This window comes from Bradyrhizobium sp. Arg816, from assembly GCF_029989365.1.
Taxonomy (GTDB): domain Bacteria; phylum Pseudomonadota; class Alphaproteobacteria; order Rhizobiales; family Xanthobacteraceae; genus Bradyrhizobium.
The window spans coordinates 626,101-683,506 of record NZ_JAPRAQ010000001.1 but is presented as its reverse complement, the minus strand read 5'-3'; the positions used below and the strand labels follow the sequence as shown (position 1 = coordinate 683,506).

Here is a 57,406-nt window from a genome sequence, read left to right as displayed (position 1 = left end):
GTCAGCGAACAGGGCCATCGCCGGCTGCTCGATGGACTCGCGTTACTGCGGCTGCTCGACCCCGATACCGACATCGAAGCCCGGCGCAACATTTTGGTGACGCCGTTCTGGAACAGCGGTGACGAGACGCAGGCGCTCGCCGCGGAGCTTGAAGAAGCGCTCGCGGACAGCGCGCTCGATCTTCCCACAAAGTTCGGCTTCGCCATCGACGATGGAAAGTCGCGCGTACTCGCCGGCGATTCCGCCGATGTGCGCATCGAACGCGATCGCGGCGGCCGGCTCCTGGTGCGGGCCGATGGTGCAAGGCTCGGCCGCTCGGTCGGACGCGGAGAGGCCGTAAGCACGGCGCTCGCGCTCGCGAACTGGTTCATCACGTCCGGCGGCGCGACGGGCGGGCGTGGGCGCATGGCAGCCCATATCGCGGCCGGCGCGGTATTGCCGGAGTCGTTGAGCGGCGAAACCGAGCCCGCTCCGGTCATGGCCGCGTCGCGACCCGGGCATTATCCGCATGGCGCCCTGGTCGGCGTCGCGTTCGGGCAGATGCTGCACACGACGCTGCATCAATTTTCCGGTTGCGGACATGCGCTGCGCATGACGCCATGGCGGATGGTGCTGAGCGAGGGCAAGCGTGAGATGCCGAGCGGGGCAGGCCTCATCACCGAGCCTTACGATCCGGCGTTGCGCGTGATCGCCTGTAGCGGCGCCCCGCGTTGCCGCGAGGCGCATGCCGACACCCGCGCGCTGGCTGCGGCGCTTGCGCCGCGCATCGGCCTCGATACGCGCCTTCACGTCTCCGGCTGCGCCAAGGGCTGCGCGCGTTCCGGCGCGTCCGCGGTGACGCTGATTGCGACCAGCGCCGGATTCGATCTCGTCCGCGACGGCTCGACCCGCGACGAGCCGGTCCTGCGCGGCCTCAACGGTGCCGACATCGTCAGCGATCCCTCCATCCTGGTCGGAGGACACTGATGCCGCACACTTACGAGACCGATGGCGCGGCGATCTACCGACAATCCTTCGCGACCATCCGGGCCGAGGCCGATCTTGCCCGCTTTACGCCGGATGAGGAGCAGGTGGTGGTGCGGATGATCCACGCCGCCGGCATGGTGGGCCTCGAGGCGCATATCCGCTTCACATCAGGCATGGCGACTGCTGCGCGCGCGGCCTTGCAGAGAGGCGCGCCGATTCTGTGCGACGCGCGCATGGTCTCCGAAGGAATTACGCGCGCGAGACTGCCGGCGGCCAATGCCGTGATCTGCACGCTCGGCGACGAGGCCGTTCCCGCGCTCGCGCAGTCCATGCGCAACACGCGGTCGGCTGCGGCGCTGGAGTTGTGGCGACCGCATCTCGACGGCGCAATCGTTGCGATCGGTAACGCGCCAACCGCGCTGTTTCATCTCCTCAACATGCTCGAGGACCCGGGCTGCCCGCGCCCTGCGGCGATCATCGGTTGCCCGGTCGGCTTCGTCGGCGCGGCCGAGTCCAAGGCTGCGCTGATGGCCGATCCGAAGGTCGCCGCGCTGACCGTCGAGGGCCGCCTCGGCGGATCCGCGATCACGGTCGCCGCCGTGAATGCACTGGCGAGCCGGAGCGAATAGCCATGGGACGCATCATCTGCTGCGGTCTCGGCCCCGGCGATCCTGATCTGATGAGCGTGCGCGCCGACCGGACGGTGCGGGCTGCGAAGCACGTCGCCTATTTCCGCAAGAAGGGCCGGCCCGGCCAGGCGCGGCGGATCGTCGAAGGCATGTTGGCCGCCGACGTCACCGAATACGCAATGGAATATCCTGTTACGACGGAGCTCGCTTTCGATAGCCCGGAGTATGTGCAACTGCTCGCCGGCTTCTACGACGAATGGGCGGAACGGCTGGCGCGGCTTTCGCGCGCGGTCGATGTCGTCGTGCTCTGCGAGGGCGATCCTTACTTCTACGGTTCCTTCATGCATCTGCACACGCGCCTGCAAGGCCGTGTCGAGATCGAGGTGATCGCGGGGATTCCCGGTATGGTTGGTTGCTGGAACGGCGTCGGACAGCCGATCGCGCTTGGTGACGACGTGACGACGGTGCTGATGGGCACGCTCGCCGAAGACGAGCTCGAACGGCGCATGCGCGATTCCGATGCGCTGGTCATCATGAAGACCGGCCGCAATCTCGCAAAGGTGCGCCGCGCGCTGGCCTCCGCCGGGCGGCTGGACGATGCCTGGCTGGTCGAGCGCGGCACCATGCCCGGCGAGCGCGTGGTGCGGCTCGCCGAGATCGATGCCGCCGACTGTCCTTATTTTGCGATCGTGCTCGTGCACGGCAAAGGCCGGCATCTGGACGCCGCCGAATGACGGGCACGCTGACCATCGCGGGCCTTGGGCCGGGTAGCGATGCGCTGGTGACGCCCGAGGTCTCCGGCGCCCTTGCCGCCGCGACCGACATTCTGGGCTACGCGCCTTATGTTGCGCGCGTGCCACCGCGGGCGGGGCTCACCTTGCGTCCCTCCGACAATCGCGAAGAGCTGCAGCGCGCGAGCGAGGCCCTGCGACTTGCGGCCGAAGGCGGCCAGGTCGTCGTCGTCTCCTCCGGCGACCCCGGCGTCTTCGCGATGGCGTCGGCCGTGTTCGAGGCGCTCGAACAGGCGCCGCAATGGCGCGAGCTTCCCATTCGTGTTTTGCCCGGCATCACAGCGATGCTGGCGGCCGCCGCGCGCGCCGGCGCGCCGCTCGGCCATGATTTCTGCGCGATCAATCTCTCCGACAATCTCAAGCCGTGGGCAGTGATCGAGAAGCGTCTGCGGCTCGCCGCCGAAGCCGACTTCTCGATTGCGATGTACAATCCCCGCTCTGCGAGCCGGCCGGAGGGTTTTGGCCGTGCGCTTGCGGTGTTGAAGGACGCCGGCTGCGGCGAGCGCCTTGTGATCTTCGCGCGCGCGATCAGCTCGTCGGACGAGCGGATCGAAACCGTCGCGCTGAACGACGCGCGGCCTGAGATGGCTGACATGCGCACGTTGGTGATCGTCGGCAATTCGCAGACGCGCCGCGTCGGCCGCTGGGTCTATGCCCCGAGGCAGGTCCGATGACCGAGCCACTGCATGATCTCGGCCACGCTCTCGACCCGCTGGCGATCGGGCAGCTCCGGTCGCGCTATCATGATCACGGGCAGGCCGAGCTTGCGGGCCGCGTCGATCTTGGCGCGTGCGCCGTCGCCGCCGGAATTGCGGGCGACGATCCACGCGATGCCGCGCGTGCGCATCATTTCCAGCTCACCGTCAAGCGTGAATGGTCCACGCGACACGATCACGTCGGCAGCGAAGGGCAGGGGTGCCTCGGGCGGATCGACGAAACGGAGCGTGTAGGCGTGCTGCGGCTTCGTCGCGAACGGTGCGATGTGCTGGCGGCCGATGGCGAGGAATATTTTTGCCGGCGTCTCGGGCAGCGCAGCGAGCGCGGCGGTGACATCGGCGACTTCGATCCAATTGTCTCCGGGCGCCTTCGTCCAGGTCGCGCGCTCGAGCGCGATCAGCGGCGTGCCCGTTTTCGCGCACGCCTCGACCGCGTGGCGGCTCATCTCGGCGGCGAAGGGGTGCGTCGCGTCGATCACATGCGTGATGCCTTCGCTGCGAATATAGCCGGCAAGCCCGCTCACGCCGCCGAAGCCACCGATGCGGGTCGGCAGCGGCTGATCGGCGGGCGCGCGGGTGCGGCCGCCATAGGAATACACGGCGTCGATGCGCGCGCGTGCGATTTCCGCGGCGAGCAAGCTCGCATCGGCGGTTCCGCCCAGAATGAGGGCGCGAATCATGGTTGATTCCTTGGCTGATCCCTGGCTGACCATCATCGGTATCGGCGAAGATGGCCTTGCCGGGCTGTCCGAGGCAAGCCGAAAGGCGCTCGCCAAGGCAGAAACTGTTTTTGGTGGCGAGCGTCATCTCGCGCTTGCTGATGTGGGGGGGCGCGGTCGCCCGTGGCCGGTGCCGTTCGACGTAGACATCGTGCTGAGCTGCCGCGGCCGGCCGACGGTGGTGCTCGCCTCCGGCGATCCGTTCTGGCACGGCGCGGGTGCAAGTCTCGCCGAGAAGCTCGATGCCAACGAGTGGATCGCGCGTTCGGCGCCATCGACCTTCTCGCTCGCCGCCGCGCGGCTTGGCTGGCGCCTCGAAGCCATTGCCTGTCTCGGGCTTCATGCCGCCCCGTTCGAGCGTCTCGTGCCGCATCTGGTCCGAGGTGCGCGCATCATTTGCCTCGTGCGTGACGGCAAGGCGGCCGGCGAGCTCGCGACATGGCTGCGCGAGCGCGGGTGGGGCGCCTCGGCGTTCTGGACTCTCGCCGCGCTCGGCGGACCGCGCGAGAGCATCGCTGAGCATCGTGCCGACAGCTTTGCGGGCGATCTCGCCGAAAACCTAGTCGCAGTAGCCGTCGAGGCGAGGGGCAGGCAAGGCATTTCCCGCAGCTCCGGGCTGTCGGACGATCTCTTCATGCACGACGGCCAGATCACCAAGCGGCCGGTGCGCGCGCTCGCGCTCTCGGCGCTGGCGCCGCGTCCCGGAGAACGGCTGTGGGATATCGGCGCCGGCTCGGGGTCGATCTCGGTGGAATGGGCGCTGTGCGGCGGGACGGCGAGCGCCATCGAGGCGCGCGAGGATCGCGCCGCGAACATCCGCAGCAATGCAGCTGCGTTCGGATTGGCGCATCGGATTAATGTCATCGCGGCGACCGCGCCCGAAGCTCTTGCCGGACTGGAAGCGCCGGATGCCGTCTTTATCGGTGGCGGTCTCGATATCGCAATGTTCGATGCCATCTGGCCGCGGCTTGTGCCGGGTGCGCGCCTCGTCGCGCATGCGGTGACGCTGGAGACGGAGGCGCTGCTCGGCGAACTGCACCAGCGCCATGGCGGTGAGTTGATGCGGGTCGAGATCGCACATGCCGGCCCGCTCGGCCGCTACAGGTCCTGGGAAGCGTCGCGGCCCGTGGTGCAATGGAGTGCGGTTCGATGAAAGTCGCCGGACTCGGATTCAAAAAGGATGTCACGCTCGCTTCGTTGCGCGAGGCGCTTATGGCAGCCGGCGGTCCCGAAGGCCTTGCAGCGGTCGCGACTGTCAGCGACAAGGCCGATTCGGAGCCGCTCAAGCAGCTCGCGCGTGAATGCGGCGTGCCGATCAAGCCGGTTCCGGCGGACATGCTGGCCGGCATCGAGACGCCGACGCAGTCAAAACTCGTAGCGGAAAAGTTCGGCACGGGCTCGGTCGCTGAAGCCGCTGCGCTCGTTGCCGCTGGCCCTCGCGCGCGATTGATTGCGACGCGGGCGGTCTCGCGGGATCGCACCGCGACCGCCGCGATCGCGGAAGGAGACGGCCCATGACGGTGCACTTCATCGGTGCAGGACCGGGCGCTCCGGACTTGCTGACGTTGCGCGGACGCGACCTGATCGCGGCCTGTCCGGTCTGCCTCTATGCGGGCTCGCTGGTGCCCGAGGGCGTGCTGGCGCATTGCCCGCCCGGCGCGCGTATCGTCAACACCGCACCTCTGTCGCTCGACGAGATCATCGCGGAGATCGCGGCCGCGCATGCCGACGGCAAGGATGTTGCCCGCTTGCATTCCGGCGATCTCGCGATCTGGTCGGCGATGGGCGAGCAGCTGCGACGTCTGCGCGCGCTCGCCATTCCCTACACGGTCACGCCGGGTGTTCCGTCGTTTTCGGCTGCAGCAGCCGCGCTGGAGACCGAGCTGACGCTGCCCGGTCTTGCCCAGTCAGTCGTGCTGACGCGCACGCCGGGCCGCGCCAGCGCGATGCCTGAGGGCGAACAGCTCGCGGCGTTTGCCGCCACCGGTGCGGTGCTCGCGATCCATCTGTCGATCCATCTGCTCGGCAAGGTCGTCGCCGAGCTGACGCCGCATTACGGCGCGGACTGCCCCGTCGCAATCGTCTGGCGCGCGAGCTGGCCGGATCAGCGCATCGTTCGCGGCACGCTGGCGACGCTCGATGCCGCCGTCGGCACAGAGATGGAGCGCACCGCGCTGATCCTGGTCGGCAAGACGCTTGGCGCTGCGGACTTTGCCGAGAGCCGTCTCTATGCCGCCGATTACGACCGCCGCTATCGGCCGCTCGGCGCCGATCCGCGCTTTCCGGAGGCATCGTGATGTCGGCAGGGCTCGTCATCTCCGCGCCGGCCTCCGGCGTCGGCAAGACCACGCTGACGCTGGCGCTGGCGCGCGCCTGGCGCAATCGCGGACTGAACGTGCAATGCTTCAAGAGCGGACCCGACTATATCGATCCCGCCTTCCATGCCGCCGCGACGGGGCGCGCTTCCGTCAACGTCGATAGCTGGGCGATGGGTCGCGAAGCAATCGCGCATCTCGTCAGCCGCGGTGCGGACGCGGACATCGTGCTCGCGGAGGGCTCGATGGGCCTGTTCGACGGCGTCGCCGGGCGCGGCGTCTCCGGCACCGGCGCCACCGCCGACATTGCGGAGATGCTGGGCTGGCCGGTGCTGCTGGTGATCGATCCCTCCGGACAGGCGCAGACGGCGGCGGCGATCGCCGCAGGCCTTCGTGACTATCGCGCGGGTGTGCGCCTCGCCGGCGTGGTGCTCAATCGCGTCGCCAGCCCGCGTCATGAAGATCTCGTGCGGCGTGCACTCAACGACGCCGGCATCGCCGTGTTCGGCGCGCTGCCGCGCCATGCCGAGATCAGCCTGCCGAAACGGCATCTCGGCCTGGTGCAGGCCGAAGAGCAGGCCGAGATCGGCAAGCTGATCGACGAAGCCGCGCGCTTCGTCGCCGAGCATGTCGATCTCGATGCGGTGCTGCGATCGGCCGCAAGCTGGTTGCCGCAACCGGCGGCAAACGGCATGAATGTGACGCCGCCCGGACAGCGCATTGCGCTTGCCCGCGATGCCGCGTTCTCCTTCATCTATCCGCACATGCTGGAGACCTGGCGCGCGGCCGGCGCCGAGATCTCGACCTTCTCGCCGCTTGCCGATGAAGCGCCCGATGCCAGCGCCGATGTCTGCTGGCTGCCCGGCGGTTATCCCGAGCTCCATGCCGGCACGATCGCCGCCAATGCCCGCTTTCGCAGCGGCTTGCGCGCCTTCGCTGACACACGGCCGGTGCACGGCGAATGCGGGGGCTATATGGTGCTGGGAACTGCTCTGACCGATGCCGACGGCATTCGCCATGAGATGACGGGCCTGCTCGGACTGGAGACGAGCTTTGCCAAGCGCCGCATGCATCTGGGCTATCGTCTCGCTGCGCTCGCCGCGCCGATGCCGGGCCATCAGGTCGGCGCGCGCCTGCGCGGTCACGAGTTCCACTATTCGACGATTGTCGCGCAGCCGGATACGCCGCTGGCGGTCGTGCAAGACGCAACAGGCGCCGTTATCGCCGAGACCGGCTCGCGCCGCGGTCGTGCCACCGGCACGTTCTTCCATCTGATCGCGGAGGACCGGTGAGCGGTTTTGTCACTTTCATCTCGGCCGGCCCCGGCGACCCCGAGCTCCTCACGGTCAAAGGCGCCGCGCGGCTGCGCGATGCCGACGTCGTGCTCTACGACGACCTCGCCTCCGGCGCGATCCTCGATCTGGCCCGGCCGGGCGCCAATCTCGTCGCGGTCGGGAAGCGCGCGGGGCGGCCCTCGACCAAGCAGCACCACGTCAACCGGCTGCTGGTCGACTACGCCGCGGCAGGCGTCCGTGTGGTGCGGCTGAAATCGGGCGATGCCGGCATCTTTGGCCGGCTCGAGGAGGAGCTGGAGGCGCTGCGCGAAGCCGGCATCGGCTACGAGATCATTCCCGGAATCACCTCGGCCTGTGTCGCCGCCGCGCAAGCCGGCATTCCCCTGACCCGGCGCCACACCTCGCGCCGGGTGCAGTTCGTGACCGGAGCCGATGTCACCGGCGAGCTGCCGCAGAATTTGAACTGGGCGGCGCTGGCGGACCCCGAAGCGACCACCGTGGTCTATATGGGCCGGCGCACCTTTCCGGCGCTTGTCGCAAAATTGATCGAGCACGGCCTCGCCCCTGATACCCCGGCGCTGTTCGCCGAATCCCTCGGGCGTCCCGACGAGCGGCTGGTCCGCACCACCATTGCCGAGCTGGCCGAACAGCTTGCACGGGGCGGCGCGGCCTCGACGGCCGCCGTGATCCTGTTTGGCGCGCTGGCGGGGGATTATCCGTCATGACCGTCCCGGCCGCCCTTCGCCCTTGACGCCCGGCTGGCGAAAGGGGCACACAGGAGATGCATGGTGCTCGAGGTGGCGCAAACCGCCGGAGCATAATCGGGAATGGGGGTGGGCGGACAATTGCGCCGCCCAAAACCCCAGCCGCCCCCGCGACTGTAAGCGGTGAGGGGCTCCGATCAGCCACTGGGCCGCGAGGCTCGGGAAGGCCGGAGAACCCCAGTGAACCGCGAGCCAGGAGACCGGCCGTGCATGTTTTGTGGCCAAGGCCGTCGGGTGTGACGGCAGGAAGGAACTGAACCATGCATATCGAACCCGGGATAGTATCGGGCGCCAAGCTCGTGTTGAGTTACGCAACCGGCATCGCCGTCGGCGGCGTTGCGTTGAAGCTCGCGGTCGAGACCGTGCGCGAGCAGGGCATCACGTCGTTCGCGGCGCGGACGCTCGCCACCACGGGCCTCGTGTTCGTCTTCTTCGAGATCCTGCCGCACTTCCCGGTCGGCGTCTCCGAGGTGCACTTCATCCTCGGCTCGACCCTGTTCCTGCTGTTTGGGGCAGCGCCGGCGGCCTTCGGCCTTGCGTTCGGACTGTTGTTCCAGGGCATCTTCTTCGAGCCGCCCGATCTGCCGCAATTCGGCATGAACGTCACCACGCTGCTGGTGCCGCTGTTCGGGATCCAGGCGATTGCCTCGCGGATCATTGCCCGCAACACCGCCTATGTCGATTTGAAGTACCGTCAGGCGCTGGCGCTGTCGACCACGTATCAGGCCGGCGTCATCGCCTGGGTCGCGTTCTGGGCGCTCTATGGCTCCGGCTTCGGTGCGACCAATCTCGTCAACATCGCAACCTTCGCGGCCTCCTACGCGCTCGTCATCGTGATCGAGCCGCTCGCCGATCTCGCCGTGCTGGCGCTGGCGAAATCGCTGCGCGGCGTCACCGCGCCCGGCTTCGTCACGCCGCGCCTTCACAACGCGGCCTAAGAGACAAGGGGCGGCCGCGATGGCCGCCCCTGCACGCGCGATGCTCACGCTCTCCCTGATAGGCATCGGTTGCGGTGATCCCGAGCAGCTCACGCGCGCCGCCGTTCAAGCCATCAACGCGGCCGATCTCATCCTGATCCCGCGCAAGGGGAGCGCAAAATCCGATCTCGCAGATCTCAGGCGGACGATCTGCGCGGATGTGCTCACCAATCAAACGACGCGTATTGCCGAGTTCGACCTTCCCGTGCGCGATGCCGGTGAAGCGGACTATCACAAGGGCGTGGACGATTGGCACGAGGCCGTGGCCGCGGCGTGGTCGCGGACGATCGCGAGCCAGCTCGGTGATGACGGCAAGGTCGCGCTGCTGATCTGGGGCGATCCTTCGCTCTACGATTCCTCGCTGCGCATTGCGCGGCGTCTCGATCCCTTGCCTGATATCGAGGTCGTGCCCGGCATCACCTCGATCCAGGCGCTCTGCGCGGCGCATGCGCTCCCGCTCAACGACATCGGCGAGCCCTTCCTGGTCACGACGGGCCGTCGCTTGCGCGAAGGCGGCTGGCCGCAGGGCGTCGATACCGTGGTGGTGATGCTCGACGGTGGCACGGCATTCCAGTCGCTCGATCCAAGCGGGCTGCACATCTGGTGGGGCGCCTATCTCGGCATGCCCGATCAGATTGCCATGTCGGGCGTTCTGGCCGAGATCGGCCCGCGCATCGTTGCCGCACGACAGGATGCGCGCGAGTGGCACGGCTGGATCATGGACAGCTACATTCTCAAGCGCAGGCCGTAAGCGAGGCAGCATGCTCCCCGAATGGGTCACCCAAAAATGCCCCGAGATTTCCGCGGTTCATCGCGAGGCGGCGCTCGCGCGTCAGGCGCAACTCACAAAACCGGCCGGCGCGCTCGGCCGGCTGGAGCAGCTTGCGGTCGAGCTTGCGGGCCTGCAGGCAACCGAGCAGCCGCGCGCCGCGCGGGTGCCGATCATCGTCTTCGCCGGCGATCACGGCATCGTCGCGCAGGGCGTGTCGGCCTATCCGCAAGGAGTGACCATCGCGATGATGGCGAATTTTGCCTCGGGCGGTGCCGCGATCTCGGTGCTGGCGCGTGAGCTTGGCTCAAACCTTGAGGTCGTCGACGCCGGCACGCTGGCGCAGGAGGCGATCGCGGGCGTTGTCACCGACAAGCCGCGCCAGGGCACGCGCGATTTCAGCGTGGAAGCCGCGCTCACCCCGACGGAGCTGGCATTCGCCTTCGAGGCCGGTCAGCGCGCAGTCGCGCGCGCGGCAGCCGGCAGGCCCGATCTCCTGATCTTCGGCGAGATGGGCATCGGCAATACCACGACGTCGGCGGCGATTGCGGCGAGCCTGCTCGGCATCAGTGCCGAGGAGATCGCGGGCAGCGGTACCGGCGTCGATGCGGCCGGCCGCGCGCACAAGGCGGGTGTGATCGATGCGGCGATTGCGCGTCACGGCGTTGCGGGCGCTTTGCCGGAACAGATTCTGTGCGCCGTCGGCGGCCTCGAGATCGCGGCGATTTGCGGTGCCATCATTGCGGCTGCGCAAGCCCGCATTCCCGTGTTGATCGATGGCTTCATCGTATCGGTGGCAGCGCTGGCGGCGGTGCGGCTGAACCCGTCGTGCCACTCATTCCTGCTGCCGTCGCATCAATCGGCGGAGCAGGGACATCGGCTGGTGCTGCGTGCGCTGAACGTGCAGCCGTTGATCAGCCTCGATCTCAGGCTCGGCGAAGGATCGGGCGCGGCCATCGCGCTGCCGCTGGTGCGGCTCGCGTGCAGCCTTCACAACGGCATGGCGACCTTCGCGCAGGCCAACGTGCCGGATCGCCCGGCCTGATCCGGCTCAAGCCGCGCGCTGATTGACCGCGACGACGCGCCAGCCCGCGGCGAGCCGGTCGATCCGGGTCAGTGACAACGGATCGATCACGAAGCGCAGGGCCGCTTGTGGTGTCAGGTCCAGCGCAATGCAGAGTGCGGCGCGGATCGTGCCGGAGTGCACGACGAGCGTTGCCGAGCCGGCGCCGATTTGCGCGAGACCGAGCCGGACGCGCGCGACCTGATCCTCGAAGCTTTCGCCGCAAGGCGGCCGCCCGTGCACCGGATCGCTCCAGAACTGCACATAGGCCTCACCGCCGGTCGCCGCGAGCTCGTCATGCCGCCGGCCGGTCCAGTTGCCAAAATCCTGCTCACTGAACTCGGGCACCAACGCGGGTTCGAGTCCCAGCGCGCGCGCCGTCTCGACCGTGCGTCGCGCCGGGCTCGCCAAGCTCGCAGCATCTGGCGGGAGCCTCTGCCGCAACGCCTCCAGCTGCACGCGATCGCCGAGATCGGCGGGCGCGTCGGCCGCGTGGATCGTCCCTTTGACGCCGTCAACGGGCGCATGCCGTATCAGCCAGAGGAAGGTCTCGCCTTCCATGCTTATCTCCAAGGAAGTTGGTCGCTGCGGCAATAACGTCGCACCGGCACATTGACTCCGTCTTGTTGGTAATCCTAGATGGCTTTGACGGTTTCCCCGAGTGGGGATGAAAAGGGAATGCGGTGCGGGGATTTGTCCCCAATGCCGCGGCTGCCCCCGCAACTGTAAGCGGCGAATCTTGCGTCACGAGCCACTGGGTATCTCGGTCCCGGGAAGGCGATGCAAGGTACTGACCCGCGAGCCAGGAGACCTGCCGTCAGCCGTGGTCACACGCGAAGATGTCGGTCGGGGAGTACAGACATTCGGCTTCATCGGAAGGCTGGAAGGCCGAAGGTTGGACCTGGTTCGCTGTGACGTGCCACTGACGTCATACCGAGGTCCAAGACCGTGTCTTCCATCCGTATCGTACGACCGCGCAGCGTCCTGCTCGCTTCCGCCGCGCTCACGTCCTTTGCCGTTCTCGATCTGCCCACCGCGCTGGCGCAACAGGCCCGCGAACCGCTGCCGCCCGTGGAGGTGTCGCCCGCCCAATCCCGCAAGCCGGCTGCCCGGGAAGCCCAGAGCACGCGCCGCGCGGCCGCACGCAGGCCGGCCGCATCCGCAGCGCCAAAACCCGCCGTGACGCCTGCGACGGCGCAGACGCCGCTCAACACCAATGCGGTGGCCGAAAGCGCCTCGCGCCTTGGGCTGACCGTGCGGGAGATACCGGCCACCGTGGAAGTCATCTCGGCCGAGACTATGCGCGAGCAGGGCTATCGTACCGTGTCCGAGGTGGCGCAGGGCGCGGTCGGCGTGACCTCGGGCGACGCGCCGGGGGAGCCGGCGGGCTTCTCGATGCGCGGCTTTACCAACAGCCAGATCAACACGCTCTACAACGGCATCAAGATCGGCCCGCAGAACATGACCTCGCGGATCATGGACACGGCCAATCTGGAGGCCGTGGAGTTCCTCAAAGGCCCGGCCTCGCTGATCTCGGGCGAGGGCGCCGCCGGCGGCTCGATCAATCTTGTCACCAAGCAGCCGCACACCGGAGCGATCCGCAACGAGGCTGATTTCTCCTGGGACTCGCTGAACTCATTCCGCGCCCATTACGGCTCGGGCGGCAGCACCAATGTGCAGGGGCTGGACTACCGCTTCGACATCAGCCGCTCCTCGCTCAACGGCTTTGCCGACGACACCAATACCAAGACGCTGGATGTGTCTGGCCAGCTCAACTACCGCATCTCCGACAGCCTCAAGGTCTGGGGCGCGATCGAGTACCGCGAGGATCGCGGAAAGGCCTATTGGGGCGCACCGCTGGTGCCGGTCGCCTTCAGCGGCTCGCATGCGACGGCAGGGATTGTCTCCGGAAATTACGTCTCGAACTACAACAAAACCGATCTCGGTGCGGTCACCATCGACGACCGAACCTTCAACACCAATTACAACGTCCTCGACAACCGCAACGTGGCGCAGGAAGTCTGGCTGCGCGGCGGTTTCGAGCTGAAGCTCGCGCCTGATCTGACGTTGAAGAGCCAAGCCTATGGTTATGGCGCGGAGCGTACCTGGTTCAACAATGAGGTCGAGGCGTTCAATTCCGGTACGAACCTGGTCGATCGTGAACGCTTCTACGTCGCACACAGCCAACGGCTGGTGGGCAATATCACCGACCTGATCTGGGACACGAACATCGCCGGCTTCGACAACCGGCTGGTTACGACACTGTCGTCGAGCTATCTCGATTTCGTCCGGCCGGGCGCCGCAAACTTCCCAGGCGACTCCGTTTCGCTGATCGATCCCAATCGCGGCTATTACGGTTTGCTGACGACGCAGCAGCAGACCGCGCGCATCGACAACGAGGCCTTGTCGTTCGAGGACCGGCTGAAGCTGACCCGCAGCTTCGCGCTGATTGGTGGTTTGCGAGTCGAGCATATCGGGCTCGACCGCAACTCGACCGACAAGAACGGACTGGAGAAAGCGGGCTTCCCGTTCTCACAATCCTGGGTCCCGACGACGGGTCGCATCGGTTATACGTGGGACGCCGTCCCCGGCTTAACCTTCTTCAGCCAATACGCCACCGGCGCCGACATCTCGGCCAACAATATATTCCTGCTTGCTCCGACCCAGAACCTGGACCTGACCACCGCGCGCACCTACGAGACCGGCGTCAAGCACCTGTTCTGGGACAACCGGGCGGAGTGGTCGTTCTCGGCCTATGACATCGTGCGCAAAAACGTCTATGCGGCAGCCGGCGGCCAGACGCTCAACATCGCGGGACGGCAGGAATCGAAAGGTGTCGAGCTTGCCGCCGCGGTGCGCCCGATCGAGCCGCTGCGCCTCTGGGGCAACATCGCGTATGTCGATGCCCGTTATGCCGATTACAACTTCGTCGGCGGCTCGTTCTCTGGCAATACGCCGCCGAACGTGCCGCGCATCGTGGCCAATGCCGGTGCGTCGTACCGGTTCTTCACGCCTTGGCCGGTGGAACTCGGCATCACGGGCCGCTATGTCGGCGACCGCTACAACACCGATGCCAACGTCGTGACGATGAAGGCCTACACCGTCGCCGACGTCTACGCCTTCGTCGACATCCCGAAGACGGTGTTCAACGCGGTCGACCAGGCCCGTCTGGGCTTCCGCGTGCGCAACATCACCGACAAGCGCTACGCGATCTGGGGCGATCCGTTCTATCCCGACCAGATCCTGCTCGGTGCGCCCAGGACCTATGAGCTCTCGGCCGCGTTCAAATGGTAGGGCATTGATCACATGATGAACGCGATCGTCCTGCTGCATCGCTGGATCGGGATCGCGTTCTGCCTGCTGTTCGCGATGTGGTTCGCGAGCGGAATCGTGATGCACTTCGTCCCGTTTCCGTCATTGACGGAAGCGGAACGCTTTGCCGGGCTCGCGCCGGTTGATCGCAGAGAGGTGAAGATTGCGGTCGCGGATGCCGTTGCCGCGGGCGGGATCGCGGACGCCACGCGCGTTCGCCTGGTCCAGCGGAGCGACGGGCCGGTCTATGTCGTATCGAGCCCGTCGCGTGTGCGCGCGGTCCATGCCTCCGACGGACGGGATGCATCGGTGGCGTCCGCCGGCGTCGCGGTCGGTATCGCGCGGGATCATGCCCGGCAACGCGGGCTCGATGCTGCGCGGGCGGCGATGATTGCGGGCGCGGATTATGATCAATGGAGCGTACCGAACGGCTTTGATCGACATCGGCCTCTGTTGCGCGTCGCTCTTGGGGATGCGGCCGGAACCGAGATCTATGTCTCCTCGCGCACCGGCGAAGTCGTGCTGGATACGACCCGCAGCGAGCGCGGGTGGAATTGGGCCGGCAGCGTCCTGCACTGGATCTATCCGACAGTCCTGAGGAGCAACTGGTCCCTTTGGGATCAGGTGGTCTCGACATTGTCGCTTGTGGCTCTTATCGCGGCGACGCTCGGCGCGGTGCTCGGAATTATCAGGATCAGGATTCGAGGCCGCCGGATCTCGTCGCCTTATCGCGGCTGGCACGCGCTGCATCACATCATTGGTCTCGTCGCGACCGTTTTCGTGCTGACCTGGAGTTTCAGTGGCTGGCTCTCGATGGATCACGGCCGGCTGTTCTCGCGCGGGGAGCTGACCCCGACCGAAGCGGGCGTGGTGTATGCCGCGCCGGACTGGACGACCGCCCCGCCGTTCGGTCAGCCGTCGGCTCGCGAAGTCGAATGGTTCGCCGTCAACGGTGTTGTCTACCGGCGCGACCGGACCGGCCTCGCCAGTCAGACCTTGACTAAAACGGAGGAGGCGATCCGCAGCCGGCAGGTGGCATTCCTCGGCGAGAGGGATGTCCATGACCTGACGACGCGCCTTGCGCCGGGCTGCGGCGCCCCGTCCGTTCTTGCCGACAATGACGACTATCCCGCGCGCTCCGCCGTCCCCGGAGCGCCCGCCTATCGCTCCCGATGCGGCGACCTCTGGTTCGACATCGACGGTGCCGACGGCCGCGTGCTGCAACGCCTGGATGCCTCGCGGCGGGCCTATCGCTGGTTCTACAGCGCGCTGCACACGCTCGATTTTCCCGTTCTCATGGCGCATCCGCGTCTGCGCGATGTCCTGGTCGTCGGGCTCTGCTTGCTCGGGCTGGCATTTTCCGTCACCGGCATCGTCATCGGCTGGCGGCGCTTGCGGTCGACCTTCGCGGCTTGAGCTGCGTATCGAACAAATCATATGCGCCATGCAAATTGCGGGTTGCGCGGGCGATGGCAGGCGCGGATGATCGTCCGAGGGGGGCGCAGCGGTACATTCCCTCAATTGGGCGATCGCAATCGATGTCAATTCAGCGCAAGCGCCTCGGCATGATGACCCCGTCGTCCAACTCGGTGCTGGAGCCTGTCACCTATTCCATGCTGCATGGCGTGGACGGCGTCACCGCGCATTTCTCGCGCTTCCGCGTCACCGAGATCGCGCTCGATGCCGCGGTGCTGAACCAGTTCGATGCCTCGGTGATGCTGCCGGCGGCGGATCTGCTGGCGGACGCCAAGGTCGATGCCATTGCCTGGAACGGTACGTCGGCAAGCTGGCTCGGTATCGGCCGCGACCGGAGCCTGTGCGAGGCGATCGCGGCGCGGACCGATATCCCGGCGACGACCTCCACGCTCGCCTGCATCGACGCCGTCCGCGCGCTCGGCGCCGGACGCGTCGGCCTGGTCTCCCCCTATACGGACGATGTGCAACGGCGTATCGGCGATGTCTGGGCCGAGGAGGGGATCGCCCCTCACGTCGAGCGGCATCTCGGCCTGCGCGATAATTTTTCCTTCGGTGAGGTCACGCCCGCGACGATCGCCGACATGATCCGCGCGGTCGCGGCGGACGGCGCCGATGCCGTCGTCATTCTCTGCACCAATCTCGACGGCGCCGCGCTGACCGCCTCGCTCGAACGGGAGTTGGGCATCGCCGTGCTGGACTCGGTCGCGGTCACGCTGTGGCGGACGCTCGAACTCGCCGGTGGCGACGTCGCAGCCCTTGCGGCTTGGGGCCGGATCTTCCAGACATCAGCGGTTATCAAGTGACGGAGACGCCTGTGACGCAGCTCGATCTCGCCATTCGCGGCGGCACCATCGTGACGGCCAGCGACGAGTTTCGCGCCGATATCGGCATTCGCGACGGGCGCATCGTCAGCATCGCCGACCGCATTGAAGGTGCGGTGCGCGAGATCGACGCGACGGGTCTGCTGGCGCTGCCGGGCGGGATCGACAGCCACGTTCATATCTCGCAATCGTCAGGCCCGGACGTGGTGATGGCCGACGATTTTGCTTCGGCAACGCGCGCGGCGGCGGCTGGCGGCAACACCATGGTGCTGCCCTTCGCGCTCCAGGAGAAGGGGACGTCGCTCCGCACCTGCGTCGAGAACTACCGCAAGCTCGCCGAGGGCGAGTGCTACATCGACACCGCCTTCCACCTCATCATCTCCGACCCCACCGCGGTCGTGCTCGGGCAGGAGCTGCCGGCGCTGGTCAAGGACGGCTACACCTCGTTCAAGGTGTTCATGACCTATGACGATCTCGTGCTCAGCGACAAGCAGTTGCTCGAGGTGTTCGATGTCGCGCGCCGCGAAGAGGCGCTGGTCATGGTCCATTGCGAGGGCTACGACGCGATCCGTTTCCTCACCGCCAAGCTGGAGCGCGAGGGCCATATCGCGCCGTATTATCACGGCGTGTCGCGGCCGCAGGCGGTCGAGCGCGAGGCGACGCATCGCGCCATCAGCCATGCCGAGGTGATCGGCGTGCCCATCATGATCGTGCATGTCTCCGGCCGCGAGGCGATGGAGCAGGTGCGCTGGGCCCAGCAGCGCGGACTGCCTGTTCATGCCGAGACCTGTCCGCAATACATCACGCTGACGGCCGACGACATGAAAGGCCTGAACATGGACATGTCAGGCGCAAAGTATGTCTGTTCGCCGCCGCCACGCGATGCCGAAAGCCAGCAGGCGATCTGGGAGGGCATCACCACGGGTGTATTCCAGACCTTCTCGTCCGACCACTGCCCGTTCCGCTACGACGATCCCAAGGGCAAGCTGACGCCGAATTCCCGCACCTCGTTCCGCTGGGTGCCGAACGGCATCCCCGGCGTAGAGACCCGGTTGCCGATCCTGTTCTCGGAGGGCGTCTCGAAGGGGCGGATCAGCTTGCAGAAATTCGTCGAGCTGACCACGACCAACCATGCGCGGATCTACGGGCTCTATCCGCGCAAGGGCTCGATCGGCGTCGGCTTCGATGCCGACGTCGTTCTATGGAATCCCAAATTGAAGAAGCCGATCCGGCAGGCCGATTTGCACCATGGTTCCGACTATACGCCGTGGGAAGGCTTTGACGTCACCGGCTGGCCCGTCACCACCATCGCGCGGGGCCGCGTGGTGTACGAGCAGGGCAAAATCGTCGGCGACAAGGGCGCGGGCGAGGTGCTCAGCCGTGGCAAGTCGAGCCTGGTGTGACGGAAAAATAATCGCATCGTGACGACGCCACCATGTCGTCTGTTGCGCATACCATCCTCGCGCCGCTGCGGCATCATTGATCCCTTTTCGCCGGCCGCCTTTCGGTGTAGCTCTGCGCCCACTTGTTAAGCGGCCGGGCGCCAATGCTGATCGCCGCCGAAATCATGCAGGAGACACCAGGGATGTACCCCAAAGTTCAGATGTTCATCGCCGGCGAGTGGACCGACGGCACCTCCGGCAAGTCGGAGGACATCCTCAACCCCGCCACCGGCCAGCCGATCGGCAAGACGCCGCACGCCTCGCGTCAGGACCTCGACCGCGCGCTGGAGGCCGCCAAGGCCGGCTTCGAGATCTGGCGCAAGACCTCGCCGTTCGACCGCTACAAGCTGATGCGCAAGGCCGCCGACATCATCCGCTCGCGCGCCGCCGAGATCGCACCCGTGATGACCATGGAGCAGGGCAAGCCGGTCGTGGAAGCGCAGGGCGAGACCATGCTGGCCGGCGACCTCATCGATTGGTTCTCCGAGGAAGCCCGCCGCGCCTATGGCCGCATCGTGCCGCCGCGGATGGGCAACGTCTCCCAGCTCGTGACCAAGGAGCCGGTCGGCCCGGTCGCCGCGTTCACGCCCTGGAATTTTCCGATCAACCAGGCGGTCCGCAAGATCTCGGCCGCGCTCGCCGCCGGCTGCTCGATCATCGTCAAGGGCCCGGAAGAAACCCCGGCAAGCTGCATGGAGCTGGTGCGCGCCTATGCCGACGCGGGCATTCCGGCCGGCGTCGTCCAGCTGGTGTTCGGCGTGCCGTCGGACGTGTCCGAATATCTCATTCCGCACCCGATCATCCGCAAGATCAGTTTTACGGGCTCGACCGCGGTCGGCAAGCATCTGGCCGCGCTCGCGGGCCTGCATATGAAGCGCGTCACCATGGAGCTCGGTGGCCACGCGCCGGCGATCGTGTTCGCGGATGCGGACCTCGACAACGCCGCCAAGATTCTCTCGGCCAACAAGTTCCGTAACGCCGGCCAGGTCTGCGTCTCGCCGACGCGCTTCCTGGTGCACGAAAGCGTCTATCAGCCCTTCGTCGACAAGTTCGTCGCCGCGGCCAAGAGCCTCAAGGTCGGCAATGGTCTCGACAAGGACACCCGCATGGGTCCGCTGGCGAACCCGCGCCGCGTCGACGCCATGGAAGGTCTGGTCTCCGATGCCGTGCAGCGCGGCGCCAAGGTCCAGGCTGGCGGCAAGCGCATCGGCAACGAAGGCTTCTTCTTCGAGCCGACTGTGATCACCGACGTGCCGCGCGATGCCCGCATCATGAACGAGGAGCCGTTCGGACCTCTTGCCCCGATCACCTCGTTCCGCAGCTATGAGGAGGTGGTGGCCGAGGCGAACCGCCTACCGTACGGCCTTGCCGCCTATGCCTACACCACCTCGACCAAGACGATGCAGGCGATCGGCTCCGACATCGAGAGCGGCATGGTGTCGATCAACCACCACGGCCTCGCGCTGCCGGAAGTGCCGTTCGGCGGCATCAAGGATTCCGGCTACGGCTCCGAGGGCGGCCTCGAGGCGATCGAGGGTTATCTCAACACGAAGTTCGTGACGCAGGCGAGCGCGTAAGCGAGATTTCGTGGGGTGGGTTAGGCTTGCGCTGACCCGCCCCACGCACTTGTATGTGGGGCCGTGTAGCCCGGATGGAGCGAAGCGCAATCCGGGACGGTGTCCCCGCATTTCGCTTCGCTCCATGCGGGCTCAATTGCCTGACGGGCGAGACATGGACAACAGCCGTCACCCGAGCAAGCGCGTGTCCCTTGCCGGGATGCATATCGACCGGAATTCGGCCGTGCCGCTGCATCTGCAGATCGCGGCGCACATCCGCGCCGGCATTTTGCGCGGCACCTTTCCGGCCGGAACGCAATTCCTCGGCTCGCGCGAGATCGCGCGCGAACTGGGCTGCTCGCGCACGGTGGTGCTGACCGCCTGGGAACTGCTCTACGCCGAGGGCTATCTTGCATCGATGCCGCGCGGCAGTGTCATGGTGGCCGCCGTTGCAGCCCCGCATGCGGAGCCTTCATCCACTACGTCGCCTGCGAGCAAGCCCGCCCACATGTCGGAGCGTTGGCGATCGCTGCTTGGTTTGGATTACGAGACCAATTGGCCGTCTGTGTTCGCGCCCGGCGCACCCGACGTCTCGACCTTCCCGTTCAAGGAATGGTCGCGCCTGCTGCGGCTGTCCTGGCAAAATCCGAGAGAGCAGGAGTGTCTCGATCTTCCCTCGGAAGGCCATCCGCGCTTGCGGAGCGAGATCGCGAACTTTCTCGGCTCGGTGCGCGGGCTCGTCTGCGCGCCGGAAGAGGTCGTCGTCACCTCAGGCACATCGGGGGCGCTTGATTTCTGTAGTCGGATGATCCTCGATCCCGGCGACGAGGTCTGGGTCGAGGAGCCCGGCTTCGTCGAGGCCCGGTGGGCGCTCACGGCCGCCGGCGCGAAGCTCGTTCCAATTCCGGTCGATGACAAGGGCCTCGTCGTCTCCGAAGGTATCAGGCGCGCACCGGGTGCGAAGCTGATCGTGGTTACGCCGTCGCATCAATATCCGCTCGGCGTCAGCATGCACCTGGAGCGGCGGCTCGAACTGCTCGACTGGGCCAACAAGAACGACGTCTGGGTGATCGAGGACGATTACAATTCGGAGTTCAGACACCAGGACAGCATGATCGCCTCGTTGCGCTCGCTCGATCGCGAGGGGCGGGTGATCTATTTCGGCACCTTCTCGAAGATCATGATGCCGAATTTGCGGCTCGGCTACATCGTCGCCAACAGGCATTTCATCGAGGGCTTTTCCAAGGGCCGCGCGCGCATCGATGTGCACACCTCCGGCATCGGTCAGCTCGCGCTGACCGAGTTCATGCGGGAAGGGCACCTGCTGCGGCATCTGCGCGGGATGCGGCGGATCTACGCCGCACGTCGGAAGGCGCTGATCGATGCGATCGCAGCGCTGATGGCTGACGATCTCACCGTATCCTCCGCCGTCACGGGATTGCATCTGGTGGCGCTGTTTACCGATGCGATGCAGGCACGGATGAGCGACCGCGAGGCGGCCGCGGTCCTGAAGCAGGCCGGCATCCACGTCCAGCCGCTCTCGCAAAACTTTCTGGAGCAGCCGACGCGGCAGGGCCTGGTGTTCGGCTACGGACGGCTGCGGGTCGAGGATGCCGCGCCGCTGCTTGCGAGAATCGCGGCTTGCATCGGCAGCGGCTGCCGCAATGCGCCATCCGAGCCGGCGAAATCCTCTCTTACTGTTCGTACAATAAAGAGAGGCTGAGCCGACCGCTATGCATAGCTCGTAGGCATCCGGCTATCCCGCAACGCCGTTCAATCGCCTGCAAATTAGACAGACGTTTTTGAGTGATCCGATTGCAGTGCAGCGGGCGTCGCGATTTGCGCGGAGAAATCCGTGGTGCGCTGCACGTTCGTCGCGTGGAACGGTTCGCGTTCGCGTGCTCTCTGCGCGGGCACGGCTGCACCAAAACGTGCAGCCGGTGTTGCACCGCATGATGCCGGCCCTGCGCTGGTCTAGTGGTTTGCGACAACTCTGGCCCTATCCCGAGCCCATCGCTCTGTCGCACGCTCGCAGGCGGTGGCATGACAGGGGATGATGATGAGCGCTCTCGGTTTGGCATTGGACGTTGCGATGGCCGGCAAGCACCCAGCGTCCGGTTCGGACGTCATCCGTAACTGACGCCGCACATGAGTTCCTCCGGACATCACTGGGAAGTCGGCACCGATATCGGTGGCACCTTCACCGACATTATTGCCATCAGGCGCGATTCCGCGGAGGCGCGGATCGCAAAGGTGCCGTCGCGCCCCGACGCGCCGGTTCAGGCGATGCTGGAGGCGATCGAGGCGGTGGGCCTGCGCAAGAGCGAGGTCAAGCGCTTCGTGCACGGCACCACGCGCGTGACCAACGCCATTGTCGAGAAGCGGCTGCCGAAGGTCGCGCTGGTCGCGACCGAAGGGTTCGCCGATGTGCTCGAGATCGCGCGTTATCGCCGCCGCGATCTCTATCGTCTCGACATTCCGCCGAAATCGCCGCCGCTGGTGCCGCCCGAACGATGCTTTGGGCTCGCCGAGCGCCTCGATCACGAGGGCCGGGTGCTCAAGGCGCTGGATGAGACCGAGATCGCACGTCTGGTGGCCTGGCTGAAGGAGACCGGCGTACAGAGCGTCGCGGTCGCGCTGCTTCACGCCTATGCCAATCCCATCCACGAAAAAATGCTCGGCGAACGGCTCAAGGGCGTCGTCGCCCACGTCTCGCTGTCGCACGAGGTCAATCCCGAGGCGCGCGAATACGAGCGGACGTCGGCCACCGTGTTCAACGCGGCGGCAATGCCGATCGCGGTCGAATATCTCAGCGAGCTGGAGCAGCGGCTGCCGATCGGCGCCGGCTTGCAGGTGTTTCATTCGGCCGGAGCCATGGTCCCGATCTCAGCCGTGAAGCGGCGGCCGCTGGTGATGGCGATGTCAGGCCCGGCCGCCGGTGTCTCTGCATCCGTCAGCATCGCGCGCCAGCTCGGCACATCGCGCATGCTCACCTTCGACATGGGTGGCACCACGACCGACGTCTGCCTGATCGTCGACGGTCAGGCCGAGATGACCGACGGCCGCATGCTCGGCGACAAGCCGCTGCGTCAGCCGATGCTTGCGGTCCATTCGATCGGGGCCGGCGGCGGATCGATCGTGCGAAACGGTCCGGGCGGCCTGACGGTCGGGCCGGAGAGCGCCGGCTCCCAGCCGGGGCCGGCCTGCTATGGCCGCGGCGGCACCGAGCCGACCATTACCGACGCGAACGCCGTGCTCGGCTATCTCAATCCCGAGACCAAGCTTGGCGACCGCATCGGCATCGACATCAAGGCCGCGGAACGCGTCATCGCGCCGATTGCGCGCGCCTTGGGGCTGAGCCTGACTGAAACCGCACTCGGCATCATCAAGGTCGCGAACGCGACGATGGCGCGCGCGCTCCGCCGCGTCACGGTCGAGCGCGGCATCGACGGCCGCGACTGCACGCTGCTCGCCTTCGGTGGCGGCGGCCCGATGCATGCCGCAGGCCTTGCCGATCTCTACGGGATTGCAGGGGTCGTGGTGCCCAGCGCCTCGAGCGCGTTCTCGGCGCTTGGCTGTCTCACCGCCGATTTCAGCTTCCTTCAGCAGCAGACGCTACGCGCGGCCCTGGATGGCATCGATCTCGCGCGCGTGTCGGAACGGATCGGGACGTTGATTGAGGATGCTTCGGCGCCGCTGATCGCCAACGGCGTTGCGCAGGCGGAGATTCAGGTCGAGCTGGTGGCGCTGATGCGCTACGCGGCGCAGAACGATGCCATCCCGGTGCCGTTCACGTTGCCGCTCGACGTGACCAAGCTGAAGAAGGACTTTCTGGCGCGGCATCACGAACTGTTCGGCTACGCGACCAGCGAGCCCTGCGTCATCGAATCCGTGCGCGTGCAGGCGCGGCGCCCGTCGACGACGGTGGTGAGCCGGCCGGCGACGGCGGTGAGGGCGGTGTCGTCAGGCAAGCGGGCCTGCTCATTCGACGGTCTCCACGATATCCCGACCGCCATCATCGATCGCGCCAAATTGACCGATGTCGTCAGCGGCCCCGCGATCATCGAAGACGCATGGTCAACGGTGGTGGTCCCGCCCGGCTGGCAAGCCAAACCCGATTCCGCCGGCAACCTGTCCCTGACGCGGAGGGCGGCATGAAGCTCGATCCGTTCGTCGTCGAGGTTATCAGGCACGGGCTCTCGGCCGCGGCCGAGGAAATGAGCCTGGTGATGACGCGCTCGGCGCGCTCGCCGCTGCTGCGCGAGGCCGGCGACCTGTCATCCGCAATCACGGATGGCCGCGGCGGCCTGGTCGGGCAGGGCCGCGACATCCCGATCCATCTCGGCGCGATGGCCTACACCATCCCCGAGTTGCTGAAGGTGATGCCGCGCGACAGCCTGAACGACGGTGACGTCGTGATCTATAATGTCGGCGCGCTCGGAGGCAATCACCTCAACGACGTCAAGGTCGTGCGTCCCGTCTTCGTCGACGGCGAGATCGTCGCCTTCGCAGTCAGCCTCGCGCACTGGCCCGACATCGGCGGCACCTGGCCCGGCAGTTATTTCGCGAAAGCCATCGACACTTTCCAGGAGGCGATGCGGATTCCGCCGGTGCTGATCGCAACCTCAGCCGGCGTCAATACGCCGATCGTGCAGCTGCTCAAGGCCAACGTCCGCGATCCCGAGTCCTGCGAGGGCGATCTGCTCGCCCAGATCGCCGCGACCAAGGCCGGCGAGAAGCGCATCCTCGAGCTCTGCCGCGAGCATGGCAAGGCGGTGTTCACGGCGACGCAGTCGCGCCTGCACGATCTCTCCGAAATCGAGATGCGGGAAGCGCTTCGCGACCTGCCGGACGGCGTCTACGAGGGCGAAGACTATCTCGACGACGGCAGCGTCAACAATGCACCTGCGCGCATCCATGTGAAAATCACCATTCGCGGCGACGAGGCGACCTTCGACCTCTCCGGCAGTTGCGATCGCGTCTCGAATTTCTGCAACACGACGCCGTTCATGGCGCGCTCGGCGGTCGCCTATGCCGCGCGCATCATGAGCGGACGCGACATGCACCAGAATGCGGGTGCGCTCCGGCCTCTGACCATCGTTACGCGCCCGGGCTCGATTCTGGAGCCGGGCTGGATGGCGTCCGTTGCCGCCGGCAACCATGAGACGTCCATGCGCATCGTCGATGCGATTTTTCGCGCGATGCAGGACACCATCCCCGAACGACTGTCGGCCGGTGGCGCGACCACCGCGGGCGTTCTGTTCTTCGCCGAGCCGCGGCAAAACGGCTCGTGGAAAATGCTCTACGAGGTCCACGGCGGCGGCGAAGGCGCGCGGTATGATCGGGCCGGCATGTCGGCGACGCGCGTGCATCTGTCCAACACGTCGAATACACCGGTCGAGGTGATCGAGGCGAACTACGCGATCCGCCTGGAGCAGCAGGCCATTCGCCGGCAGTCCGGCGGCGCGGGCGCCCATCGCGGCGGTGACGGCTCCGTCCGCACTTATCGCATCCTGGCACCCTCGATGCATCTGACCACCTGCATCGAGCGCATGGTGATCGCGCCATTCGGCATGCAGGGCGGCTATCCCGGCAAGGCCTGCCGCATCTCGCTGATCAGGCAGGGCGCGAACGTCGCCATCGACGGCAAATCGAACCTGGTGTTGCAGCAAGACGATCTCGTCACGATCGAGATGTGCGGCGGCGGCGGCTATGGCGCCGTGGCTGCGGAGTGAGGGGATTGCGATGAGCAGATTGTTGCGAACCGGGCTGAATGCGGGCGAAGCCGCGCCGATGGCCGTCGTTGGCGGCGAGGGCGTCTATTTTCACTTGTCCGATGGCCGCAAGCTGATCGACGGCAGCAACACCGGCGGCGGCCTCGGCCACCGCCATCCCGCGATGGTGGAGGCGATCCGCCGCGCGGCGGATACGCCGGTCGTGAACGAAGGCTGGTCCTGGGTCGGCCGCGAGCAGGCCGCCGACGATCTGATGGCCACCGCATTCAAGGGCGAAGACGACTGGGTCGGCGCAGTGCGGTTCTGCATCAGCGGCAGCGAGGCCAACGACATGGCGCTGTCGCTTTGCCAGGCGCTGACGCAGCGGTCGGCTCTGGCGACGCGCGAGCGCGCTTATCACGGCATCACCGGCCTCTCCCGCGCCATGACGGTGCAGCCGCAATGGCACGGCGGCCTCGCGGTGCACGCAGGCGGCTCGAAGCTGCCGGCGCCGATGGCACCGGTGCGGATCCTCCCGGCGCCGGATGGTGCGATCTATGGCGGATCGGCGAACAACACCTCGCCCAGCGAATATCTGGCGGATGCCACGCGCCTGCTCTCGGACACGGCCGCGACGATCATCGACTACACTCAGGGCGGCATCTATTACGACGGCGCCTATCAGGACGAGGTGGCGCGCTGCGCGCGGCAGGCGGGCTCGTACTGGATCGCGGACGAGGTCGTCACCGGTGCGGGCCGCGCTGGGCGCTGGTTCGCGTTCCAGGGAGCGCAGAGTCGCCCCGATATCGTGACGCTCGGGAAATCGCTCGGTGGCGGTGCGGCAGCCGTTGCTGCCGTCGTGGTGTCGAAGGACATTGTCGAGCGGCTCAAGGGCACGAGCTGGCAGAATTACGGCACGCTGCGCGGCCATCCGATCAGCATGGCCGCGGTTAGCGCCTATCTGAAGGTCGTCAGCGAAGAGAAGATCCTGGAGCACGTAGCGAGCCTGGAAAAGCTGTTCATCCGCCGCCTGCTCGCGATCGCGCAAAAGCATCCGAGCGTGCAGCGCGTGGCGGGACAGGGACTGCACTGGACGGTGGAGTTGCACGGGCCGGATTGGCGCGCCTGGCATGCCGACACAACGGAGGTCCCGATCGCCTCGCGCGTGGCGGAGCGCGCGCTGGAGGCGGGCGCGGTGATCGGCACCAGCGGTGAGCAGACTTCGCTGTTCCTGGCGCCGCCGCTGGTCATCTCCGAGCATGAGGCCGAATTGCTTCTGGATGCACTCGATCACGGCCTCGATATCGCAGACGAGGAGCACGGGTGAACGCAGGCCCCGCAACACGCTCGCCGGCCTGGCCGGCGGACGAGCCCTGGCATCTCGCGATGCCGGAGGGGACGCTGTACGACGCGCTGGCACGTGCGGCGAAGGATCGGCCGTCGCACCCGGCGACGGTGTTTTATGGTGCGAGCCTGAGCTATGCCGAGCTACGCGAGCGGGTCGATGCCTTGGCCGGCTTCCTGCAAAGCGCTTGCGGCGTGAAGTGCGGCGACCGCGTCATGATCGCGCTGCAAAACTCGCCGCAATATGTCATCGCCTACTACGCGGTGATGCGGGCAGACGCCGTGATCGTGCCGGTCAATCCCATGAACAAGACCGCGGAGCTCGCGTATCTCGCCGAAGACAGCGGCGCCAGGGTCGCGATCATCGGAAGCGAGCTGAGCGATGTCTTTGCGCCGCTGGTGGGTGAAGCTATCGCGCATGTGATCGTTGCGCATTATCGCGACGAGGTGCCGGCCGCCACGCCCTATACGCTGCCATCATGCGTCACCGAGGCGCAGTCGGACGTGCCGTCGTCATCGGGCTGGCATTCCTGGTCGTCCGCGATCACGAAAGGCTTGCAGCCTGATCCGATGAGGGCGGGCCCGGACGATCTGATGATCCTGCCCTACACGTCGGGGACAACAGGCAAACCCAAGGCCTGCATGCATACGCATCACAGCGCGCTGTTCACGGCCGTCTTGCAGGCACGCTGGTACGGACTCGACGGCAGCGACGTGATGACCGGCTTCATGCCGCTGTTCCATGTCGCGGGCATGCAGGGCTCGATGAATGCGACGATGGTGACAGGCGCTACGCTGGTGTTGATGGCGCGCTGGGACAAGGATCTGCTGCCGGACCTGTTCGAGACCTATGGCGTGACGTTCTGGAACGCGGCGCCGACCATGATCGTCGACGTGCTCGCCAGCGCCAGGTTTCGTGACCGCTGCTTTGCCAAGCTGAAAGTGCTGACCGGCGGCGGTGCGGCGATGCCGACCGCAGTGGCCGAGCGGTTGAAGGGCCGCTTCGGCCTCGATTTCGTCGAAGGCTATGGCATGACTGAGACCATGTCGCCGACCCATCTCAATCCGATGGCTGCGCCGAAGCGCCAGTGTCTCGGCATTGCCGTGCAGGAGACCGATGCGAGGGTCGTCGATCCCGAGACCTTGATCGAGCTCGACGACAATGTCGTCGGCGAGATTGTCGTGCACGGGCCGCAGGTGCTGCAAGGCTACTGGAACAGGCCACAGGCCGACGCTGACTCCTTCATCGAGCTCTCGGGAAAGCGGTTCCTGCGCACGGGCGATCTCGGCTATCGCGATGCCGAGGGCTACTTTTTTGCGGTCGACCGCCTGAAGCGGATGATCAATGTCAGCGGCTTCAAGGTGTGGCCGGCCGAGGTCGAAGCCGCGATGTACCAGAACCGCGCCATCCGGGAATGCTGCATCGTCTCGGCTCCCGACGACTACCGCGGCGAGACCGTCAAGGCGCTGGTGGTGCTCGATGAAGCCGCGCGCGCGACGACGTCGCCGGACGACATCGTCGGTTGGGCCCGCGGCGCGATGGCAAGCTACAAGGCGCCGCGCGCCGTCGTCTTCGTCGAGCAGCTGCCGCGCACCGCCAGCAACAAGATCAACTGGCGGCTTTTGCAGGATGCCGAATGGGGGCGGACGGCATGAAAGCTGCTTGGCTGGAAAAACGGTGCAAGACCGCGTTATGCTGCGCGCGCCGGCACGCCCCTCAAGCTGCGATCCCCAGCCTCACCAAGAAATCAGGAACCCGCTGATGCGTATCATCAACGTTGCCGCCGCCCAGATGGGCCCGATCCAGAAGGCCGACAGCCGCGAGGCCGTGGTCAAGCGCATGATTGCGCTGATGGACGAAGCCAAGGCAAAAGGCGCCGACCTGATCGTCTATCCGGAGCTGGCGCTGACCACGTTCTTCCCGCGCTGGTACGCGGAGGACCGGGCGGAGTTCGACACCTGGTTCGAGCGCGAGATGCCGAACGCGGCAACCAAGCCGCTGTTCGAGCGTGCGGCGCAGCATCAGATGGCCATGAACTTCGGCTATGCCGAGCTGACGCCCGACGGCCATCATTTCAACACCGCTATCCTCACTGACAAATCCGGCAAGATCGTCGGCAAATACCGCAAGGTCCATCTGCCAGGCCATGTTGAATACGATACCAAGCGGTCGCACCAGCATCTGGAGAAGCGCTATTTCGAGCCGGGCGATCTCGGCTTCAACGTCTGGCGCGAGCTGGGCGGCATCATCGGCATGGCCATCTGCAACGACCGGCGCTGGCCCGAGACCTATCGCGTCATGGGCCTTCAGGGCGTCGAGATGGTGCTGATCGGCTACAACACGCCGTCGGTGAATGCGGAGAGCAGCGACGAGGGCATCGAGAAGCGCCTGTTCCACAATCGTCTCTCGGTGCAGGCCGGCGCCTATCAGAACGCGACCTGGGTGGTCGCGGTGGCCAAGGCGGGTGTCGAGGACGGCCATCCGCTGTTCGGCGGCAGCCTGATCGTCGATCCCAATGGCGAGATCGTCGCCGAGGCCAAGACGGAAGACGACGAGGTTCTGGTTCACGCTTGCGACCTCGACGCCACCACGTTCGGCAAGACCACGATCTTCAATTTTGCCCAGCACCGCCGCATCGAGCATTACGGGCTGATCGCCAGCCAGACCGGCGCAGTGCCGCCGCCGGAGAAGTGACGCCGATGGCAGGCAACAGCGCATCCGGCATTTCCTTGTGCGAGCTCGATCCGCGCGACCGCTACAAGCTGCTTTGCGGGGTGGTCGTGCCGCGGCCGATCGCGCTGGTGACGACGCTGGACGCGAACGGAGCGGTCAATGCCGCGCCGTTCAGCTTTTTCAACGTCTTCTCCGAAAGCCCCGCACTGATCGTGCTCGGGCTCCAACACAAGCCGGATCACAGCCCGAAGGACACCACCCGCAACATCCATCGCGACGGCGAGTTCGTAGTTCACATGGTGGATGAAGCGCTGTCTGCCGCGATGAATGATTGCGCGGTCGATTTTCCCTCCGGCGACAGCGAGGTCGCGGCGACCGGGCTCGCCACGCTTCCCTCGATCGATGTGAAAGTGCCGCGCTTGGCCGCGGCACCCTTTGCGCTGGAATGCCGGCGCCACGTGGTGCTGAATTTTTCGCCCGATCGCGAGCTATTGGTCGGCGAGGTGCTCAGGGTTCATGCTCGGGAGGGTCTCGTCGACGAGACCAACATGTATGTGGATCTCGACGCCTACCGGCCGATCGGCCGCATGTTCGGCAATCTCTATACGACGCAGCGGGATACGTTCGCGCTTGCGCGCGAGAGCCATTCGCAATGGCTCGCGCGCCAGGACGGCAAAGAGCTGAAGGACGCCTAGTGAGCCGAGAACTGCACCGTACCCAATGCCATGGTGACGGCCGCCTGCGTCGGATCGATCACGGGAATACCAAGCGCGTCTTCCAGCGGACGGCGATGGCGCGCCATGCCGGCGCAGCCCATCACGATGGCGCGGGCACCGTCCTCGTCGCGCAGCGCGCGGCCGATTTCGATCATCCTGGCCAGCGTTCCTTCGCCCGACGCGGTTTCGGCAACGCTCATGTTGAGCGGCCGCTCGCCGGCGAGGCGGTCGGTCAATCCCATCTGCCTGAGATAGCGCATGTGACGCGGGATCGAGCGCTGGGCAATGGCGATGACGCCGAAGGTTTCGGCGCGGGCCAGCGCCGTCAGCACGCCGCACTCGGCGATACCGAACACGGGCCGGTCGGTGCCCTCGCGGCAAACCTGAAGACCGGGATCGCTGTAGCAGGCGATGACGAAGGCGGCCGAGCTGTTGTCGCCCTCGACCAGTTTTCGCAGCGGCATGGCGACGTTGTCGACATCGGCCTGGCTCTCGATGCCGAACGGCCCCTCGGCCAGCGACTGGCAGACCACTTCAGGCCCACCCTCGAAACCGAGCGGCTTCAGGGCTTCCTCCAGCCCTTGCGTGACCGCGGGGTTGGAGTTCGGATTGATGACGAGAATGCGCGGCCGGGGCATGTTGGTCTTCCCTTGAAATGGCGATCATCTAGCTCAGGCATATCATGGAGTGCCTCATGACTGAACCCACCTACGACCTGATCATCCGCGGCGGCCGCGTCGCCACCACGACCGATGTGTTCGAGGCCGATGTCGCGATCTCCGGCGAGACCATCGCGGCGATCGGCCGCGGGCTTCCGGCGGCGAAACGCGAGATCGATGCGCGCGGCAAGCTGGTGCTGCCCGGCGGCGTCGACAGTCACGCCCATATCGAGCAGCTGTCCGCGGCCGGCATCATGAACGCCGACACCTTCGAGAGCGCGACCGTCTCTGCCGCTTTCGGCGGCACGACGACGGTGATCCCGTTCGCCGCGCAGCATGTCGGCATGAAGCTGCCGCAGGTGGTCGAGGACTATCACGCGCTCGCCAAGAAAGGCGCCGTGATCGACTACGCCTTTCACATGATCATCGCGGACGCGACCTGGGAGACGGTCGAGGAGCACATTCCGGCGCTGGTGAAGCAGGGCCATGGCTCGATCAAGATCTTCATGACCTATGACCGGCTCAAGGTCGACGACGAGCCGTTGCTCGACATCCTCTTGGCCGCACGCCAGTCCGGCGCGATGCTGTGCGCCCATGCCGAAAATCACGGCATCATCGCCTGGATGGTGAAGCGTCTGCTTGCGCGCGGCTACACGATGCCGAAATACCACGCCGTCAGCCACGCCCGCGTCTCGGAGGCGGAAGCCTTCACCCGGCTGATCGGTATGGCGGCGCTGATCGACCAGCCGATCATGATCTTCCATGTGTCCACGGCCGAAGGCGCCAAGGTCATCCGCGACTCGCGCGGGCAGGGGTTGAAGGTGTTCGCCGAGACCTGTCCGCAATATCTGTTCCTCACGGCAAACGATCTCGACAAGCCCGGCGTCGAGGGCGCCAAGTGGATGTGCAGCCCGCCGCCGCGCACGCATTCCGACCAGGAGGCGCTGTGGCAGGCGCTGTCGCTCGGCGATCTCCAGACCATCTCGTCGGATCATGCGCCGTATCGCTACGACGAGACGGGCAAGCTGCGCGCCGGCCCCAATCCGAACTTCAAGCAGGTAGCGAACGGACTGCCCGGGCTGGAACTGCGGCTGCCGCTGCTGTTCGATGCGATGGTGTCGAAGGGCCGGCTCGGCCTTGAAAAGTTCGTTGAGCTGACCGCGACGGCGCCGGCAAAGATCTACAATCTGCATCCGCGCAAGGGCTCGATCGCCGTCGGCGCCGATGCCGATATCGCGATCTGGGATCCCAATCGCGAGACGACGATCGCCGACGAGATGATGCATGATCTCGCCGGCTACACGCCGTTCGCAGGCCGCAAGCTGAAGGGCTGGCCGGTTAGCGTTCTCTCGCGCGGCCGGGTGATCATCGACGGCAACAAGTGCCTCGCGGACGCCGGCAGCGGAAAATTCCTGGCGCGCAGCGGCGGTGAGGCGGCAAAGCCGACGGGGCGGCTCGTCGCCGACATGGATCCCGAGCGGAATTTCGGGGCAAAACTGCTGTGATGGTGGATCGCGCGCGATGAAGATCGTCATCTTCGGCGGCACCGGCTTTGTCGGCCTCAATGTTGCGGAGGCGCTGCTCGCGCGCGGCCACGATGTGACGCTGTATGACCGCGCAGAGTTGCCGCCATCAGCGCGGCGAACTCTTGCGGATTACGGCGCACGGCTCAAGGCCGTGCAGGGCGATATCACGGACGCAGATGCCATCGACGCCCTCATCGCCTCGGGCTGCGATGCGATCGTGCTGGGTACTGCCATCACGGCGGGTGACGAGCTGGAGCGTGCGTCAACCGCGCGCGTCCTCGAGATCAACGTGATGGCGCAGATCCCGGTCCTGCTCTCCGCGATCCGTCATGGCGTGCGCCGCGTTGTCAATCTCTCATCGGCGTCGGCCTATGGCGCCGCTGGCGCGCGGGTCGAGGTTCTCGACGAGGAAACGCCTTGCGATCCGGTCTCGTTCTACGCCATCAGCAAGTTCACCTCGGAGCGATCGGTGGCGCGCCATGCCGAGCTCTTTGGCGGTGATTTCCTGAACGTGCGTCTGAGCGCCGTGTTCGGTCCATGGGAGCGGCCCGGCTCGGTACGCGACACGCCAAGTCTCCAGTACCAGATCCTGGCTGCATTCGCGCGCGGCGAGCCGGCGGTCATGCCTGAAGCAGGCATGAGGGACTGGATCTACGCGCCGGATGTGGCCGAAGCCGTCGCACTGCTCATCGAAGCGGAGCGGCCGCGCCATCGGCTCTACAACATCTCCCGCCGCGAGCTATGGCCAGCGCTGCAATGGGGCGAGGCCTTTGCGGCGCTGCATCCCGGCCTGCAATGCCGGCTTGCGGTGTCCGGCGAGCAGACGGCCATCAAGCTGCATGGATCCTATCGCGCGCCGCTGTCGGTGACGCGGATGGCGGATGAGTTCGGCTGGCGCGCGCAGTTCGGCTGCGCTGAATCCGCCGCCGCGATGAGCGCGTGGTTGTCCCATCACAAGGAGTGGATCTGAAATGCGGCTGCAGGGGCGCACGGCCATCATCACGGGAGCAGCTTCGGGCATCGGTCGTGCGAGTGCAAAACTGTTCGCGGAGGAGGGCGCGCGTCTGGCCCTGGTCGATCGCGATGCGGCCGGCCTTCAGGAGACGCTGAGCTTGGTCGATGAAGCGACAACGCATGTCGGCGACGTCGGCGACGCCGATTTCGCCGAAATCGTTGTGCACGATGTCGTGGCGCGACACGGCCGGCTCGACATCCTGATGACGGCCGCCGGCTTCTCCTGCGGCGGCACGGTGCTGACGACGAGCCCGGACGACTGGGACGCGGTGTTCCGCGCCAATGTCGGCGGCACCTGGTTGTGGGCGCGGGCGGCGGTGCCTCAGATGCAGCGGCAGAAGAGCGGCTCGATCATCACACTGGCATCGCAACTCGCCATTGCCGGCGGCAAGGGCAACAGCGCCTACATCGCCGCCAAGGGCGCGATCGTCAGCTTGACCCGGACGATGGCGGTGGATTTCGCAACCGACGGCATCCGCGTCAACGCGATTGCGCCCGGCGCGATCGACACGCCGATGCTGCGCCGCAGCTTTGCCCGTCACGCCAATTCGGACGAGGTGCGCGAAGCCTCCCGCAACCGTCATGCCATGAAGCGGTTCGGCCAGGCGGAGGAGATCGCACAGAGCGCGCTGCATCTCGCCAGCGACGCATCTTCTTTCACGACCGGCACCGTGATGGTGGTTGACGGAGGCTGGCTCGCGGCATGAGCGACGCGCTGACAGAGCTCGAAGCTGATATTCGCGCCGATCTAGCCAGGATCGCGCATCCCGGCGCGGCATGGCTCGAACCGAAGACCGGACCGGACGGCAAGCCTGCGCTGGATGTTCTTATCGTCGGTGCCGGCCAGTCCGGGATCGCGATCGGCTTCGGCCTGATGCGCTCGCGCGTCAGCAACATCCTGTTGCTCGACAAGGCCGAGGAGGGGAAGGAGGGCCCGTGGCTCACCTATGCCCGCATGCCGACGCTGCGCAGTCCAAAGGATTACACCGGTCCGGACCTTGATATTCCGAGCCTGACCTATCAGTCCTGGCACGAGGCCCGTTTTGGACGAGAGAGCTGGCAGACACTCGACCTGATCCAGCGTGGCCATTGGGCGGACTATCTGCTGTGGCTGCGACGCACGATCCGCTTGCCTGTGCGCAATAGCTGCGAGCTTCTGGAGATTGCGCCAGCGGCCGACGGCCTGCTCGTCGCGCGCGTGAAGCGTGCAGACGCGATTGAGACGCTGTACGCCCGCAAGATCGTGCTGGCGACGGGGCAGGAGGGTATGGGCGACTGGATGATTCCGGAGCCGCTGCGCGATCTGCCGGCCGGCTCAGTCGCAACCGTTGTCGGCGATATCGACTTCGAAAGCCTGCGCGGCAAGCGCGTGGCCGTGATCGGCGCCGGCGCCTCCGCCTTTGACAATGCGGCAACAGCGCTGGAGGCGGGCGCAGCCGAAGTGCATCTGCTGTGCCGCCGTGCGCAGATCCAGGTGATCCAGCCCTATCGCTGGCTGACCTTTCGCGGCTTCCTGCGCCATCTCAGCGATCTCGACGATGCCTGGCGCTGGCGCTTCATGCGCAAGATCCTTGAGATGCGCGAAGGCTTTCCGCAGCCGACCTTTGACCGCTGTGCGCGTCATACCAATTTCACATTGCACGAGGGCGCGCCTATCGAGAGCGTCAGACAGATCGAAATCGGTCTTGAATTGCAGACGCCGCGTGGCACGATACCTGCGGATTTCGTCATTTGCGGCACCGGCATCGACATGAACTTTGCCGGCCGCGGCGAGCTGCGCCGCTTTGCCGGCAATATCGCGACCTGGGCCGATCGCTACCAGCCGCCTTCGAGCGAGCGCAACGCACGGCTCGGTCGCTTTCCCTATCTGGCCGACGATTACGCCTTCACCGAGCGCGTGCCGGGCGAGACGCCGTGGATCTCCGACATCCATCTTTTCGCCATCGCCTCCACCATGAGCTTCGGTCCGTCGGGATCGTCGATCAACGCGATGACGACAGCCGTTCCCAAGCTGATCGACGGCCTGACGCGCGGCCTATTTCGCGCCGATGTTGAACGTCACTGGGCTTCGCTCAGCGCCTATGACGTGCCGCAGGCCGTGGTTGCGCGGCCCGCGCGAAAAATGGAGGAGCAGCGATGATCATCCATGCACCGCCGCGACGAAGCGCCTCTGCGGGATTGGCGCGCAACTTGCTTCCTTCTTGACCTGCCTTGCTGGCGTTCTTGCCGAAATTTTGGGGAAAACGAATGCGTTTTGTGTCTTTCAGGCCCGCGGCCTCAGTCCTCGCCACCACTGCGCTGTTGCTCATTGCCACCGCGCCTTCGCAGGCACAGACGAGAGCGGAGACGTTGCGCTATGTCACGGGCTCTGCCGTCAACACGCTCGATCCCAACATTCCCGGATCGACGCGCGAATCCTTCGCGTTGAGCATGAGCACATACGATCGGCTGGTAGCGTTCGGCCGCAAGCAGCTCAACGGCAAATGGGTGTTCGATCTCGACACGATTACCGGCGAGCTCGCCGAATCCTACGACGTCAGCCCCGATGGACTGAAGCTGACCTTCCGCCTGCGCAAGGACGCCAAGTTCCAGGACGGCTCGCCTGTCACGGCCGAGGACGTGAAATGGTCGCTCGATCGCTGCGTCACCGCGCCGATCCTCGGCAAGGCGCAGCTGCTGACGGGATCGTTGACCTCGGCCGACCAGTTCAAGGTGATCGATCCCCTCACCATCGAGGTGACGCTGCCGAAACCCGACAAGCTCGCGCTGCCCAATCTCGCGACTGTCTATCCCATGATCATCAACTCGAAGGTCGCGAAAGAGCACGCGACGGCGGATGATCCCTGGGCGACCGCGTGGCTGAAGGAGCACACAGCCGGCAGTGGCGCCTATGTGGTCGAGACCTTCAAGCCGGGCGAGCAGGTCATCATCAAGCGAGATGAGGCCTGGAATCGAGGCACGGCCAACAAGCCCGCGTTCTTCAAGCGTGTGATCATTCAGTCGGTGCCGGAGCCGGCCACCCGCGCCAATCTCGTCGAGCGCGGCGATGCCGACCTCGTCGTCGATCTCCAGGCCAGCGACGTGCAGTCGCTCGAGGCCAAGGGCAAGCTCAAGGTGGTCTCGACCCCGCAGTACAATGCGATCACCTATGTCTCGATGAACAACCAGATGCCGCCCTTCGACAACGTCAATGTCCGCCGCGCCATCGCTTACGCGTTGCCCTATGACGACATGTTCAAGGCCGCTCTGTTCGGCCGCGGTGCGCCGCTGTTCGGCGCGACCTGGCCGGACGGCAAGCCGCTGAACGGCATCTATCCGTTCCAGCAGCCGGTGAAGCTCGACCTCGACAAGGCCAGGGAATATCTCAAGGCGGCCGGGCTCCCCGAGGGTTTCTCGACCACCTTCAGCTTCAACGTCGGCCAGTCCTCGACCGCAGAGCCGATGGCGGCGCTGGTGAAGGAATCGCTCGGCAAGATCGGGATCAAGGTCGACATCCAGAAGCTGCCGGATGCGCAGATGTCGACGCAGATCAACGAGAAGAAGCTTCCCTTCTACACCGAGGGCATCGTAGCCTGGCTGCCGTCGACCGATTACTTCTACCGCAACTTCTACACCGGCAATCAGCGCTGGAATTACAGCTCGATCAACAACCCGGATCTTGCCGCAATCGCGCAGGAGGCGCGCTTCGAGCCGGACAAGGCCAAGTATGAGGAAGCCGGCCGCAAGCTCAACGCGATGCATGCCGATCTGATGCCGCAGATCATGCTGTGGCAGCCGAACCAGGATGCGGTGATGGCGTCGTCGGTCGAAGGCTACACTTACGAGTTCCACCGCCAGGTCGACTATCGCGACGTCAGCCGCAAGTGATGGCGGACAACGAGAGGAGCTCTCAGAGGTGACGACCGGTCTTGGTGCAACCATGGTGCGGGCGGGCAGGCGGCTTCTGTCGTCGCTGCCGGCGCTGTTCGGGGTGCTGGTGTTCACCTTTCTCCTGATGCGCGTGCTGCCCGGCGACCCCGCGGTGTTCTTCGCCTCGGGGCCCAATGCCGGCAAGGAGGAGATCGAGCAGATCCGCAAGCAGATGGGGCTCGACAGGTCGGTGCCGGAGCAGCTCGTATTCTATCTCTCCGACATCGGCCACGGCAATCTCGGCCGCTCCATGATGACGGGGCAGCCGGTGCTGAAGGACCTGCGCGAGCGGCTGCCGGCCTCGCTGGAGCTCACCTTCACGGCGCTCCTGATCGCGCTGATCGCGGCTGTGCCGCTCGGCGTAGTCGCGGCCCTGAAGCCCGGCTCGATCGTCGATCACGGTGTGCGGCTGTTCTGCGCGCTTGGCGTCTGCGTGCCGACCTTCGTCTCGGGCCTGCTGCTGATTTACGTCTTCTACTACCTGCTCGGGCTGGCGCCTGATCCGACCGGGCGGGTCGACGTCTTCACTTCGCTGCCGCCGCAGCGCACCGGCTTCCTGTCGATCGATTTCCTGCTTGCGGGTGATATCGAGGGCTGGTGGGCCGCCTGCAAGCAGCTGATCCTGCCGGCGGTGAGCATGGCCCTGTTCGTGATCGCGCCGCTGGCGCGGATCACGCGCGCCTCGATGCTGGTCTCGCTCGGCAGCGATTTCGTGCGCACCGCGCGCTCGGTCGGATTGTCCTGGCGCAAGGTGGTCGTCACTTATGCGTTGAGGAACGCGATCCTGCCCGTCATCACCATCGCCGGCATCGTGTTCTCGACCATGCTGGGCGCCAATGTCCTGGTGGAGAAGGTGTTCTCCTGGCCGGGCGTCGCTTCCTACGCGCTTGATGCGCTCCTATCCTCCGACTATGCGCCGGTGCAGGGTTTCGTGCTGCTGATGGCCAGCCTGTTCGTGCTGGTGAATCTCGTGGTCGACATCTGCTACGGCATCGCCGATCCCAGGGTGTCGATCGCATGACCAGCGCAACTCTCCGTCATTCGGTCTGGATCCTGCGCGGCAATCCGCTCACCGCCGTCGCCGCGGCCGGCGTTGCGCTGTTCGTCCTGATTGCGATCTTCGGGCCGTGGATCGTGCCCTATGATCCCGTGGTTTCGAATGTCTCGGAGGCTCTTTTGCCGCCGAGCGCGGCGCATCTCGCCGGCACCGACCAGCTCGGACGCGACGTCTTCAGCCGCCTCATCGTCGCAACGCGGCTCGATCTTGCCATTGCGGTCTCTGCGGTCGGCATCTCCTTCGTGATCGGCGCCGTCGTCGGCGCGTTCTGCGGCTATGCCGGCGGCAAGCTCGATCGCGGCGTCGGCCGCTTCGTCGATGTGATGATGGCCTTTCCGCTGTTCGTGCTGGCGATGGCGATGGTTGCCGCCCTGGGCAACCGGATCGAGAACATCGTGATCGCGACCGCGATCATCAATCTTCCTTTCTACATCCGCTTCGCGCGCGCCGAGGTGAACGTCCGCCGCAATGTCGGCTGGGTGGAGGCCGCGCGCGCCTGCGGCGAGAGCCATTTCTCGGTGGTGCTGCGCTTCCTGCTGCCGAATATCCTGCCGGCGATGGCGGTGCAGATCTCGCTCAATCTCGGCTGGGCCATTCTCAATGCGGCCGGCCTGTCCTTCATCGGTCTCGGCGTTAAGCCGCCGACGCCGGAATGGGGCATCATGGTCGCGGAGGGCGCGCGCTTCATCTCGACCGGGCGATGGTGGCTGGTGGCCTTTCCGGGCCTTGCGCTGATGATGGCCGTGCTGTGCTTCAATCTCCTCGGCGACGGGATGCGGGACATTCTCGATCCGCGGATGCGCACATGAGCGAGGAGCTGCTAGGAATCAACGACCTCCACGTTTCGTTCTCGACGCGGCGCGGCATGGTCGAGGCCGTGCGCGGCGTGACGCTCTCGGTCGAGAAGGGCGAGATGCTCGGCCTCGTCGGCGAGAGCGGCTCGGGCAAGTCGGTCACCGGCTTTGCGACGACGCGGCTGCTCGATGCGGCCGGGCGCGTCACCGGCGGCAAGATCCTGTTTCGCGGGCAGGACGTCACAAAACTCAGGGGCGATGACCTCCGTCAGCTCCAGGGCGCCGCGATGTCCATGATCTTCCAGAATCCGCGGGCGGCGCTCAACCCGATCCGCGCGATCGGCCTGCAGATCGCGGATGCGATCCTCACGCATAAGAAGATATCGAAGGACGCTGCGCGCGCCGAGACGCTGGAGCTGTTGTGCGCGGTCCAGATCCGCGACCCCGAGACGCGGATGAACGCCTATCCGCACGAGCTGTCCGGCGGCATGTGCCAGCGCGTGATGATCGCGATCGCGATCTCGTGCAATCCTGCGCTGCTGATCGCCGACGAGCCGACCACCGGCCTCGACGTCACCACCCAGAAGGTGGTGATGGATCTGCTCGCAGATATTGCCGCCGCGCGTGGCATGGCGACGATCCTGATCACGCACGATCTCGGTCTCGCCGCGCGCTATTGCCGCCGCATCGCCGTGATGGAGCGCGGACGCATCGTCGAGGAAGCGAGCCCCAAAAAGCTCTTCAGCGCACCGCAGCACGCCTATACCCGCCGCCTCGTTGCGGCATCGCCGACCGCGACGTCGCGGATCGAGGACCTCGTGACGGAGGAGGAGCGGGAGCGGCACGCGACGATCGTCAGCAAGCCAAGGCAACAGCTCCCGCACGGGACGCCGCCGCTCCTCGAGGTGCGGAAGCTCGCCAAGCGTTTTGACCAGGGCTCCGCGGCGGTCGCGGATTTCTCGATGACGATGGCCGGCGGCGAGAGCGTCGGGCTCGTTGGCGAGTCCGGCTCCGGCAAGAGCACGACGTCGCGGATGATCTGCCGTCTGATCGACCCGAGCGAAGGCGATATCGTGTTCGACGGGCAGTCGATCGGCCATGTCGCCTCGCGCGACTTCCATCGCTCGCCGCTGCGCAAAGACATCCAGATGGTCTTCCAGGACCCGAACGAGAGCCTCAACCCGCGCTTCACGGCGTTCGACTGCATCGCCCATCCCCTGATGCGGCTCGACGGCATGCGTGCGGCCGATGCGCTGCGCAAGCGTGTGGAAGAGTGTGCGGAGCGGGTGGGCTTGCCGCTCGATCTGCTGCCGCGCTTTCCGCACCAGCTCTCCGGCGGCCAGAAGGCCCGCGTCGGCATTGCCCGCGCCATCGCCTGCCGGCCGCGGCTCCTGGTGCTGGACGAGCCGACCGCCGCGCTCGACGTTTCGGTGCAGGCGGTGGTGCTGCAACTGCTCGACCGTTTGCGCCGCGAGAACGACATCGCGCTGCTGTTCGTCAGCCACGATCTCAATGTCGTGCGCATGCTCTGCGACCGCACCATCGTGCTGCGCAACGGCGGCATCGTGGAGCAGGGGGAGAGCCGGGCGCTGTTCGATAATCCCAAGACCGACTACACGCGCAAGCTGGTCGAAGCGATCCCTCATATCGAGACCGGACCGGCGCTGGCGGCCGCGCTTTGATGCTTGGACCGGTCGAAATCCCGATGAGATCGCGCTGGCGAAGGCCCGGTTAGTGGCATACCATTTGCACGCCAACGGGTTCTGGTTTCACCTGCCTTTGGCCAACGATGGCCGGCATCACGGCACTACTGGGAGGATTTCATGGATCGCAGGACCGTATTGAAGGGACTGGCCGGCGCGGGCGGTCTGGCGTTGACCGGCCTCTCGGCCCCGGCGATCGCACAAGGCGCCTCTGCGCGCACCCTGCGCTTCGTGCCGCAAGCCAACCTCGCCAATTTCGATCCGATCTGGGGCACGCAATATGTCGTGCGCAACGCGGCGGCGCTGGTCTGGGACACGCTCTACGGCGTCGATGCCAAGCTCCAGCCGCAGCGTCAGATGGTCGAATCCGAGGAGACCACCGACGACGGCAAGACCTGGACCTTCAAGCTGCGCCCGGGTCTCAAGTTCCATGACGGCGAGCCCGTGCTGAGCAAGGACGTCGTCGCGAGCCTGTCGCGCTGGGCCGCGCGCGACCCAATGGGCCTGATGATCCTCGCTATCCAACAGGAATTGACAGCGGTCGACGACCGCACCTTCAAATGGGTGTTGAAGCAGCCTTTCCCGAAAATGCTGTACGCGCTGGCCAAGAACAACGCGCCGTGCTCCTTCATCATGCCCGAGCGCATCGCGAAGACCGATCCGTTCAAGCAGATCACCGAATATGTCGGCTCGGGTCCGATGAAGTTCGCCAAGAGCGAATGGGTGCCCGGCGCCAAGTCGGTGTTCGAGAAGTTCACCGATTACGTGCCGCGACAGGAGAAGGCGTCGTGGCTTGCCGGCGGCAAGAACATCCTGGTCGATCGCGTCGAGTGGCTGGTGATGCCGGATCCGGCCACCGCTGCGGCCGCCTTGCAGAACGGTGAGGTCGACTGGTGGGAGAACCCGATCTCCGATCTCGTGCCCGTGCTGAAGAAGAACAAGAACATCAGCGTCGATATCGGCGATCCCCTCGGCAATATCGGCTCCTTCCGCATGAACCATCTGCACCCACCCTTCAACAATGTGAAGGCGAGGCGCGCGGTGCTGATGGCGTTGAGCCAGGAAGACTATATGCGTGCGCTGGTCGGCGACGACGATACGTTGTGGAAACCGCTGCCCGGCTTTTTTACGCCGGACACGCCGCTCTACACCGAGTTGGGCGGCGAGATCCTGAAAGGAAAGCGCGATTTCGATGCGGCCAAGAAGCTGCTCGCCGAGAGCGGCTATTCCGGCCAGCCGGTCACATGCGTGGTCGCGCAGGACCAGTCGATCACGAAGGCGCAGGGCGACGTCACCGCGGATCTGCTCAAGAAGCTCGGCATGAATGTCGATTTCGTCGCGACCGATTGGGGCACGGTGGGCGCGCGCCGCGCGATGAAGACACCGCCGGGGCAGGGCGGCTGGAACATGTTCCACAGCTGGCACGCCGGCGCCGATTGCATCAATCCGGCCGCCTACACCGCCATCCGCGCCAATGGCGACAAGGCCTGGTTCGGCTGGCCCAACAGCCCGAACACCGAGAAGGAGATCACGGCCTGGTTCGACGCCAAGAATCTCGAGGAAGAGAAGGCCGCGATCGGGCAGGTCAACAAGGCGGCGCTCGAGGATGTCGTCTACGCGCCGACCGGCTTCTTCCTGACCTACACGGCATGGCGCAAGAACGTCTCCGGCATCACCAAGGGGCCGCTGCCGTTCTTCTGGGACGTGTCGAAATCCGCATGATGGTACGCTGAAGCCAGATGCTCTCTTACATCCTCCGTCGCATCGTCTCGACCTTGCCGGTAATGGCAATCGTCGCGCTGTTCGTGTTCAGCCTGCTCTACATCGCGCCGGGTGATCCCGCCGTGGTGATCGCGGGCGATCAGGCGAGCCCGGAGGATGTGGAGCGCATTCGCCAGGGCCTCGGTCTCGACCGTCCCTTCCTGATCCAGTTCGGAAGCTGGGTCTGGCGCATCCTGCACGGCGATCTCGGCACCTCGATCTTCACCAGCCTTCCGGTCTCCGCGATGATCGGACAGCGTCTCGGACCGACGCTGTCGCTGATGACCGTCACTTTGCTGCTCACGATCGTCGTCGCCGTGCCGCTCGGCGTGGTGGCGGCGTGGAAGGCCGGCAGCTTCATCGACCGCGCCATCATGGCGTTCGCCGTGTTCGGCTTCTCGCTGCCCGTCTTCGTCGTCGGCTATGTCCTTGCCTACATCTTCGCGCTGGAGCTCGAATGGCTGCCCGTGCAGGGGTACACGCCGCTCACGGAGGGCTTCTGGCCGTGGCTGCAAAACCTGATCCTGCCGTCGATCGCGCTCGGCTGCGTCTACATCGCGCTGATCGCGCGCATCACGCGTGCCACCATGCTCGAGGTCTTGCAGCAGGACTATATCCGCACCGCGCGAGCCAAGGGCCTCGGGCAGGGCGGCATCCTCTTCGTTCACGCGCTGAAGAATGCCGCGGTCCCGATCGTGACCGTGATCGGGATCGGCATCGCGCTCCTGATCGGCGGAGCGGTCGTCACGGAAAGCGTGTTCGCGATTCCCGGCCTCGGCCGGCTCACGATCGACGCGATCCTGCGCCGCGACTATCCCGTCATCCAGGGCATCGTGCTTCTCTTCAGCTTCGTCTACGTCCTCGTCAATCTGATGATCGACGTCGTCTATACGCTCGTTGACCCGAGGATCCGCTATTGACCGATACGACCGTCAATCCGCAATCGCTGCCGGCCGGCTTCGTTCTCGCGCCGCAACTGCCCGAAATCCTGCGGCCGGTCACGATCAGGCGTGGTTTCCTGGGATTCTTGCGCGGCCATCCCACCGTCGCGATCGGCGGCGCACTGCTGCTGGCACTCGTCTTCATTGCGATCTTCGCGCCGTACCTCTGGACAGTCGACCCGACTGCGCTCGCGCCCGCCAAGCGTACGCGGGCTCCGTCGGCACTCTACTGGTTCGGCACCGACGTGCTTGGCCGCGACATCTATTCGCGCGTGCTGTTCGGTGCGCGGGTCTCGCTCACGGTCGGCCTGTCAGTTGCGATCTTCGCCTCCGTGGCGGGTCTCGCCATCGGCATGGTCTCCGGCTTCGTCCGCTGGGCCGACGGCATCTTGATGCGCTTCATGGACGGATTGATGTCGATCCCGCCAATCCTGCTTGCGATTGCGCTGATGGCGCTGACGCGCGGCAGTGTCGGCAACGTCATCCTGGCCATCACCATCGCCGAGATCCCGCGGGTTTCCCGTCTTGTCCGGAGTGTGGTGCTGTCGCTGCGCGAGCAGCCCTATGTGGACGCGGCGGTCGCCTGCGGCACGCGCACGCCGATGATCATCCTGCGCCACATTCTGCCCAACACGCTGGCGCCGATGCTGGTTCAGGCAACCTACATCTGCGCCAGCGCCATGATCACGGAGGCGATCCTGTCCTTCATCGGGGCGGGCACGCCGCCGACCATTCCGTCCTGGGGCAACATCATGGCCGAAGGCCGCGCGCTGTGGCAGGTCAAGCCCTACATCGTGTTCTTCCCGGCGGCATTCCTCTCCGTCACCGTGCTCGCCGTGAACCTGCTCGGCGACGGCCTTCGCGATGCGCTCGATCCGCGCATGGCCAAGAGCCTCTGATGTCGAGGGGTTGATCGAGATGGCTTTGCTCGAAGTCGAGAACCTCCAGACCCACTTTCGCACGCCCGGCGGCATCAACCGTGCGGTCGACGGCGTGTCCTTTCATGTCAACGAAGGCGAGACGCTCGCCATTGTTGGCGAATCCGGCTGCGGCAAGTCGGTGACCTCGATGTCGCTGATGCGGCTGATTCCGGAGCCGCCGGGCAGGATCGCAGGCGCCGTCCGCTTCGCGGGCAGGGACCTGCTGCAACTGTCCGACCGCGAGATGCGCGCCATCCGCGGCAACGACATCTCGATGATCTTTCAGGAGCCGATGACGAGCCTCAACCCGGTTCTGACGGTCGGGCGCCAGATCCGCGAAACGCTGATGATCCATCAGGGCCTCGACAAGCAGGCGGCCGAGGCGCATGCGATCGAGATGCTGACGCTGGTCGGCATTCCCGAGCCGAAGCGGCGTGTGCGCGAATATCCGCATCAGCTTTCCGGCGGCATGCGCCAGCGGGTGATGATTGCGATCGCGCTGGCCTGCAATCCAAAGCTCCTGATCGCGGACGAGCCGACCACCGCGCTCGACGTGACCATCCAGGCACAGATCCTGAAGCTGATGCTCGATCTCAAGCGCCGGGTCGGTGCGGCGATCATCCTGATCACCCACGATCTCGGCGTCGTCGCCGAGATCGCCGAGCGCGTCATGGTGATGTATGCCGGCCGCAAGGTCGAGGAGGCGCCGGTGGCCGAGCTGTTCCGCTCGCCGCGTCATCCCTATACGCAGGGCCTGCTTGGCGCAGTGCCGCGGCTCGGCTCGTCACTAACAGGCACCGCGCGGCGGCTGGCCGAAATCCCGGGGCAGGTGCCCGATCTGCGCAAGCCCATCATTGGCTGCGTCTTCGCCGGCCGCTGCGCGCTCGCGACCGATCTCTGCCGCCAATACGCGCCGGGCCTTGAGGAGAAGGCGCCTCGCCACGTCGCCGCATGCCACTACGCCGCCAAGGGGGCCATCGCGGCATGAGCCCTCCGTTGCTCCAGGTCAACGACCTCAAGAAGCACTTTCCGGTCAAGACCGGCCTGTTCGGCCGCAAGTCCGAATGGGTCTATGCGGTCGACGGTGTATCCTTCGAGATCGCGCGTGGCGAGACGCTGTCGCTGGTCGGCGAGTCCGGTTGCGGCAAGTCGACGGTCGGCCGCGCCATCCTGCGGCTGTTCGACATCACCTCGGGCCAGGTGATCCTCGACGGCCAGCGCATCGACGACGCCCATCCAAGCACGATGCGCCAGATGCGCCGCCGCGTGCAGGTGGTGTTCCAGGATCCGTTCTCCAGCCTCAACCCGCGCATGCGCGTGCGCGACATCCTGGCCGAGCCGATCCGCAATTTCGGCCTCGCCAAGTCAGCCATCGATCTCGAAACGCGCGTCACGGCGCTGATGGACACCGTGCGGCTGCCGCGCGAGGCGCTGAACCGCCGGCCGCACGAATTCTCCGGCGGCCAGCGTCAGCGCATCGGCATCGCGCGGGCGCTGGCAGCCGAGCCCGAGCTGATCGTCTGCGACGAGGCGGTCTCCGCGCTCGACGTCTCGGTCAAGGCGCAGATCGTCAATCTATTGCAGGATCTCCAGCGCGAGTTCGGCCTTGCGCTGTTGTTCATCAGCCATGACCTCGCCATCGTCGAGCACATGACCCATCGGGTCGCGGTGATGTATCTGGGCAAGATCGTCGAGGTGGCGCCGCGCCGCGAGATTTTTGCCGTGCCAAGGCATCCCTACACCAAGGCGCTGCTCTCCGCGGTCCCGCTGCCCGAGCCCGGAGCCCAGCGCAATCCCATCATCCTCAAGGGGGACGTGCCGAGCCCCATCAATCCGCCGAGCGGGTGCCGCTTCCACACCCGTTGCCCATACGTCTTCGATCGCTGCCGGACGGAGGAGCCGACGCTGCGTTCGACCGGACCCGAGCAATGGGTGGCCTGTCACCTCGAAGAGGCGCCGTAGGCCCCTCAGCCCTGGCGGCGCAGGAAGCCTGTGATCGTGACCTTTTCCCAAATCCCGGCTGCGGCGAAGGGATCGGCGCGGTTGAAAGCTTCGACCTCGGCGCGGCCGGGTGCCTCGATCAGGAACAGGCTGCCGATCATGTTGGCGCCGTCGTCGGAGACCAGCGGCCCCGACATCACGATCTTGACGCCGAAGCGCGATGTGTCGCTCAGGAAGGCCTTGTGGGCGTCGTAATTGGCGAGCCGGGTCGGCAGCGCGCCGGCGCGGTCGAGGGCGTGAATGGCGAACAGCATGATGTCTCCGTTGACGTGTTGGTGTTGTTGGGACGGCCGCGGAGGCGGCCGTCCGTGCTTGTGATCAGCGGTTGGGCTACTTGGCGCCGAGCTTGCCGGCGTCCTCGAAGGTCGGGCAGGTCCGCTGCTCCAGCGGCACGTCGAACGGCTGGTAATTGTCCTTGGTGATGACGGTCGGCTTCAGCACGATCTCGGAAATGACAGGCTGGTTGCGCAAGCTGCGGATCGCCATCATGGTGCCGAGACAGCCTTGCGCAAATCCGTTGTAGTCGCCGCTCGCAAGCAGCTTGCCGGACTTGATCGCGTCGATCGCTTCCTTGGTGCCGTTGATGCCGATCACCTGGGCCTTGCGATTGGCACCGTCGAGCGCCTCGATCGCGCCGACCGCCATGGCGTCGTTGGCCGCCAGCACGCCGTCGATCTGCGCGTTCGACTGCATCAGGTTTTCCATGACCTGGAGCGCCTGCAGCCGCTGGTAGTTGCCGGGCTGCGAGGCCAGCAGCTTGGCGCCCGAATTCTCCTTCAGCGCGTCGTTGAAGCCGCGGACGCGGTCGACGTTGGTCAGCGAGCCCTTGACGCCCTCGATGATGACGATGTTGCCCTTGCCGCCCAAAGTCTTGAGCAGGAAGCGCGCGGTTTCGAGGCCAAGGCTGTAATCGTCGGCGCCGACGAAGGAGAGGAACTTGCCGCCGGCGGAACGGTCGGTGATGTTGACGACGGGGATTTTTGCCTCGTTGACCTTCTCGACGCCCGGCACCATCGCCTTGTAGTCGACCGGCGTGAAGACGATCGCGCTCGGCTTCTTCACCACGACGTCCTCGATCTGGCTGAGCTGCTCGGGGATCGAGTCCGGCTTGGTCGGGATGTACTGCAGCGTCTTCGCGTTCAGCGCTTTCGCCATGTTGTCGGCACCGACCCGCACCGTCTGGAAGAACGGATTGGTCTGGTTCTTGGTGAACACGGCGATGGTCTCGCCGTCGGCGCGCGCTTGCGTATTGAACGCGGCCGCCATCAGCAGCGGCAGCGCCAGATAGCCCAGTGTCTGTTTCATGTAGCCTCCATCCCTCATTTTGCTTGTTGGATTTCTAAGAGCTCATTGCGCGCGGCGGCGGGTCTTCATGTCGAGCCAGACCGCGAGAATGACGATGATGCCGGTGACGAGCGGCTGCCAGTTGGCGCTGACCGACAACAGGTTCATGCCGTTCAGCACCAGCGTCAGGATCAGCGCGCCGATGAAGGTGCCGAACACGGTGCCGACACCTCCGAACAGCGAGGTGCCGCCGATCAGCACGGCCGCGATCGCCGGCAGCGTCAGGCTTTCGCCGATGTCGGCTTCGGCCGAATTGAGGCGCGACAGGAAGATGATCGAGGCCAGCCCTGCCATGGTGCCTGATACCGCATAGACCAGCAGCAATCGCCGCGCGACCGGAATGCCGGAGAGGCGGGCGGCGACCGGATTGGCGCCGATCGCATAGATCTCCTGGCCCCAGATCGTGCGTTGCGCAAACAGCGTCCCGATCCCGAGGAACACCAGCAGTAGATAGACCGGGATAGGCAGGCCGAACAGATAGCCGCTGCCGATCTGGCGGAATCCTGCCGGGAAACCGTGCAGGGTTTCGCCCGCCATGTACCAGTAGGTGAGGCCGTTCAGCACCCAGAGCATGCCATAGGTGGCGATGAAAGAGGGGATGCGCAGCGCGGTGACCATGATGCCGTTGAGCAGACCAACGATGCCGCCGCAGGCGAGCCCGGTGAGGATGCCGAGCGCCGGCGAACCGGTCTTGTGGATCACGGTGCCGGCGATACAGGCGGACAGCGCGACATTGGCGCCGACGGAGAGATCCAGACCGGCGGTGAGCACCACCAGCGTCAGTCCCGACGCAATGAAGAAGGTCAGGCTCGCTTGTCGGAGCACGTTGAGGATATTGCCGAGGCTCAGGAAGGAATCGCTGAGCACGGCGAGCACCGCGCAGATCAGCAGCGCTGCGAGCAGGCGGTAAAACACCTGGATCGCGTCCTGCGACAGGAATGAGCGGGACGGCATCATCGCCTCTTTGGAGATGTCGGTCATGCGCGGCTCCTGAGGCCGTCGAGGAACAGAGCGACGATGACGAGGACGCCGACGCTTGCGACCTGCACCGAGGAGGGCATCGAGATCAGGTTGAGCCCATTGCGCAGCACGCCGACCGCGATCACGCCGAGCAACGTGCCAAGCAGCCAGCCATTGCCGCGCTCGAACGAGGTGCCGCCGACCGCGACAGCGGCGATGGCGTCGAATTCGAGACCGAGGCCCGCAGTCGGGTGGCCGGAATTCATCCGCGCGGTCATCAGCAGGCCCGCGATACCGGCCATGGCGCCGCCGATCGCATAGACCGCGATCAGCAGCTTGTTCGGCGAGAGGCCGGCATAGCGCAGCGCCTCGCGGTTGCCGCCGAGCGCGAAGATGTAGGTGCCAAAGCGGGTGTGGTAGAGCAGTCCGTGGAAGGCCGCATAGGTCACCAGCGCCATCACGATGGGCACTGGCACGCCCAGAAGCGTCGCCGAATAGATGTCGCGCACGCTGTGGGGGATACCGACCACGCTCTGGCCGTCGCTGACGATCAGCGACAGGCCCTGCGCCATGCCGAGCGTGCCCAACGTCGCGACGAAGGGCGGAATGCCGACGATGGCGACCAGCCAGCCGTTGGCGAAGCCGAAGGCCGCGCCGACGAGAAGCCCGGCGCCGAGGCCCAGCAGCATCGACTTGGTCGCAAGCGACACGATGGCGACGCAGAGCGAGGTCAGCGTCAGCACCGCGCCCATCGACAAATCCAGCCCCTCGGTCATGATGATCAAGGTCATCGGTAGCGCCAGCATGGTCAGGATGGTCGACTGCACCAGCACATTGGAGAGGTTGGCGACCGAGAGGAAGCCGGGCGCGATCGCGCTGAACAGCGCGATCAGGAGCACCAAGACGATCGCAACGCCGGGAATGCGCTGCAGCGGATTGGGTTGTGAGACGACCGCGGCTTCACGCATGATGCATCCCCAGTCGCACGATGTTCTCCTCGGTCAGTTCGCTGCGGGTCAGGTGTCCGGCGATGCGACCCTCGCGCATCACATAGGCGCGGTCGCAGACATGGCAGATCTCGACCTGCTCGGACGAGATCATCAAGGCCGCCGCGCCTTCGGCGACCAGCCGGTCGATCAGCGCAAAGATCTCGGACTTGGCGCCGATGTCGATGCCGCGCGTCGGCTCGTCGAAGATGAAGAGCTTTGAGCCGGCCGCCAGCCACTTGCCGATCACGACCTTCTGCTGGTTGCCGCCCGAGAGCAGGCCGACGGTCTGGCGCGCGCTTGGTGTGGCAATGCGCAACTGCCGGATCAGGCCATCGGAGGTGCGCTGCGCGCTGCGTTGGTCGAACAGGCCGCTCGGGAACAGTTTTCGCAGCGCCGACACCACCAGATTGTCGCTCACCGAGCGCAGTAGCGCGAGGCCCTCGCTCTTGCGGCTCTCCGGGATCAGCGCGATGCCGCGGCGGGCGGCAAGGTCAGGCTCGCCTGAGATAGCCTTGCCGTCGAAAATGATCTCGCCTGACGTCACGGCATCGGCGCCGAAGATGGCGCGGGCGACCTCGCTGCGGCCGGAGCCGACCAGGCCGCACAGGCCGACGATCTCGCCCCGGCGCACCTCGATGTTGATATCGGAGATGCCGGTCGACGAGCTCAAGCCCTTGACCTCGAGCAACAGCTCGCCGGGCTGGTCGGCGAAGTTGCGCGGATAGGTCATGTCCACGTTGCGGCCGACCATCATGCGGACGAGCTGGTCCGGCGTGACGTCGGGCGGGCGAACGCCGTCGATGCGGCGGCCGTCGCGCATCACCGTGATGCGATCGCCGAGTGCGAACACCTCGGCCATGCGATGCGAGATATAGACGATCGACACGCCGTCGGCCTTCAGCCGCGCGATCAGGGCGAACAGCAGCTCGGTCTCGCGGTCGGACAGCGCCGCCGTCGGCTCGTCCATGACCAGGATGCGCGCGTTCTGGCTGATCGCCTTGGCGATCTCGACCATCTGCTGCTGCGCCACCCCCAACTTGTCGACGGTGGTGGAGGGGTCGATCTCGAACCCGATCGTGCCGAGCACGCGCCTGGCGTCGGCCAGGATCTTGCGGCGGTCGATGGTGCCGGGAATGCGGCCCTTCGGCTCGCGGCCGAGGAAGATGTTCTGGGCGATATCGAGATGGGGGACCAGCGAGAATTCCTGGAAGATCACGGCGATGCCGAGCTTCTGCGCATCCGCGGTCGAAGAGATCGCGACCTTGTCGCCCTTGTAGTAGAACTCGCCGGCATCGGCGCGGTAGGCGCCGCACAGCACCTTCATCAGGCTCGACTTGCCGGCGCCGTTCTCGCCGAGCAGCATGTGGACTTCGCCGGGGAAGACGGCAAAGGACACATCATCCAGCGCCTTGACGCCGGGAAACTCCTTGCTGATGCCGCGCAGCTCCAGCAGCGGCGTGGGTGAGGCGGGCTCGATGGCCAATGCGGCGCTGCTCATGCGTGCACTCCGCTCGCAAAGATCTTTCCGGGATTCATCAGTCCATCAGGATCGAGCGCGGTCTTGATCGATCGCATCACGTCGACGGCCTCGCCGAGCTCATCGGTGAGATATTCGATCTTGCCGAGCCCGATGCCGTGCTCGCCGGTGCAGGTGCCGTCCATGGCGATGGCGCGGGCGACCATGCGGGCCTGCAGCGCTTTGGCGCCATTGGCCTCATCCGGCTTGGCCGGGTCGATCAGGATCAGCATATGGAAATTGCCGTCGCCGACATGGCCGACGATCGGGGCGGTAAAACCGTGCTCGTCCGCGTCGCGCCGCGTCTCGGTCAGGCATTCGGCCAGCCGAGAGATCGGCACGCAGACATCGGTGATCACGGCGCGTGCGCCGGGCCGCAAGCCCAGGCCCGCATAAAGCGTGTTGTCGCGGGCGTGCCAGAGCCGGCTGCGGTCTTCTTGCGCCTTGGCCCAGGCAAAACCATGGCCGCCATGGTCGGCGGCGATCGCCTGCGCGGCTTCGGCCTGCTCGGCGACGGAGCTCTCGGAGCCGTGGAATTCGAAGAACAGGGTCGGGGCTTCGCGATAGCCGAGCTTGGCGTAGGCGTTGATGCCGCGCATCATGACGTCGTCGAGCAGCTCGATGCGGGCGACGGGGATCGCAGACTGGATCACGGAGATCGCAGTGTCGACAGCATCGTGCAGGGTGTCGAAGCTGCAGACCGCGGCCGAGATCGCCTGCGGCACGGGATGCACCTTCAATGTGACCTCGGTGATGACGCCGAGCGTGCCTTCGGCGCCGACGAACATCCGCGTCAGGTCGTAACCGGCGGCCGACTTGCGCGCGCGCCTGGCGGTGCGGATCACGCGCCCGTCGGCCAGTACCACCTCCAACGCCATGACGTTGTCCTTCATGGTGCCGTAGCGCACCGCCATGGTGCCGGAGGCACGCGTGGACGTCATGCCGCCGATCGAGGCGTCGGCGCCGGGGTCGATCGGGAAGAAAAGTCCGGTGCCGCGCAGCTCCGCATTGAGCTGCTTTCGCGTAATGCCGGGCTGCACCACGACATCCATGTCGCTGTCGTGCACTGTCAGCACTTTGTTCATCCGGGCGAAGTCGAAGCAGACGCCGCCGGCGACCGCGGCCGCATTGCCTTCGAGCGAGGTGCCCGCGCCGAACGGAACGAGCGGCATACTAGCGCTGGCGCAGAGCTTCACGATCTCCGCGACTTCCTGCGTGGTTTCAGGGAAGACGACGATGTCGGGCGGCAAATTGCGATAATGCGATTCGCTCTGCCCGTGCTGATCGAGCACGCCGCGCGCAACGCTCGCGCGCGGGCCGATCATGCCGGTGAGGCGATCGGCCAATATGCTCGTGCTGACCCGCGGTCCCATCCCTAGCTCCCGTCTGCTCCCTTGTCGGACTCTTGTTGGTCCTTCGTTTAGCCTAGGCGGCCCTTGCGTTGCTCGCGACCTGCTTCAGGCCGAAATCGTAATTGAGGTGGAAATAGTCGCGCTCCACCATGCGACCATCGGGCGCACGGCCGGCAGGATGGCCAGTGAATTCGCGGATCAGGCTGTCCTTGACGCCGAACACCACGTCGCTGTCGAGATATTTGTCGCCAGCGACGAAGACATGGGTCACGAGCTGCTCGAAACCGGGCGCGGAGATCATGAAATGGACATGCGCGGGACGCCAGGGATGGCGGCCCTGCACCTCCAGCATCTCGCCGACCGGGCCGTCATGCGGGATCGGATACGCCGCCGGCTTGATCGACCAGAAATGGAAACGGCCGTTGGCGTCGGTATGGAAGCGCGCGCGCATCGCGAGATCGCCGATGTCGTCGAGCTGCTGCACGTCGTAATAGCCGTCGTCGTCGGAATGCCAGACATCCACGATGGCCCCGGCAAGCGGTTGTCCGTCGACGGTCGAGACCGAGCCGGTGACCAGCATCGGATCGCCTTCCATCGGGCCGGAGATATCGGCGCCGCTGTCCTTCTCCGGCGCGGCCTGGACGAAGAAGGGGCCGAGCACCGTCGTCTCGGTCGCCCCTTCCGGCACCGGATGGTTGATCGCGTCGACCAGCATGGAGACGCCGAGCGTGTCGGACAGCAGGATAAATTCCTGGCGCTTGTCGTCGCACATGTGCCCGGTGCGGGTCAGGAAGTCGATGCCGTATTCCCATTCCTTCTGGGTCGGACGGATCTCGCGGACGAAGGCATGCAGGTGGCGTACCAGCGCCTCGCTGACCTGTTTGATGCGCGGATCGGTCGCGTCCTTGATCCGCTCCAGCACCGCGTCCGTGATCGTGGTCTCGTTGAAGTTACGCATAGGTGTCTCCGCGATCAGAGCTTGGGTTCGCCAAGCCCGGACAGACGTTCCAGGTGCTTGACGGTCGCGATGAAGTCGGTGTCGCCGTCGCCCTGCGCGACCAGCGAGCCATAGGTCTCGCGCACCTGCGCTGCGAGTTGCAGCGGCACGCCGACGGCGTGGCCTGCGCCGAGGATGAGATCGAGATCCTTGGCCATCTGCTTGCAGGAGAAGGTGGACTCGAAATCGCGCGTACGCAGCGGCGCGGTCTTGTACTTCACCATTGGCGAGGCCACCGCGCTATCATCGAGCACCTTCAAAATGTCCTGCCAGGCGATGCCGCCCTTGCGCGCCAGCGCAAGGCTCTCGGCCATCATCGCGGCTGACACCGCGATCATCAGATTGACCGAGAGCTTTGCGTAGCGCGCTTCCTCGGCCGGCCCGAGATAGGTCTGGGCGCGGGTGAAGGCGGCGAACAGCGGCTTTGCGTTCTCGAAGGCATCCTTCGGCCCGGAGACGAAGCAGGTCAGGGCACCGGTATAAACGATGCTGGCATTGCCGGAGACCGGCGAACGCAGATAGGCGATGCCACGGGCTTGAGCCGCGGCCGCAACTTCGGTGGAGGCCTCGACGCTCACGGTGCTGGTCTCGATCAGAACAGATCCAGCAGCCATTGCGGCGATCAGGCCAGCGGGGCCGAGCAACGCACCGCGCAAGGCGGCGTCATCGGGCAGGGATGTGATAATTGCGGCCTTGCCGCTCACGGCCTGCGCCGGCGAAGCGGCGATCGAAATGCCTTGCGCACGCGCCTCGTTGATCCGGGCGGCGCTCTGATCGAATGCGGTCACGGCGTAGCCGGCCTTGGCGACGAGCGCCGACATCGGCAGGCCCATCTTGCCGATCCCGATGAAAGCGACATTCCTTGAAGCGTCGGTCATTGATCTCATCCATTGGCGCCTTCAGGCGGGGAGTCCCTGTCGTTCGATATCCTGCACCAGCCGCCGGCCAGATTGGGCCAGCAACTCTTTCTTCGCGTCCAGCCCGTCAACCAAAAGCCGGCCGTCCCGCTTCTTCCAGGCGCCGCCGATCATGACGGCCTCGATATTGGCGAGGCTCGTCTGCATCACGACGGTCGCGACGGGATCGTGCACCGGGACAAGGTTGAGATCGGATGCGTTGATGACGACGAGGTCGGCGAGCTTGCCCGGTGTCAGCGAGCCGATCTGGCCCTCGCGGCCGAGCATGCGGGCGCCTTCGGTCGTGATCCAGCGCAGCGCCTCGCGGACGGGGATCGTGGTCGTCGCCGGAATGGTGCCGTTCACTTGACGCGACTCCGCATTGTCGAGCGCCCGCTGCATCGACAACGCGACGCGGGCGACGGAGAAGAGATCGCCGGCCAGCACGGATTCCAGGTCGGTCCCGATGGTCGGGCGAACGCCGCGCTTGAGCAGCCGTCCGGTGATCGGAAAACCGTGGCCCTGGATCATCTCATTCTCCGGCGTCACCGAGAAGGACACGCCGAGGCCGACCATCTTGTCGAGGAGATCGTCGGGCAGGTCGTTGCCATGGACGATGTTGGTGCCGGCGCCGACGAGGCCGGCTTCGATCAGCTTCTCCCAGCCGCCGGGCGTCTTGGCCGGGCCGCCGCCCTGATGCATGGATGCGATCAGGTTGAGTTCGCGCGCGAGGCGGAAATCGTGCATGGCGACGTCGAGCGTCGAATAATGCGGACCCAGAATCGCAAGCCCGAGCGTGACGAGGCCATCGCGGTCGGCGAGGGGACCGGCCAGCAGCCGCTCGACTTCGCGGCGCGGATGCGGAATCTCGGAGAAATGCGGCTCGCCGGGCTTCGGCTCTGGCTTGGGCGAGCCGTGGAAGAAGGCGGCGCGGATGCCGCTCTCGATCAGGCCACGCACGGCGGCATCGGTATGATCAGGCGTCGGATTGTTGTGGCACCAGTCGACCAGCGTGGTGGTGCCGCAATTGATCTGGTTCAACGCACCGACGAGGGTCGCAATGTGGATGTCGTCGGGCCGGAACACGGTCGCGAGCCCGGCATGCATGCGACGGAAATATTCCAGCAGCGTCCAGTTGGCGGCATAGCCGCGCAACGCGGTTTGCCAGGTGTGCATGTGCGCGTTGATGAGGCCGGGGATGACGATGCGCCCGGTGCCGTCCACGATCTCGGTTTCGGAAGCGCCGCTGCCGAGGTCGATCGATGGACGCACGTCGACGATGCGGCTGCCCTCGACCAGCACATCGCCGGTGTTGAGGTCGCCAATCGCGTCATCCATGCTGATGATGACAGCGGATTTGATCAGCGTGCGCCGCATCGCTTCAGGCCGCCGCTTTGATGGTAACAGGCGGCTCGCCGGCCCAGGCGCGAGCGATCAGCTCGCGGATGGCATTGCGCTCGAGCGGGCGCGGGTTCCAGTAGGCGTTGGTGACGGCGAGATCGGCCGCCTTGTCGATGCCGCTTTCGGGCATGCCGATGTCGCGCAACGCCAGCTTCGCACCCAGCCGCTTCGCGAGCTCGTAGAGCCCCTGGGACGCATCGGCCGCGCCGATCGCGCGCGATATCCGCGCCATCGCATCGGGCACCGCCGGTGCGTTGTAGGCCAGCGCATGCGGCAGCACGATGGTGTGGGTTTCGGCATGCGGCAGATCGAAGGTGCCGCCGAGCGTGTGGCAGAGCTTGTGATGCAGCGCCATGCCGACCGTGCCGAGGCAGACGCCGCAGAGCCAGGCGCCATAGAGTGCTTCGGTGCGAGCCTCGCGGTCATCGCTTTTGGCCGCAATGGCGGGGAGGGCGCGCGCGATCGCGCGGATGCCTTCCTCCGCCATCAGCGACGTCACGGGATTGGTGTCGCGGGCATAGAGCGCTTCAACGGCATGCGCGATCGCGTTGATGCCGGATGTCGCAGCGAGGCTCGCCGGCAGCGTCAGGGTGAGGTCGACATCGTAGATCACGGTCTCCGGCAGCACGGCTGCGTCGCGCACCGTGGTCTTCAGGCCGTTCTCGGTCTGGCCGACGATCGGCGTCATTTCCGATCCGGCATAGGTGGTGGGAATGCAGAGCTGGTTGATTCCGGTGCGCAAGGCCAGCGCCTTGCCGAGGCCGGTGGTCGAGCCGCCGCCGAGTGAAACGACGCAGTCGGCCTCGCATGCTTTCATCGCCGCGAGCGCGCGCTCGGTGACCTCGACCGGCGTATGCATCGTGGCGCCGGGAAAGATGCCGGCATAGAGCGGGCCGAGCGCTGCGCCTAATCTCTTGCCTTGCGCCTCCTGCTGGGGCGTCGTCAGCACCAGCGCGCGCTTGCCGCCGAGCCGCTCGATCTCGGCTTTGGCCGAGGCCAGCGTTCCGCTGCCGAATACGACGCGGCAGGGCAGGTTTTCAAAGGTGAACGAACCGATCATGCGCCGGTCTCTTTGATGGGATAATCGACCTGGAAGCGTCCGATCCGCAAGTCGCCCAGCGCCTCGCGGACGCGCAAATGTTCCGGGTGGGTGGCATAGGCGGCGAGTGCGGCCTGGTCGGTGAATTCGGAGAACAGCACCACGTCGCAGGCGTAGTCGACATCGCTGACGTCAACGCCGACCTCGATGTGGGTGAGGCCGTCGATCCGGCCGCGCAGGCCCTCGAACAGGGTCTTGACCTTGGAACGGGCCGCGGAACGCTCCGCGGGCGTCTCCCCGCGCAGCCGCCACATCACGATGTGCCTGATCGGGCCCGACATTTCCCAGTTTCCTCGCCTGCTATCTTGCTTGTGTTCTGGCCATTTTGACTTGCGGGATGTGGAAATAAAGGTCAATATTTGTAAGTCTCTTTTTCTAAAAGTGGAAAAATGGATCGCCTGCTGCAATTGGAGGTGTTCTCCAAGACGGCCGAGCTCGGCAGCCTGTCAAAAGCCGCCGAGGCCTTGCGCATGTCGAATGCGGCGGCGAGCCGCCATCTCAGCGCGCT

At 65.8% G+C, this 57,406-nt stretch carries 52 protein-coding genes and 2 riboswitches (2 of these 54 running past the window's edge); of the genes, 38 read left to right on the top strand and 14 right to left on the bottom strand.

Features of this window, described 5'->3' with window-relative positions:
- The 4 genes in view from cobG to cobJ are tightly spaced (at most 2 nt apart) and all read left to right on the top strand, a layout consistent with a single transcriptional unit that may run on beyond the window.
- Positions 1-966, top strand: partial view of a precorrin-3B synthase gene (gene cobG / locus OWC48_RS03120; protein ID WP_282518612.1) — the 3' portion only. The gene continues 198 nt to the left of window position 1, outside the view; 966 of the gene's 1,164 nt are visible here — the last part of the coding sequence; its start codon lies beyond the left edge, outside the window; its stop codon occupies positions 964-966.
- Positions 966-1,595, top strand: a complete 630-nt coding sequence (locus OWC48_RS03115; RefSeq protein WP_282518611.1) for a precorrin-8X methylmutase — start codon at positions 966-968, stop codon at positions 1,593-1,595. The genes cobG and OWC48_RS03115 overlap by 1 nt, the downstream gene beginning before the upstream one ends.
- Positions 1,596-1,597: 2 nt before the next feature.
- On the top strand, positions 1,598-2,329 hold the full coding sequence (locus tag OWC48_RS03110; protein WP_282518610.1) for a precorrin-2 C(20)-methyltransferase: 732 nt from the start codon (positions 1,598-1,600) through the stop codon (positions 2,327-2,329).
- Entirely contained in the window at positions 2,326-3,060 is a 735-nt protein-coding gene (gene cobJ / locus OWC48_RS03105; RefSeq protein ID WP_282518609.1) for a precorrin-3B C(17)-methyltransferase, read from the top strand. Before OWC48_RS03110 ends, cobJ begins: the two co-directional genes overlap by 4 nt.
- Here the strand turns inward: cobJ and OWC48_RS03100 are convergent.
- The gene (locus OWC48_RS03100) at positions 3,036-3,782 is read right to left on the bottom strand and encodes a cobalt-precorrin-6A reductase (RefSeq protein ID WP_282518608.1); all 747 of its coding nucleotides are present in this window, start codon (positions 3,780-3,782) and stop codon (positions 3,036-3,038) included. The two genes, cobJ and OWC48_RS03100, sit on opposite strands and share 25 nt — an antisense overlap.
- Before the next feature lie 10 nt (positions 3,783-3,792).
- Between OWC48_RS03100 and cbiE the strand changes: the two genes are divergently transcribed.
- The 8 genes from cbiE (at position 3,793) to cobT (ending at position 10,986) form a co-directional block, all read left to right on the top strand.
- Complete coding sequence (cbiE, locus tag OWC48_RS03095) at positions 3,793-4,974, top strand: precorrin-6y C5,15-methyltransferase (decarboxylating) subunit CbiE (protein WP_282518959.1); 1,182 nt, start codon at positions 3,793-3,795, stop codon at positions 4,972-4,974.
- Positions 4,971-5,339 carry a cobalamin biosynthesis protein gene (locus OWC48_RS03090; RefSeq protein ID WP_282518607.1) on the top strand — a complete coding sequence of 123 codons (369 nt, stop codon included), beginning with the start codon at positions 4,971-4,973 and terminating at the stop codon, positions 5,337-5,339. Before cbiE ends, OWC48_RS03090 begins: the two co-directional genes overlap by 4 nt.
- Positions 5,336-6,118, top strand: a complete 783-nt coding sequence (gene cobM, locus OWC48_RS03085) for a precorrin-4 C(11)-methyltransferase (protein ID WP_282518606.1) — start codon at positions 5,336-5,338, stop codon at positions 6,116-6,118. Before OWC48_RS03090 ends, cobM begins: the two co-directional genes overlap by 4 nt.
- Complete coding sequence (locus tag OWC48_RS03080; protein WP_282518605.1) at positions 6,118-7,428, top strand: cobyrinate a,c-diamide synthase; 1,311 nt, start codon at positions 6,118-6,120, stop codon at positions 7,426-7,428. Before cobM ends, OWC48_RS03080 begins: the two co-directional genes overlap by 1 nt.
- Positions 7,425-8,156 carry a uroporphyrinogen-III C-methyltransferase gene (gene cobA, locus OWC48_RS03075; RefSeq protein ID WP_014496536.1) on the top strand — a complete coding sequence of 244 codons (732 nt, stop codon included), beginning with the start codon at positions 7,425-7,427 and terminating at the stop codon, positions 8,154-8,156. The genes OWC48_RS03080 and cobA overlap by 4 nt, the downstream gene beginning before the upstream one ends.
- 44 nt (positions 8,157-8,200) lie before the next feature.
- A riboswitch (cobalamin riboswitch) is annotated at positions 8,201-8,419 on the top strand.
- 36 nt (positions 8,420-8,455) lie between these two features.
- Positions 8,456-9,133, top strand: coding sequence for an energy-coupling factor ABC transporter permease (locus OWC48_RS03070; RefSeq protein WP_282518604.1), 678 nt, complete (start codon positions 8,456-8,458; stop codon positions 9,131-9,133).
- Between the two features lie 40 nt (positions 9,134-9,173).
- A complete protein-coding gene (cobF, locus tag OWC48_RS03065) occupies positions 9,174-9,923 on the top strand; it encodes a precorrin-6A synthase (deacetylating) (protein ID WP_282518958.1) in 750 nt (249 codons plus the stop codon).
- 10 nt (positions 9,924-9,933) lie between these two features.
- On the top strand, positions 9,934-10,986 hold the full coding sequence (gene cobT, locus OWC48_RS03060; protein WP_282518603.1) for a nicotinate-nucleotide--dimethylbenzimidazole phosphoribosyltransferase: 1,053 nt from the start codon (positions 9,934-9,936) through the stop codon (positions 10,984-10,986).
- 6 nt (positions 10,987-10,992) lie between these two features.
- Here the strand turns inward: cobT and OWC48_RS03055 are convergent, their stop codons facing one another.
- Entirely contained in the window at positions 10,993-11,565 is a 573-nt protein-coding gene (locus tag OWC48_RS03055) for a histidine phosphatase family protein (RefSeq protein WP_282518602.1), read from the bottom strand.
- 71 nt (positions 11,566-11,636) lie between these two features.
- A riboswitch (cobalamin riboswitch) is annotated at positions 11,637-11,838 on the top strand.
- Positions 11,839-11,952: 114 nt separating this feature from the next.
- On the opposite strand from OWC48_RS03055, the gene OWC48_RS03050 reads away from it, so the two are divergent.
- From OWC48_RS03050 to OWC48_RS02995, 12 genes are all read left to right on the top strand, one after another.
- Positions 11,953-14,298, top strand: coding sequence for a TonB-dependent receptor (locus OWC48_RS03050; protein WP_282518601.1), 2,346 nt, complete (start codon positions 11,953-11,955; stop codon positions 14,296-14,298).
- Between the two features lie 12 nt (positions 14,299-14,310).
- A complete protein-coding gene (locus OWC48_RS03045; protein ID WP_282518600.1) occupies positions 14,311-15,732 on the top strand; it encodes a PepSY domain-containing protein in 1,422 nt (473 codons plus the stop codon).
- Between the two features lie 122 nt (positions 15,733-15,854).
- The gene (locus OWC48_RS03040; RefSeq protein WP_282518599.1) at positions 15,855-16,595 is read left to right on the top strand and encodes an aspartate/glutamate racemase family protein; all 741 of its coding nucleotides are present in this window, start codon (positions 15,855-15,857) and stop codon (positions 16,593-16,595) included.
- An 11-nt stretch (positions 16,596-16,606) separates the two neighbouring features.
- Positions 16,607-18,016: a dihydropyrimidinase gene (gene hydA / locus OWC48_RS03035; RefSeq protein WP_282518598.1), complete on the top strand. Its 1,410-nt coding sequence runs from the start codon at positions 16,607-16,609 to the stop codon at positions 18,014-18,016.
- A 182-nt stretch (positions 18,017-18,198) separates the two neighbouring features.
- Positions 18,199-19,632, top strand: coding sequence for an NAD-dependent succinate-semialdehyde dehydrogenase (locus tag OWC48_RS03030; protein WP_282518597.1), 1,434 nt, complete (start codon positions 18,199-18,201; stop codon positions 19,630-19,632).
- Between the two features lie 154 nt (positions 19,633-19,786).
- Positions 19,787-21,334, top strand: a complete 1,548-nt coding sequence (locus OWC48_RS03025; protein WP_282518596.1) for a PLP-dependent aminotransferase family protein — start codon at positions 19,787-19,789, stop codon at positions 21,332-21,334.
- A 425-nt stretch (positions 21,335-21,759) separates the two neighbouring features.
- On the top strand, positions 21,760-23,769 hold the full coding sequence (locus OWC48_RS03020) for a hydantoinase/oxoprolinase family protein (protein WP_282518595.1): 2,010 nt from the start codon (positions 21,760-21,762) through the stop codon (positions 23,767-23,769).
- Positions 23,766-25,346: a hydantoinase B/oxoprolinase family protein gene (locus OWC48_RS03015; protein ID WP_282518594.1), complete on the top strand. Its 1,581-nt coding sequence runs from the start codon at positions 23,766-23,768 to the stop codon at positions 25,344-25,346. The genes OWC48_RS03020 and OWC48_RS03015 overlap by 4 nt, the downstream gene beginning before the upstream one ends.
- Positions 25,347-25,356: 10 nt before the next feature.
- On the top strand, positions 25,357-26,652 hold the full coding sequence (locus OWC48_RS03010) for an aminotransferase class III-fold pyridoxal phosphate-dependent enzyme (RefSeq protein ID WP_282518593.1): 1,296 nt from the start codon (positions 25,357-25,359) through the stop codon (positions 26,650-26,652).
- On the top strand, positions 26,649-28,325 hold the full coding sequence (locus OWC48_RS03005; protein ID WP_282518592.1) for a long-chain-fatty-acid--CoA ligase: 1,677 nt from the start codon (positions 26,649-26,651) through the stop codon (positions 28,323-28,325). Before OWC48_RS03010 ends, OWC48_RS03005 begins: the two co-directional genes overlap by 4 nt.
- A 106-nt stretch (positions 28,326-28,431) precedes the next feature.
- Complete coding sequence (locus OWC48_RS03000) at positions 28,432-29,364, top strand: N-carbamoyl-D-amino-acid hydrolase (protein ID WP_282518591.1); 933 nt, start codon at positions 28,432-28,434, stop codon at positions 29,362-29,364.
- 5 nt (positions 29,365-29,369) lie between these two features.
- Positions 29,370-30,038 carry a flavin reductase family protein gene (locus OWC48_RS02995; protein WP_282518590.1) on the top strand — a complete coding sequence of 223 codons (669 nt, stop codon included), beginning with the start codon at positions 29,370-29,372 and terminating at the stop codon, positions 30,036-30,038.
- On the opposite strand, the gene OWC48_RS02990 is transcribed toward OWC48_RS02995, so the two are convergent.
- Positions 30,035-30,697 carry an aspartate/glutamate racemase family protein gene (locus tag OWC48_RS02990; RefSeq protein ID WP_282518589.1) on the bottom strand — a complete coding sequence of 221 codons (663 nt, stop codon included), beginning with the start codon at positions 30,695-30,697 and terminating at the stop codon, positions 30,035-30,037. The two genes, OWC48_RS02995 and OWC48_RS02990, sit on opposite strands and share 4 nt — an antisense overlap.
- 56 nt (positions 30,698-30,753) lie before the next feature.
- Between OWC48_RS02990 and hydA (OWC48_RS02985) the strand changes: the two genes are divergently transcribed.
- The 13 genes from hydA (OWC48_RS02985) (at position 30,754) to OWC48_RS02925 (ending at position 46,305) form a co-directional block, all read left to right on the top strand.
- The gene (gene hydA / locus OWC48_RS02985) at positions 30,754-32,223 is read left to right on the top strand and encodes a dihydropyrimidinase (RefSeq protein WP_282518588.1); all 1,470 of its coding nucleotides are present in this window, start codon (positions 30,754-30,756) and stop codon (positions 32,221-32,223) included.
- Between the two features lie 16 nt (positions 32,224-32,239).
- The gene (locus OWC48_RS02980) at positions 32,240-33,214 is read left to right on the top strand and encodes an NAD(P)-dependent oxidoreductase (RefSeq protein WP_282518587.1); all 975 of its coding nucleotides are present in this window, start codon (positions 32,240-32,242) and stop codon (positions 33,212-33,214) included.
- A gap of 1 nt (position 33,215) precedes the next feature.
- The gene (locus OWC48_RS02975) at positions 33,216-33,965 is read left to right on the top strand and encodes an SDR family oxidoreductase (protein ID WP_282518586.1); all 750 of its coding nucleotides are present in this window, start codon (positions 33,216-33,218) and stop codon (positions 33,963-33,965) included.
- Complete coding sequence (locus tag OWC48_RS02970) at positions 33,962-35,398, top strand: NAD(P)-binding domain-containing protein (protein WP_282518585.1); 1,437 nt, start codon at positions 33,962-33,964, stop codon at positions 35,396-35,398. The genes OWC48_RS02975 and OWC48_RS02970 overlap by 4 nt, the downstream gene beginning before the upstream one ends.
- A gap of 107 nt (positions 35,399-35,505) precedes the next feature.
- On the top strand, positions 35,506-37,125 hold the full coding sequence (locus OWC48_RS02965) for an ABC transporter substrate-binding protein (protein ID WP_282518584.1): 1,620 nt from the start codon (positions 35,506-35,508) through the stop codon (positions 37,123-37,125).
- A 28-nt stretch (positions 37,126-37,153) separates the two neighbouring features.
- Positions 37,154-38,188, top strand: a complete 1,035-nt coding sequence (locus OWC48_RS02960; protein ID WP_282518583.1) for an ABC transporter permease — start codon at positions 37,154-37,156, stop codon at positions 38,186-38,188.
- Positions 38,185-39,033 (top strand): ABC transporter permease, encoded by an 849-nt coding sequence (locus OWC48_RS02955; protein ID WP_282518582.1) that lies wholly within the window; start codon positions 38,185-38,187, stop codon positions 39,031-39,033. The genes OWC48_RS02960 and OWC48_RS02955 overlap by 4 nt, the downstream gene beginning before the upstream one ends.
- Positions 39,030-40,700 (top strand): ABC transporter ATP-binding protein, encoded by a 1,671-nt coding sequence (gene nikE / locus OWC48_RS02950; RefSeq protein WP_282518581.1) that lies wholly within the window; start codon positions 39,030-39,032, stop codon positions 40,698-40,700. The genes OWC48_RS02955 and nikE overlap by 4 nt, the downstream gene beginning before the upstream one ends.
- A gap of 141 nt (positions 40,701-40,841) precedes the next feature.
- Positions 40,842-42,443, top strand: a complete 1,602-nt coding sequence (locus OWC48_RS02945) for an ABC transporter substrate-binding protein (protein WP_282518580.1) — start codon at positions 40,842-40,844, stop codon at positions 42,441-42,443.
- 17 nt (positions 42,444-42,460) lie between these two features.
- Positions 42,461-43,402, top strand: a complete 942-nt coding sequence (locus tag OWC48_RS02940; RefSeq protein WP_282518579.1) for an ABC transporter permease — start codon at positions 42,461-42,463, stop codon at positions 43,400-43,402.
- Complete coding sequence (locus OWC48_RS02935) at positions 43,399-44,322, top strand: ABC transporter permease (protein ID WP_282518578.1); 924 nt, start codon at positions 43,399-43,401, stop codon at positions 44,320-44,322. The genes OWC48_RS02940 and OWC48_RS02935 overlap by 4 nt, the downstream gene beginning before the upstream one ends.
- A 19-nt stretch (positions 44,323-44,341) precedes the next feature.
- Entirely contained in the window at positions 44,342-45,331 is a 990-nt protein-coding gene (locus OWC48_RS02930) for an ABC transporter ATP-binding protein (protein WP_028148435.1), read from the top strand.
- The gene (locus OWC48_RS02925) at positions 45,328-46,305 is read left to right on the top strand and encodes an ABC transporter ATP-binding protein (RefSeq protein WP_282518577.1); all 978 of its coding nucleotides are present in this window, start codon (positions 45,328-45,330) and stop codon (positions 46,303-46,305) included. The genes OWC48_RS02930 and OWC48_RS02925 overlap by 4 nt, the downstream gene beginning before the upstream one ends.
- Before the next feature lie 5 nt (positions 46,306-46,310).
- On the opposite strand, the gene OWC48_RS02920 is transcribed toward OWC48_RS02925, so the two are convergent.
- The 11 genes from OWC48_RS02920 to OWC48_RS02870 all read right to left on the bottom strand — a co-directional run bounded on the left by OWC48_RS02920 (position 46,311) and on the right by OWC48_RS02870 (position 57,179).
- Positions 46,311-46,598, bottom strand: coding sequence for a YciI family protein (locus OWC48_RS02920; RefSeq protein ID WP_248882321.1), 288 nt, complete (start codon positions 46,596-46,598; stop codon positions 46,311-46,313).
- 76 nt (positions 46,599-46,674) lie between these two features.
- Positions 46,675-47,649: a sugar ABC transporter substrate-binding protein gene (locus tag OWC48_RS02915; RefSeq protein WP_282518576.1), complete on the bottom strand. Its 975-nt coding sequence runs from the start codon at positions 47,647-47,649 to the stop codon at positions 46,675-46,677.
- Positions 47,650-47,691: 42 nt separating this feature from the next.
- Positions 47,692-48,669 carry an ABC transporter permease gene (locus OWC48_RS02910; RefSeq protein ID WP_282518575.1) on the bottom strand — a complete coding sequence of 326 codons (978 nt, stop codon included), beginning with the start codon at positions 48,667-48,669 and terminating at the stop codon, positions 47,692-47,694.
- Positions 48,666-49,616, bottom strand: a complete 951-nt coding sequence (locus tag OWC48_RS02905; protein ID WP_063984397.1) for an ABC transporter permease — start codon at positions 49,614-49,616, stop codon at positions 48,666-48,668. The genes OWC48_RS02910 and OWC48_RS02905 overlap by 4 nt, the downstream gene beginning before the upstream one ends.
- A complete protein-coding gene (locus OWC48_RS02900) occupies positions 49,609-51,135 on the bottom strand; it encodes a sugar ABC transporter ATP-binding protein (RefSeq protein WP_282518574.1) in 1,527 nt (508 codons plus the stop codon). Before OWC48_RS02900 ends, OWC48_RS02905 begins: the two co-directional genes overlap by 8 nt.
- A complete protein-coding gene (locus tag OWC48_RS02895; RefSeq protein ID WP_282518573.1) occupies positions 51,132-52,526 on the bottom strand; it encodes an FAD-linked oxidase C-terminal domain-containing protein in 1,395 nt (464 codons plus the stop codon). The genes OWC48_RS02900 and OWC48_RS02895 overlap by 4 nt, the downstream gene beginning before the upstream one ends.
- 52 nt (positions 52,527-52,578) lie before the next feature.
- A complete protein-coding gene (locus OWC48_RS02890; RefSeq protein WP_282518572.1) occupies positions 52,579-53,463 on the bottom strand; it encodes an intradiol ring-cleavage dioxygenase in 885 nt (294 codons plus the stop codon).
- 14 nt (positions 53,464-53,477) lie between these two features.
- Positions 53,478-54,380, bottom strand: a complete 903-nt coding sequence (locus tag OWC48_RS02885; protein WP_282518571.1) for an NAD(P)-dependent oxidoreductase — start codon at positions 54,378-54,380, stop codon at positions 53,478-53,480.
- 21 nt (positions 54,381-54,401) lie between these two features.
- Entirely contained in the window at positions 54,402-55,775 is a 1,374-nt protein-coding gene (locus tag OWC48_RS02880; protein WP_282518570.1) for an amidohydrolase family protein, read from the bottom strand.
- Positions 55,776-55,779: 4 nt separating this feature from the next.
- Entirely contained in the window at positions 55,780-56,859 is a 1,080-nt protein-coding gene (locus tag OWC48_RS02875; protein WP_282518569.1) for a maleylacetate reductase, read from the bottom strand.
- A complete protein-coding gene (locus OWC48_RS02870; protein WP_014496495.1) occupies positions 56,856-57,179 on the bottom strand; it encodes a Dabb family protein in 324 nt (107 codons plus the stop codon). The genes OWC48_RS02875 and OWC48_RS02870 overlap by 4 nt, the downstream gene beginning before the upstream one ends.
- A 108-nt stretch (positions 57,180-57,287) precedes the next feature.
- On the opposite strand from OWC48_RS02870, the gene OWC48_RS02865 reads away from it, so the two are divergent.
- Positions 57,288-57,406, top strand: partial view of a LysR family transcriptional regulator gene (locus tag OWC48_RS02865; RefSeq protein ID WP_071915418.1) — the beginning only. It continues 805 nt past the right edge of the window; the window shows 119 of its 924 coding nt (coding positions 1-119); its start codon is at positions 57,288-57,290; the stop codon falls past the right edge of the window.

Coding starts and splice junctions, on each gene's coding strand:
- OWC48_RS02890 (WP_282518572.1), bottom strand. CDS start 53,463: ATGCGTAACTTCAACGAGACCACGATCACGGACGCGGTGCTGGAGCGG.
- OWC48_RS02875 (WP_282518569.1), bottom strand. CDS start 56,859: ATGATCGGTTCGTTCACCTTTGAAAACCTGCCCTGCCGCGTCGTATTC.
- OWC48_RS02870 (WP_014496495.1), bottom strand. CDS start 57,179: ATGTCGGGCCCGATCAGGCACATCGTGATGTGGCGGCTGCGCGGGGAG.
- OWC48_RS02910 (WP_282518575.1), bottom strand. CDS start 48,669: ATGACCGACATCTCCAAAGAGGCGATGATGCCGTCCCGCTCATTCCTG.
- OWC48_RS03110 (WP_282518610.1), top strand. CDS start 1,598: ATGGGACGCATCATCTGCTGCGGTCTCGGCCCCGGCGATCCTGATCTG.
- hydA (WP_282518588.1), top strand. CDS start 30,754: ATGACTGAACCCACCTACGACCTGATCATCCGCGGCGGCCGCGTCGCC.
- OWC48_RS02975 (WP_282518586.1), top strand. CDS start 33,216: ATGCGGCTGCAGGGGCGCACGGCCATCATCACGGGAGCAGCTTCGGGC.
- OWC48_RS02900 (WP_282518574.1), bottom strand. CDS start 51,135: ATGAGCAGCGCCGCATTGGCCATCGAGCCCGCCTCACCCACGCCGCTG.
- OWC48_RS02915 (WP_282518576.1), bottom strand. CDS start 47,649: ATGAAACAGACACTGGGCTATCTGGCGCTGCCGCTGCTGATGGCGGCC.
- OWC48_RS02995 (WP_282518590.1), top strand. CDS start 29,370: ATGGCAGGCAACAGCGCATCCGGCATTTCCTTGTGCGAGCTCGATCCG.
- nikE (WP_282518581.1), top strand. CDS start 39,030: ATGAGCGAGGAGCTGCTAGGAATCAACGACCTCCACGTTTCGTTCTCG.
- OWC48_RS02930 (WP_028148435.1), top strand. CDS start 44,342: ATGGCTTTGCTCGAAGTCGAGAACCTCCAGACCCACTTTCGCACGCCC.
- cobT (WP_282518603.1), top strand. CDS start 9,934: ATGCTCCCCGAATGGGTCACCCAAAAATGCCCCGAGATTTCCGCGGTT.
- OWC48_RS02980 (WP_282518587.1), top strand. CDS start 32,240: ATGAAGATCGTCATCTTCGGCGGCACCGGCTTTGTCGGCCTCAATGTT.
- OWC48_RS02905 (WP_063984397.1), bottom strand. CDS start 49,616: ATGCGTGAAGCCGCGGTCGTCTCACAACCCAATCCGCTGCAGCGCATT.
- OWC48_RS03080 (WP_282518605.1), top strand. CDS start 6,118: ATGTCGGCAGGGCTCGTCATCTCCGCGCCGGCCTCCGGCGTCGGCAAG.
- OWC48_RS02925 (WP_282518577.1), top strand. CDS start 45,328: ATGAGCCCTCCGTTGCTCCAGGTCAACGACCTCAAGAAGCACTTTCCG.
- OWC48_RS02920 (WP_248882321.1), bottom strand. CDS start 46,598: ATGCTGTTCGCCATTCACGCCCTCGACCGCGCCGGCGCGCTGCCGACC.
- OWC48_RS02955 (WP_282518582.1), top strand. CDS start 38,185: ATGACCAGCGCAACTCTCCGTCATTCGGTCTGGATCCTGCGCGGCAAT.
- OWC48_RS02880 (WP_282518570.1), bottom strand. CDS start 55,775: ATGCGGCGCACGCTGATCAAATCCGCTGTCATCATCAGCATGGATGAC.
- OWC48_RS03100 (WP_282518608.1), bottom strand. CDS start 3,782: ATGATTCGCGCCCTCATTCTGGGCGGAACCGCCGATGCGAGCTTGCTC.
- OWC48_RS03020 (WP_282518595.1), top strand. CDS start 21,760: ATGAGTTCCTCCGGACATCACTGGGAAGTCGGCACCGATATCGGTGGC.
- OWC48_RS02970 (WP_282518585.1), top strand. CDS start 33,962: ATGAGCGACGCGCTGACAGAGCTCGAAGCTGATATTCGCGCCGATCTA.
- OWC48_RS03045 (WP_282518600.1), top strand. CDS start 14,311: ATGATGAACGCGATCGTCCTGCTGCATCGCTGGATCGGGATCGCGTTC.
- cobF (WP_282518958.1), top strand. CDS start 9,174: ATGCTCACGCTCTCCCTGATAGGCATCGGTTGCGGTGATCCCGAGCAG.
- OWC48_RS02965 (WP_282518584.1), top strand. CDS start 35,506: ATGCGTTTTGTGTCTTTCAGGCCCGCGGCCTCAGTCCTCGCCACCACT.
- OWC48_RS03040 (WP_282518599.1), top strand. CDS start 15,855: ATGTCAATTCAGCGCAAGCGCCTCGGCATGATGACCCCGTCGTCCAAC.
- OWC48_RS02990 (WP_282518589.1), bottom strand. CDS start 30,697: ATGCCCCGGCCGCGCATTCTCGTCATCAATCCGAACTCCAACCCCGCG.
- OWC48_RS02895 (WP_282518573.1), bottom strand. CDS start 52,526: ATGGGACCGCGGGTCAGCACGAGCATATTGGCCGATCGCCTCACCGGC.
- OWC48_RS03090 (WP_282518607.1), top strand. CDS start 4,971: ATGAAAGTCGCCGGACTCGGATTCAAAAAGGATGTCACGCTCGCTTCG.
- cobJ (WP_282518609.1), top strand. CDS start 2,326: ATGACGGGCACGCTGACCATCGCGGGCCTTGGGCCGGGTAGCGATGCG.
- cobM (WP_282518606.1), top strand. CDS start 5,336: ATGACGGTGCACTTCATCGGTGCAGGACCGGGCGCTCCGGACTTGCTG.
- OWC48_RS03115 (WP_282518611.1), top strand. CDS start 966: ATGCCGCACACTTACGAGACCGATGGCGCGGCGATCTACCGACAATCC.
- OWC48_RS03030 (WP_282518597.1), top strand. CDS start 18,199: ATGTACCCCAAAGTTCAGATGTTCATCGCCGGCGAGTGGACCGACGGC.
- OWC48_RS03055 (WP_282518602.1), bottom strand. CDS start 11,565: ATGGAAGGCGAGACCTTCCTCTGGCTGATACGGCATGCGCCCGTTGAC.
- OWC48_RS02945 (WP_282518580.1), top strand. CDS start 40,842: ATGGATCGCAGGACCGTATTGAAGGGACTGGCCGGCGCGGGCGGTCTG.
- OWC48_RS02940 (WP_282518579.1), top strand. CDS start 42,461: ATGCTCTCTTACATCCTCCGTCGCATCGTCTCGACCTTGCCGGTAATG.
- OWC48_RS03025 (WP_282518596.1), top strand. CDS start 19,787: ATGGACAACAGCCGTCACCCGAGCAAGCGCGTGTCCCTTGCCGGGATG.
- OWC48_RS03015 (WP_282518594.1), top strand. CDS start 23,766: ATGAAGCTCGATCCGTTCGTCGTCGAGGTTATCAGGCACGGGCTCTCG.
- OWC48_RS03070 (WP_282518604.1), top strand. CDS start 8,456: ATGCATATCGAACCCGGGATAGTATCGGGCGCCAAGCTCGTGTTGAGT.
- OWC48_RS03010 (WP_282518593.1), top strand. CDS start 25,357: ATGAGCAGATTGTTGCGAACCGGGCTGAATGCGGGCGAAGCCGCGCCG.
- OWC48_RS03000 (WP_282518591.1), top strand. CDS start 28,432: ATGCGTATCATCAACGTTGCCGCCGCCCAGATGGGCCCGATCCAGAAG.
- OWC48_RS02885 (WP_282518571.1), bottom strand. CDS start 54,380: ATGACCGACGCTTCAAGGAATGTCGCTTTCATCGGGATCGGCAAGATG.